Genomic DNA, 57,671 nt, shown 5'->3' with positions numbered 1-57,671 from the left:
CACCCGCTCGCCCAGCGCTGTCAGCCCGGTACTGTTCAGCGCCTGCTGCACTTTTCCTTCGTCCTGCGTCGACCACTGGCGTAGCCAACTTTGGTGAGGTTAGCGCCCCATAGCAACCAGTTGACGCACGGTTATGCCCTCTGGAGCGATCGGTGTCTGCGGCAAAATTGACAGCTTACGTGCGATGGCGTGGGTTGATTGGTGATGAATATCCGCACCGTTGAGCATGACACAGCCTGAGGTTGGCGAGAGCAGACGGGCAAGGCTTTTAGCAAGGTGCTTTTGCCACATCCGTTGCTTCCTACAAATACCGTGCCGCACCCGGCTGGCACCTGCAAATCCAGATGTTCAATAATCACCTGCCGGTCATATTGCAACGTCAGTGCACGTCCTGAGAGCGGGAAATGGTTTGGTGAATTCATCGTTATGCCTTAATGATGACGTTGCCGAATCAGTAAATAGAGAAAAAAAGGACTGCCCAACGCAGAAATAAAAATGCCTGCTGGCAAATCCAACGGTAAAAAGAGCGTACGTCCCACCCAATCTGACACCACGACCATATTGGCACCGATCAGTACCGTTGCCAGCGCACTGCCAACAAAGGCTCGACCCACCAGACGTTTCGCCATATGGGGGGCAATCAACCCCACGAAGCCTATCGCCCCCGCATGGGCGATCGCGGTACCGGCCAGCGCAACACTCAGCAACAGCAATGCGCTACGCCGCCGTTCCAGCGCGGCACCCACACTCGTGGCAACATCGTCGTCCAACTCATGGATCGGAACATGGCGCGCCAGTAATACTAATAGCGGCGCGACTAGCGCCAGCCATCCAGTCAGAGACGTCACATCCTGCCAGTTAGCACCTTAAACACTGCCGGTCAGCCAGATGTATGAGGATGGTGTGGTATTGAATGGGCTAAGCAGCAGCAACCCAGTCGCCACTGCCCCCATCAAGGCGGAGATTCCTACCCCGACCAATACCAGACGGTAATGTGATACACCATGTCGCCAGGTCAGCAGCGCCGTTCCCCAAGCTCCCGCAATAGCCGCCAACGGCATCCATTGCTGCCCGAGCATACCCGCGCCGAAAGAGAGAAAAGCGACGGCTGTGGCAGACGCGCCGCTGGTAACCCCCAGCAGATCGGGCGATGCTAACGGGTTACGCACTAGACTCTGTAATATCAGCCCCGAAAGCGCTAATGCCCCCCACCATCACCGCCAACATGACGCGAGGTAGGCGCAGTTCCCAGACGATAAAGGCGTTACCTTCGATAGTCTGGTGCGGTGCCAACAGTATGTGCATCACCTCCCGCGGAGAGAGCGGCACAGCACCTCGCGATAGCACCAAGAGTATCGTCACCAGCGTTACACCGAGCAGTGCAAGATTCCAGAGAAACGCGCGGCTATCCACCAGACGAGACAACATGCCGATACGTAGCGAGTAAACGTTAGCCATGACGCGCCTCCCGCCGAACCAACGCAATAAAATAAGGGACCACCAGCACAGCGGTCATGACTCCCAGCGGCAGTTCCTGCGGTAAAATCGCCACGCGTGCCCCATATCCGCCCAAAGTAGCAGACAAGCGCCCAGCAAGGCGCTAGCGGGGATCAGCCAACGGTGGTCGTGGGAACACAACCGACGGGCCATGTGTGGCACAATCAAACCAATGAAACCGATGTTACCCGCAATAGCCACCGCACTGCCCGCCAACGCAATCACACACGCCCATCAGGCCGCGAATCCATGCGGTACGCACTCCTAACCCGCGTGCCATGTCATCACCCGCAACCAAAATATTAATATGCGGTGCCAGTACCCTGCTGAATACCAACCCCACCACTACATAGGGAAGCAAGGGCATCAGCAGATCGCTCTCACGTCCAGCCACCGAGCCAGCCAGCCAAAACAGTACGCTGTCCAATCCGTCCTGATTGATCACCAACATCGCTTGGGTAAACGAGAGGAAAAGTGCCGTGATCGCCGCCCCTGCCAGCAGAATTCTCACAGGGCTTGTAGACCCACGACCCAACGAGCCGATGCCGAACACCAATCCCCCTGCGACTGCCGCACCGAGAAACCCGGACCACACCAATGTCGCCTGTGATGCAGCACCTATCCACACGCTGCTCAGGACGATAAAGAAGATCGCCACGGCATTGACGCCGAATAACCCCGGAGAGGCCAGTGGATTGCGCGTCATCGCCTGCATCAGCACCACGGCAACGGCCAGACTGGCGCCGACCGTCAGGGCCATCAAAGTGCGTGTCAGACGCGTGGTCTGCACCAGAATATGTTCAATTTGTGTCGCATCCGGGTGAAGCCATGCAGCCAGTACCACGCGCGACGCGATCGGTTGCGCCCCGACCATCAGGCTGGCAAAACAGGAGATGATCAACAGCAGCCCCCCGCCACATAACACCCACACAGGCCTCATGGCGTTGTCTCCGTAGGCAGTAGGCGTTGTGCGATCCCATCCAATATCCGGTTCGCACCTAAAATGCCTCCTGGCAAACTCCAGGCCACACTGTCCACGGTGTAGACTTGCTCGCGTTAGTGGGGCCGTCAGGCGTTGCCACAATGAGTGCGCTGTCCAGGTGCGGTAAAGTTGCGTAACCGCCGGTTTTTCCGAGCGCATAAAGACAAAAAACAGATCGGCGTCCAGCACCGGCAGACTCTCTGGCGTACTCAGTTTGTGCATCACGCTGAGCGAATCTGCCTGCATTCCCGGCCAGATAAAACCCACTTCCGATAGTACTGAGCTGGCAAAGCTGCGTGCTAAATATTGACGAATATGGTCATCACGAAACTCAATCATGGAAACGCGGAGTGGCCACTGAGAACCATAATGAGCACGCAGGCGGTCGCGCAATACCGACACTCGCCCCTGCCAGGCGGTGAGCAAACCCTGTGCTTGCGTCTCCCTGCCCAGCGCCTGCCCCATCAGTTGTACGGTACGTTTGAATTCAAACACATCCTCCATCGCTACCGTGGGAGCGATCTGCGACAACAAGGTATACACCCGTTCATGGCGAAAACGTGATGCAATGATCAGGTCGGGTTTAAGCAATGCGATGGCTTCCAAATTCGGCTGCGTTTCCAACCCGACATGGGGCACATCACCTAACGCTCTACGCAAATAGCGATACGTCGGTTTTTCAATCCAGGAATTCACGACACCTACCGGCGTTATCCCCAACGCGACAGCCGTATCCGTTGCCCCCTGAAACAGGGTAACCACCCGTTTAGGCTGCCCGTTAATCACGGTTACGCCAAGCGCGTGTGACACCTGACGCGCCCAGCCTGTTGTAACCTGTAACGACAGGAACAGCATCACCAACCATAACATCAGGTATCTTCCCATCCCGCAGCCACGGACCACGAGATGGGATAAGTGACACTTAGAAATCAATGGAGTAACCCAATGTCACGGTACGTCCACGCCCGGAGAAATAGCGTGTATTGGCCGCAGTCCCCAGTCCCACTGACTGCGAATAGTAGGTGATGTACTGTTTATCCAGCAGGTTAGCAACCGCCAGATTCACACTACCATAAGGCAGTTTGTAGCCGACGGCAGCATCCACCAGCAGATAACCGTCGAACCCTAGTTCGGTATCATCAAAACTGCGGCTGAAGGCATAGTTGCCTTGGACAAACGTGTTCACCTTCTCCGTCCAACTTGCCGACCAACTGACAATCACCCGATCCGGCGCGATATTCAGGCCAGTCATCTTTTTATCCAGTTTGCCATCACCATTGCTGACGCGCTTACCTTCGGTATGGGCATAGGAAAGATTGACTTTATGCTGCTCATTAATCTGATAACCGCTTCGGACCTCAACCCCTTGCACGCGGGTTTTCTCACGCTTGGAAACGAAATCGTCATCGCTGTTAAGCGTAACGGAATCCCCCAGTTTCGCGCTGGAACGGAAATAGCTGGCTTCAAAATCAACAGCCCCATGCTGCACCCGGAAACCCGCCTCAATATTTTTGGTAACCACCGGTTTGACGTTATTCGCTCGGCTCAGATCGACACCTTCGGTGTCAATATCGCGCAGTGCACGTCCGACATCCGGCATACCAAACCCTTCCGAGTAGTTGGTGAACAAGACTCAGCGGTTCCCACGGCGAATAGACAATGCCAACGTTATATAACGTCTGGTTGAACTTGGGGGTTCCGCCTTTTACCGCCACACCGTCATAGGCATCGTTTGCATCTGCCGATTGCGTGCGATAGTCATCGACTTTCAGTTTGGCGATTTCGTGACGTACGCCCGCATGCAGCGTCACGTTATCCAGCAGCGCGTACTCGGTTTGTAAAAAAGACGAGTAGTTGGTGTATTCGATTTCCGGCACATAGGTGCGTTTGGTCAGATAGAGATCCTGCTTGTTCTTATCAAGCAACACATCAAAACCCGCCGTCACTTTCAACGTATCTTCCAGAAGGTCATCACGGGTGAGCGCGAGTTTTGCCCCAAGTTTGGAGGATACCGCGCGAGATTGATCGTACAGCGTTTTGTTGGGCGCGATGGTCGTGTCCTGGAACGATTGCGAATTGGTGGCACCGAACAGCGCTTCATACTCCTGGCTGAATAACAACGTCGAGAGTTTGAACCCCGCAAGATTGTTGTGATCGTAAGTAAAACCCGTGCTCCACACACTGTTAAACGGCGCATCTCCCGGTGGCGTACCGCGCGCGGAGGTGGTCGGAATACCTTGCGCACGCACGCCATCGACGCTCAGGTAGTCATTTTCTCAGCGAATGTGGTAACGGTTGACACTCAATTGAACGCGCTGATCGTCATTAAGCCAGTACCATACCTTGGCCAACACATCGTAAGCGCGGGAATCCATGGTATCGCCCTGGGTATTATCCACACCGATGGCCAGGCCGTTACCATCAAGATAAAGCCCTTGATTTTCATATCCCAGAGACACTAGGTAATCTAGTTTATCCACGCGACCATCGACGCGGTAAGTGGTTTTATAGCTGGCCGTTTCGCCCCGGATTTTCTCTGTGGGCAGCGTGGTTTGCACGGAAACATGCTGATTGAACGCCACGTTTTCCGGGCGACGGGTGATCAGGTTAATAACGCCGCCAGTCGCCCCCAAACCATTCGTGGCATTGGCCCCGTGAATAACCTCAATCCGCTCGATCATGGAAAAATCGATGGTATGTATTTCACGTCCGGTGGGGCGTAGCGGATTCGATTGTGGAATGCCATCGACCAAAATCAACGCCGACCGACCGCGGAAGGTTTCACCGCTGCCACTCATTTTTTGTCGGCTAGGAGAAAAGGCAGGCAACAAGTTACTCAACACTTGCGATGAATCCGATGTTACGCGCAACTGTTGCTCAATTTGCTGACGGTTGATAATGGTTACCATCTGTGGTGCTTTAGGCTGTTCCACGTTGGAACGCGACGCGCTGACCACCATTTCATCATTTCCTGCGGTTCGATTTGTACCTTCTGCATAAGCACATTGCGATACCCCCCAGACCCACGGCGCTGCCGCCAACAACATGCGCATCCGAATCACGCGCTCCTCCTGTTTTCACCTGGTAATGGCACGCCGGGAACCCACATGGCTCGGCATAAAAAAATCCGCCCAACGCCACTCCGATTAGGAATGGCGTTGGCGGACAGAATTCATTGCTAGTGCACGACGAGCCTTAAGCAGCCAGGCCGTTGATGTTTATGCACTATAGATAATGAGATTGTTAATGGTAATTATTACCATTCAATAATAGCAATAACAAATTTTACGCTATATTTTCGTTACACTAACAATCACATCTTTTTCATTACAAATTAAAGGGATATAGAAAATGTTTGTCGTCTGAAATCGCCAATGCGGTACCTGCACCTATGTAGAAGAAACAATCGCACCTATTAACTGAGAATCAGATCACATAAAAAATCCCAAAAACCACTAAATTTAATCATACGATTGATTGAATGGGGCTTATGCCATGCTTTTTCCGGCAACGTCGCCTACACGAGGCGACCACACCAAGCAACGACTGTTACAGGCAGCCCTTGAGGTGTTTGGCGAGTTTGGCCTACAAGCCGCCACAACGCGCGACATTGCCCGCCGTGCCGGGCAGAATATTGCCGCTATCACCTATCATTTTCACTCCAAAGAGGGGTTATATAGCGCGGTGGCAAGCGCTATTGCCGATGAAGTGGCGCGCACCTATCTCCCTTTGCGCATTGAAATTACCGAGTACCTGCAACAGCCCGCAGGCACGCCAGAACGTTACGTGGTGTATTTGCAAAAACTGGTGCTGAACTTTACTCGGCTGATGACCAGCCCGGAAACGTTGCACTTCAGCCGCTTTATGTCGCGCGAACAGTTTTCACCGACAGATGCCTATCCGCTGATGCACTAGAGCATTATCGCGCCCATGCATCAGTTGATGACGCAACTGGTCGCTGGCTACACCGGGCTAGACAGCAACGATCGTATAACCGTTATCCACGCCCATGCGCTGATCGGTGAAGCGCTGGCATTCCGCTTTGCCCGGGAAACCATACGACTACGAGCAGGCTGGGACGACATTGGTTTAGAACAGAGTCTGGTGATTAACGACGTGGTGACACAACACATAGCGCTGGTGCTTGACGGCCTGAGAGCCGCACAACAGCGCTGATGCTTTTAGCTGGTCAAAAGGGAAGCCTTCCATGAATAAAGTTAAATCGCGCGTGACCATTCTGGTGCTTTTACTGTTGGCAGCCGCACTCTACGCAGGCTGGGCGCACTATGCACGCCGTGACACGCCCATAACGCTGTACGGTAACGTGGATATTCGTACGGTGAATCTAGCGTTTCGCGTCAGTGGACGTCTGGCAACCTTGCAGGTGGATGAGGGGGGACAGCGTTAAGGCAGGACAGGCAATCGCTGCGCTGGATACTGCACCGCACCACAATGCGCTGCGCCAGGCTGACGCCAACGTTGCCAGCGCGGCGGCTCAACTGGCACTGCTTCAGGAAGGTTATCGGCGTGAAGAGGTTGCTCAAGTGGACCAAGCGCAGGCCGCCTATGAGTACGCCGATAAATTCTATCAACGCCAGCAAGGCATGTGGGGCAAGGGTGCCGTAGCACAAAATACGTTAGACGATGCCCGTTCGGCGCGTCAACAGGCACTTGCTACGCTGCAAGCTGCTAAAGAGAAATTGGGCCAGTTCGAAAGCGGCAACCGTCCGCAAGAGATTGCCGCCGCCGAGGCGGCACTGGCACAAGCGCAAGCAGTACAGGCGCAGGCCATTCTCGATCTGAGCGATACCACGCTTACCGCCCCTTCTGATGGCGTGATCCTCACCCGTGCTGCAGAAGCAGGCAGCATGCTCAGCGCGGGCAGTACCGTATTTACGCTCTCGTTAACCCGTCCGGTGTGGATTCGTGCCTACATTGATGAGCCACAGCTTGGGCACGCGAAACCGGGACGACAAGTGCTGATTTATACGGACAGCCGCCCAGACAGCCCCTACCACGGCACGGTCGGATTTGTGTCCCCCAGCGCAGAATTCACCCCAAAAAGCGTAGAAACCCCGGCGCTGCGTACCGATCTGGTTTATCGGCTGCGTATCATCGTGAACGATGCGGACGACCTGCTGCGTCAAGGGATGCCGGTGACGTTGCGCTTTGATACTGATAGCGTAACGCCATGAACAGTCCCATGCCACGCATTACGCTGGACGGGGTAGAAAAAACCTTCCATGACAGCACCACGCCCGCGCTGAAACCGCTGACCGCCACGCTTGATACGGGTGCGGTTATCGGCTTAGTGGGGCCTGACGGCGCGGGTAAGACCACGCTGATTCGTATGCTGGCCGGTCTGTTAACACCGAGCAGCGGGACTCTGCGCGTGATGGGGCTCGATCCGGTACAGGATGACCGGCAATTGCACGCCATCCTTGGTTATATGCCCAGAAATTTTGGCTGTATGAAGACCTGAGCGTGATGGAAAACCTGACGCTTTACGCCGACCTGCGCGGCATTACCGGCACACAGCGTCAGGAAACCTTTGAACGCTTGCTGATGTTGACCGACCTCGCGCGCTTTACCACGCGTCTGTCTGGAAAACTTTCTGGCGGCATGAAGCAGAAGCTGGGGCTGGCCTGTACCCTGCTGGGCCAGCCTAACGTACTGTTGCTGGATGAGCCGGGCGTCGGAGTTGACCCCACATCACGACGCGAGCTGTGGCGCATGGTGCACGAACTCGCTGACGACGGTATGCTGATCCTGTGGAGCACGTCTTATCTCGATGAGGCAGGGCAGTGTCGTGATGTGCTGCTGTTGAATAACGGCTAATTGCTGTATCGCGGCGCGCCGCAAGATCTTACCGCCACCATGGCCGATCGCTGCGTGCTGGCACATGACGATGGCGTTGCACACCGCACGCTGCTGCAACAGGCATTGCAGCACTCCGCCGTCACTGACGGCGTCATTCAAGGCAAATATGTGCGTCTGATGCTGAAGGCAGGCGCAACCCCGTCCAGCCTGTGTGACACACTGCCGCTGACGCCGGACAACATCGAAGCGACAGCCCACGCTTTGAGGATGCCTTTATCGACCTGTTAGGCGGTGGCCCCAAAGGGGATTCCTCACTGGCACGCATTATGCCGTTCATTCCCGATGATGGCTATGACAAGGTGATCGAAGCCCGTCATCTGACCAAAAAATTTGGTGAATTTATCGCGACCGATCGGGTCGATTTTACCGTGCGCCGCGGCGAGATTTTCGGGCTGCTCGGCCCCAATGGTGCAGGGAAATCAACCACCTTCAAGATGATGTGCGGGTTGCTCACGCCCAGTGAATGCCATGCGCGCGTGCTGGGCATGGATCTTAAAATCAGCTCCGGTAAAGCGCGTCAGCATCTGGGTTATATGGCACAGAAATTTTCTCTGTACGGTAACCTGACGGTAGAACAAAACCTGCGTTTTTTCTCTGGCGTCGATCCCCTCACCCGCCGGGAGTTCTGGATGCACATCAACGGCATGGTCAGCCGGGGCATGACTGTCATGGTGACCACTCACTTTATGGATGAGGCGGAATATTGCGATCGTATCGGCCTGGTTTATCGCGGCAAGCTGATTGCCAGCGGCACACCCGATGCCTTAAAGCACCAGGCGGTTACGCCAGACATGCCCGATCCCAGCATGGAGCAGGCGTTTATCGCCCTGATTCAGGCCTACGACACGGAGAATGCCCATGACTAATGCCAACAGCAACCCCGTGTCGGACAGCACCGCCTTTTCCTGGCGGCGCTTGCGGGCATTGTGTCGCAAAGAGAGCAAGCAGATTGTGCGCGATCCCAGCAGCAGTCTGATCGCCTTTATCATCCCATTAATGCTGTTGTTTATTTTTGGCTATGGCATAAACCTCGACCCCAGTCGCTTACACGTCGGTATCCTGCTGGAAGAGCAGAGTGAAGCGGCGCGCGATTTAGCCCAAACCTTTGCCGCTTCCCCCTATATTGAACCGACCATCAGTCGCGACCGCCAAACATTGATCCAGTTGATGCAAGCGGGGCGCATTCGCGGTTTGATCACCATCCCTGGCAATTTCGCCAAGCAATTGTCACAACCCGGAGGACTGGCCTCGATACAGGTGATCACTGACGGCAGTGAGCCTAATACCGCCAATTTCGTTTCCGGCTATGTGCAAGGGGTTTGGAAGGTCTGGCAGGAACAGCGCGCGTTGGCTCAGGGGAGCACTTTTACGCAACCCATTGAGGTACAAATGCGCTATTGGTTCAACCCGGCAGCAATCAGCCAACACTTTATCATTCCCGGTGCCATCACCATTATCATGACCGTCATTGGTGCCATTCTGACCTCATTAGTGATTGCCTGAGAATGGGAGCGCGGCACCATGGAAGCACTGCTGTCAACGCAGGTTACGCGTGCAGAGCCGCTACTGGCCAAGTTAATCCCCTACTATGGCTTGGGCATGATAGCCATGGTGCTGTGCATGGTGGTGGCCGTCTTCGTGCTGCATGTTCCTTACCGTGGATCGCTCTGGATACTGTTTGGCATCAGCAGCCTGTTTCTTGCCTGTACCCTAGGTATGGGACTGCTGATTTCCACCCTGACACGCAACCAGTTCAATGCGGCTATGGTAGCGCTGAACGCTGCATTCTTGCCGGCGGTCATGCTCTCCGGGTTTATCTTTGAAATTGACAGCATGCCGGCGCTGGTACGCGCCGTCTCTTACATCATTCCCGCACGCTATTTCGTCAGTACGCTGCAAAGCTTATTCCTCACGGGTAACGTGGTCAGCATCTTGCTGGTCAATCTGGGCTTTTTAAGCCTTGCCACGCTGTTTTTCATCGGGTTGACCGCGTTAAAAACGCGGCGCAGATTGGATTAGGGAGGGATCGCAATGTTTTACCGCTTATGGACGCTGATCGTCAAAGAGCTACAATCGCTGCTGCGCGAACCGCAAACCAGCAGCCTGCTGGTTCTCCCGGTAGTGCTTCAGGTTTCTCTGTTCCCGTTCGCCGCGACGCAGGATGTCACCAATGCCACCATCGCGATTTATAGCGAAGACAATGGACCGGCATCGATTGAACTGACACAGCGCATCGCCAACGCGCACACCTTCTCTCAGGTATTAACGCTGCGCAGCCAGCAGGCCATCGCGCCAGCTATCGACAACCAGAAGGCGTTATTGCTGGTACGATTTCCGCCCGACTTCTCCCGCGACCTTGCCAACGGCAACAGTACCTCGCTTAAGGTCATTCTGGATGGACGGCGTTCTAACAGCGCGCAAATTGCGACAAATGATATACAGCAGATAGTTCAGGAATATGAACGGGAGCTGATGGTGGGAGCAACGCGAAACAACCAGAGCGAACTGGTGGTGCGTCACTGGTATAACCCGAATCTGAACTACAAGTGGTTTGTGGTGCCTTCGCTTATCGCCATGAACTACCATCGGCGTATTGATTGTGACAGCGCTCTCTGTAGCGCGCGAGCGTGAACATGGTGCACTCGACCAGTTGCTGGTATCGCCGCTGGCAACCTGGCAAATTTTTATTGGTAAAGCGGTACCGGCGCTGATTGTCGCTACCGGTCAGGCTACCATCGTGCTGCTGGCAGGGATCTTCGCTTACCAGATTCCATTTGCTGGCTTACTGCTGCTGTTTTATGCGGCGATGCTGCTGTACGGCTTATCTCTGGTGGGATTTGGTTTACTGATTTCGTCGCTGTGCGCCACGCAGCAGCAAGCGTTCATCGGTGTGTTTGTTTTTCTGATGCCCGCCATCCTGCTCTCAGGCTATGTCTCTCCGGTGGAAAACATGCCGCTATGGTTACAGAATCTGACCTGGGTGAACCCCATCCGCCATTTTACTGACATCACCAAGCAGATTTACCTCAAAGGGGCCGATTTCAGCGTGGTATAGCACAGCCGGTGGGACACTGCTGGCTATCACTGCGACTACCGGCAGCGCGGCCTACGGGCTGTTCAGGCGAAAGATGTCGTAAAGCACCATCGGTTTTTGCTCAACTCAACCACAAATTTCATTGAGTAACTCTGGGTGGCGATCGAGAAGTTTCAGCAATTTCACCGTAGAAGGATGGGGCTGCGATTTTCCCGCTTCATACCGGTAAAATGCATTATCACCGCCACCAAATATCCGCCCGGCTTCTCGTTGCGATAATTCGAGTTTCTTTCGCACGTTCATGATATACGCCGGTTTGACCGTATCATTAATAATCGAATTCTTAAGCTCGACCAATTTCGCCATGTACTCGGCCGACTCGGCTTTGTCCATCACCGTTTCACCACACTTAGGGCAATGCAACGCGCAGATTTGCTGTAAAATCGTTTTTTTGCCACGCCATGAATAGGGAACATCTTTTACACGTTGTTCCATTTCGGCATCGCCACACTGAGGACATTTCATTCTACTTCTCCTTAAATGAGACGATGAGTACATCATCGAGTACCGTCACTTTTATATAACAACTGATACCCTTTATCGTCGGGCGGTACACATCCTGCCACACCGTATGATCGTGGTATATAGTCATACTCTTGTAAAAATCCTGACAGGTCAGCGATTATTACTGCACACATGCCATCAAAAAATAATCACCAAGTAGGTTTTACAAGTTTCAACATCAACCATGCGGTAATGGCCAGGTTGCGCCCAAAAAAAACCGCACGTTCTACGCGCGGGGCTATATACCCGTCATACTTCAAATTGCAGATGCGTATTAGCGGCGGTTGCCGAAAATGCGCAGCAACATCAGGAACAGGTTGATAAAGTCCAGGTAAAGCGTCAATGCACCCACGATGGCATATTTGCGAAAACTGTCGCGGTCGTCAGCAGAGAGTTGCTCACCGATATTTTTCAGTTTTTGCGTGTCGTAGGCCGTCAAACCCACAAACACTACCACGCCGATATAGGTCACAGCCCACATCAAGGCATCGCTTTTCAACCAGATATTGATCAACGATGCCAGCACGATACCGAACAGGCCCATGAACAGCATGCTGCCCAGGCCGCGTTTGGTGGTGTAACCATACAGGCTCATGGCACCGGACATCCCTGCCGTAATGACAAAGGTGCTGCCGATCGATTGCCCTGAATAGAGGATAAAGATGCTGGAGAGCGTCAATCCGGTCAACGCCGAATAGAGCATAAACAGCCCTGCCGCCACGCTACCGCTCAAGCGCTGCACCATACCGGAAATCACGAACACCAACCCCAGCTGAGCAATGATCAGTCCGAAAAAGGTAATCCGGCTGGAAAAAACGAAACTCATTATCGCGGGGGGATTGCGCCGCATACCAGGAAACAAACGCCGTCAGCAATAAACCGCAGGTCATCCAGCCATAAACCTGCGCCATATAAGCCTGAAGGCCGCTATTAGCGCGTTCGACTATCGAATCGCCCGAACGAGGGAACCGATCCATGATACTACCCTTACGTTTGCTGTCTGGCACCGCAGACAGAGATTGTGACTCGGGCGTGCATCGCCCACCATTGACAAGTGTATCACATGGCGCAGTGTCGCATGTGGCGAAAATCACGCCATCTTCAACGATCATTAATCAAATGAAAGAGGTGAAAACCAACGAGCGTCAATTACCAACGTTCAGCAGCGGCATGGTCACTGTCACGCGCATCCACCCAGCGATCGCCCTCCGGCGTCGCTTCCCTTTTACAGAATGGCGCACGGGTTTTCAGGTAATCCATAATAAATTGCGCAGCGTCAAAGGCCGCCTGACGGTGTGCGGCGCTCACGCCCACAAACACGATTTCATCGCCGGGATAGAGCGGTCCAACGCGGTGGAACATAGACACGCGGTAGTGAGCAGCGTTCTCTGGCTTGCTCAACGATTTCCGCCAACGCTTTCTCAGTCATCCCTGGATAGTGCTCCAGCGTCAATGCACTCACATCGGAAGCCAGATTATGGTTGCGCACTTTACCAGTGAACGTGACCACGGCACCGTCTTCGTCACATTGCGCCAGCCACTGATAGGCCAGCCCCACGTCAAACGGCGCAGTGCCGACCTCAATCCGGGTTTCTGGTTGTGAGTTCACTGGCATCATCAGCCTCCGGTTACCGATGGAAAAAACTCCACTTCATCACCATCGCGTAGCGGGTGTGAAGGCTCGACCAACGTCTGGCGCAAATCCTCCACGCAGGAAAATTCCGCAGGAAGACTAAGCTAATCCGTTTGCGTCAGTTCACGAACCTGTGCGAAAAACAACACGTTAATCATTGCACCTCCGCCTGAAAATCGCCGGATTTGCCACCGCTTTTTGCCAGCAAACGCACCGGGCCGATAACCATGTCTTTTTGCACCGCTTTGCACATGTCATAAATGGTCAACGCAGCTACCGAGGCAGCGGTCAGCGCTTCCATCTCCACCCCAGTTTTACCGGTTAAACGGCACAGCGATTCGATGCGCACCCGGTTGTGCTCAGGCTCGGCTGTCAACTCAACGGCAACTTTGCTTAACAGCAGAGGATGGCACAGGGGAATCAGTTCCCAAGTGCGTTTAGCTGCCTGAATCCCGGCAATGCGCGCGGTGGCGAACACGTCACCTTTGTGGTGCTGCCCATTGATAATCATCTACAGTGTTTGCGCTGACAGCGTGACGAAGGCTTCCGCACGCGCTTCGCGCACCGTTTCGGCTTTTGCTGACACATCCACCATGGTGGCTTCGCCGGCGGCATTAATATGGGTGAACTGAGATGACATGATTAATTCGATTTCTTTAAATGGGGAAAAAATTGCACGGTTTTTGCCGGGCATCCAACTGTTCCTGAATGATACGTTCCCAGGCGGTGCGACACGCACGTGTCGAGCCGGGCACGGCAAAAATAACCGTTTGATTTACCAGACCCGCAACAGCACGGGACTGAATGGTGGCGGTGCCGATATCCTCATAGGAGACCATGCGAAACAGTTCACCAAAACCGTCAATTGAGCGATCGAACAGCGGGGAGATGGCTTCTGGCGTGACATCGTCAGCGGTGAAACCAGTGCCACCATTGATCAGAATCACCTGCACTGTCTCGCTGGCAATCCAGGCGGTAACCTGCGCCTGAATCTGGTAGCGGTTCTCTTTGACAATGGCGTTGGCCACAATATGGTGCCCGGCCTCTTGTGTCGCTTCGCGCAAATAGTCACCTGAGGTATCATCTTGCGCGTTACGACGCGCAGAAACGGTCAATACTGCAATTTGCAGCGGAATGAAGTCATCACTGACCTTACTCATATCACACACCTCTTAACACGGAAAATCGCAAGAGTAGCTATCATCCACCGATAAAAGAAAGGTTCTGCGTTATGCCGCTGTTGCCATCATGCAGGAAGTGGGTCTGTTTTTTCAGCGATAACCCACCCGCAATACGCAGCGCCAGATCGTCCATTTGGCTATCCTCCGCCAACAGGTCGCGTAAGGGAATGCCCTGCTCGCCGAACAGGCACAGGTGCAGGTCACCCACGGCGGACACGCGCAGACGGTTGCAGCTCAGGCAAAAATCTTTTTCGTAGGGCATGATAAGGCCGATTTCGCCCTGATAATCATCGTGCCGAAACACCTGGGCTGGCCCATCACTGCAGCCGCGCGGCGCCAGTTACCAGCCCTGAGCCAACAATTTGTCGCGAATGACCGTTACGGGCAGATGGTGACGGGCAAACAGCTCCCTTCCCTCTCCGGTTTCCATCAGTTCGATAAAACGCAGTTGGATGGGCCTGTCCTTGATCCAATGCAGAAACGCATTCAGTTGATTATCGTTCACGTCACGCATCAGCACGGTATGACGCAGTCACTGCCACATCACTTAGGCACAAAGGCTAGGAGTCTGATCTCATCAAAGAAAAGAGTCTAACGTTACTCACGCATTACGTCACCCCAATATTCGTTATATATTTATGTATATAAATTATATATAAAGGTTTTTCTCTTCCACAGGCTTTCAGCATAGTCGAAAAGAGGCGTAAAAAATTGTCGTAAATCATCCTGAGGCAAAGATTTTTGGTTTTTTTCGCCTTTATGAGAGAAATCAGCTACCTTAGCCACGTGAATTCCCCCCCCCCCCCCCCCCCTCTTTTGCAAAAGGTCTCTATGCGCAATCGCACGTTAGCCGATCTCGACAAGGTTGTCGCGCTGGGTGGCAGGCACGGCCTTGGTCGCGTCATGTCATCACTTTCCTCATTGGGTTCACGACCCACCGGCATTGTGACGACCACCGATAACGGCGGTTCGACGGGAAGGATCCGCCGCGCAGAGGGTGGCATCGCCTGAGGGGACATGCGCAACTGCCTGAACCAACTGATCACCAGCCCGAGTGTGGCCTCCGCCATGTTTGAATATCGCTTCACCGGTAGCGGTGAACTCGCCGGACACAATCTGGGCAATCTGATGCTTAAAGCGTTGGATCATCTGAGCGTGCGGCCGCTGGAAGCCATTAACCTGATTCGTGGACTGCTGAAAGTGGATGCGGTACTGATCCCGATGTCAGAACATCCTGTCGATCTGGTTGCTACCGACACGGGAGGAAACCAGATCTACGGTGAGGTACAAATAGACAATCTGAATGCACTACCACATGAGTTGCAACTCCATCCCGTGGTCAAGGCGACGCAGGAAGCGATTAATGCCATCGACCAGGCCGATGTGATCCTGATTGGTCCAGGCAGCTTTCTGACCAGCCTTATGCCTTTGCTGTTGCTGTTGCTGGACGATCTGGCGCGAGCCCTGCGCCGCACGCCAGCGCAGATGGTCTATATCGGCAATCTGGGACGAGAACTCAATCAGGCCGCTGCCCATATGACATTGACACAAAAGCTCGCCATGATCGAAAACAAGGTAGGGCGTAAAGTGGTGGATGCGGTTATCGTGAGTCCACACACCTCGGTGCAGGGCATCAACTATCGTCTCATCGTACAGCAGCCATTAAGCGCGCCCGACGTGCCGCACCATCACGATCGCGAACTGCTGCGCCAGGCGCTGGAAATTACCCTGCAACGTCTAGGCTAACCGTACTACAGCCGAGGGCTATTCCCCGCGCAGCCACGGCGTATGGGTAACGCCAACCAGAATGCCTTCCGGGCTAAGGAAACGCGTCACCCACTGCCCCCACGGTTCGAGTCGGTTATCTACCAGCAAGGTATATCCCACCCGTTTAACCGCCGCCGTGGCGGCCACCATATCAGCAACCTCAAACTCCAACCAGGTTTGCGGCACGGTGACGTCATCCGGCCAAAGCAGGATTGGCTCGCCTGCGCCAACGGCCACAGCGCGAAGTGCTTCACTCCATCGAGCGTATCGGCGACCAGATAATCGCTCGAATCCCCAACGGTTTAAGCGGCAAATGTAGCGTGTCCAGATAGAGCGATCGACTGGCCACCGCGTCCGCAGCGATCGGGCCGAAGCCCGCGATAAACAGTACATCTACATCGTGTATAGAAAATGTCATGTCGGCTCCTGGCGCGAAGGGAAATCAGGATGCGGCGATAAATCGCTCACATAATGCATGAATCTGGTCACGCAATGCCGCAGCCTCTTCGAACTCCAAATTCTGCGCATGCTTCATCATTTGGTCTTCCAGTTCACGAATCTTTTGCTCCAACGCTTTTGGCGTCAGTGCATGATATTCTGCGGCAGGTTCAGCGGCTTTACGACCGGTACGCCCTTTGCCTTTCGGCGTCGGTTGCCCCAATTGCAAAATATCGTCGATTTTCTTGTTAAGCCCGGTAGGCACAATCCCGTGCGCTTCGTTGTACGCTTGCTGCTTCTCGCGTCGCCGCTCCGTTTCCTGAATGGCGCGCTGCATTGATGGCGTAATCTTGTCGCCATACAGGATGGCTTTACCATTAAGGTTACGTGCGGCACGGCCGATGGTCTGAATCAAGGAGCGTTCCGAACGCAGGAAGCCCTCTTTATCAGCGTCCAAAATAGCCACCAGCGACACTTCTGGCATGTCCAACCCTTCTCTGAGCAGGTTGATACCCACCAGCACATCAAATTCGCCCAGTCGCAGGTCACGGATGATTTCAACGCGCTCGACGGTATCGATGTCCGAGTGCAGATAACGCACGCGCTCGCCGTGTTCTTCCAGGTATTCGGTAAGATCTTCCGCCATGCGTTTGGTTAAGGTGGTGACCAGCACGCGCTCGTTCAACGCAACGCGTTTGCGGATTTCAGACAACAAATCGTCCACCTGCGTCGCAACCGGACGCACTTCCAGTAGCGGGTCAAGCAGTCCTGTAGGCCGCACCACCTGATCGACGACATCACTGCCTGAATGTTCCAGTTCGTAATTGCCGGGTGTCGCCGAAACATAGATGGTTTGCGGTGCGAGCGCTTGAAACTCCTCAAACTTCATCGGCCTGTTGTCCAACGCTGACGGCAGACGAAAACCATATTCGACCAGCGTTTCTTTACGCGCCCGGTCACCGCGGTACATGCCGCCCAATTGCGGGATCGTCACGTGGGATTCATCGATCACCAACAATCCATCGGCAGGCAGGTAGTCAAATAGCGTTGGGGGCGGCTCACCCGGCCCGCGTCCAGAAAGATAGCGCGAATAGTTTTCGATACCGGAGCAATAACCGAGTTCGTTCATCATCTCAAGATCGAATTGCGTACGCTGTGTCAGCCACTGTTCTTCCAGCAGTTTATTGTTTTCCAACAATACTTTGCGACGCTCAGTGAGATCCACCTTGATATCTTCCATCGCCTGAAGAATACGCTCACGCGGGGTGACATAGTGGGTTTTCGGGTAGATGGTATAGCGCGGCGCTGTTTGTAACTGCTGGCCAGTGAGCGGATCGAACAGCGTCAGGCGTTCAACTTCTTCATCGAACAGCTCAACGCGCAACGCAATCTCATCGGATTCCGCCGGAAAAATATCAATCACTTCGCCGCGCACACGGAAAGTACCACGCGTAAAGGCCTGATCGTTACGCGAATATTGCAGTTCGGTCAGTCGGCGCAAAATCGAGCGCTGATCGATAATCATGCCTACCGTCAGGTGCAGCATCATTTTCAGATAGAGATCGGGATCGCCCAACCCGTAAATAGCCGAGACCGACGCGACCACCACCACATCGCGCCGTTCCAGCAGCGCTTTGGTGGCTGACAGACGCATCTGTTCAATATGCTCGTTAACCGACGCGTCTTTCTCGATAAAAGTGTCCGAGCTAGGTACATAGGCTTCGGGCTGGTAGTAATCATAGTAAGAGACGAAATACTCAACCGCGTTATCAGGGAAAAACGCTTTCATCTCACCATAGAGTTGCGCCGCCAGGGTTTTGTTGGGCGCCAACACCATGGTGGGGCGGTTAAGATCCGCAATCACGTTGGCAATGGTAAAGGTTTTTCCCGAACCGGTTACCCCCAGCAACGTCTGATGCGCCAACCCCGCCTCCAGCCCCTCTTCCAGCAGACGGATCGCTTCAGGCTGATCGCCTGAGGGGGTAAACTCGGAGTGCAGTTTAAAGGGTTTGCTCATGAACAACCTGCCAGAAAGTGGACTAAGCGTCGCGAAACCAGGCAACGCACAGTAACATTCAACAATAGTGTGAGGCGTCAAGCATAGCACTAACAGTGCGCCTCAGAAATTCGTTTACCCACAGTATACTGGATATAAAATGGTCTTCCCTTGTTGTGGTGGCTGAAGGCATGATAATGGCGTATTAAATCGCCAGAGGTCACCACCATGGACGAAAAGTCTCTCTACGCTCATATCCTCAACCTGTCTATTCCGTGGCAGGTAAAGTCTCTTTCTCTCGATGAAAATGCCGGTTCTGTTACCGTTACAGTTGAGATTGCGAAAAACACTCAGTTAACCTGTCCAACCTGCGGGAAATCTTGTCCTATTCACGATCACCGACATCGTAAATGGCGCCATCTCGATACCTGTCAGTTCGCGACAATAGTCGAAGCTGATGTACCCCGTATTATGTGCCCGGAGCATGGCTACCAGACGCTGTCTGTTCCATGGGCCGGCCCCGGTAGCCGGTATACGCTGTTGTTCGAGTCGTTCGTTATCTCATGGCTGAAAATCAGCACCGTGGATGCCGTCAGGAAACAGCTGAGGCTGAGCTGGAATGCTGTCGATAATATTATGCAACGGGCGGTTAAGCGTGGACTGGCCCGTCGAAAAACACCTCAGGCCGCACGTCATCTCTGTGTTGATGAGGTCGCTTTCAAAAAGGGGCATCAGTACGTCACCGTTATCTCTGATACCCAAGGACAGGCATTGGAACTCAAAGATGATCGCGGAGTTGAAAGTCTTGCTGGCTATCTCCGGAGTCTGGGTGACCGCCAGATTGAATCCATTAAAACCCTGTCGATGGACATGAATCTATCCTATATAAGCGCAGCGCGGCTCCATCTGCCTAACGCGGTGGAGAAGATCGCGTTCGACCACTTCCATGTAGCGAAAATGCTCTGTGCCGTCGTAGATAAAACACGACAGTTGGAGATGAAAACCATCCCGTTACCGGCACGAAAAAGTGCACATCGTTCCCGTTATCTGTGGTTGTACGGTCGCCATAAACGTCATGGTCGAATAGCAGAAAGACTGGAAGCAGCGCAGATGGTTCTGCCTGATACCAGCCGTTGCTGGGCAATGAAGGCGCTGGCCCGGGAACTCTGGAACCGCCGGTATGACGAACACAGCAGGCGTCTGTGGCTGGAATGGATAGGGATGGCAAAAGACGTTGGTGTCCCGCTACTAAGCAGCGCCGCCCGGACGTTACGTAAACGACTGTACGGGATCCTGAATGCCATGAAACACAGGGTATCAAACGGTAATGCAGAGTCACTAAACAGCAAGATAAGGCTGCTGCGGATCAAGTCCAGAGGATACCGGAACAAAGAACGCTTTAAGGTGGCAGTGATGTTCCATTACGGCAGGTTAAACATGGGGTTATGAGTCTCCCACCATGATAGGGGAAGACCCATGTGTATACAGAACCAATAAGGAAGTGGCATCCCTTGGAAAACACGGAACAAATACAAGACGTTTTGTCGTGGGTTCAATTAATAGCCGACATATCGTTAGTGGCTCAATGCGATGTAGAGGGATTGAAAACCGCTATGTCGATCATTTCAGATTTGGCGAGTGGCACGATAGAAACCAGAGAGCACCCAGTGATTAGTGACAGGTCGGCGTTACTGGAATAATTAAAAAAACGATTAGAGAATGCCACCTTTTAGCGTTGCATGTATAACACACGACACGCATGATTTTGCATGACGATCTACAGTCAATTTTTCCCCGCTAGCGCCACGGCTGGCGCGGATTGCGCCAGATCGTGCGAGTGCATGAAAAGCGACACACAAAACGGGCAGGCGTGGCGGGGATAGCATTGCGCGCGAGGGCGTCTAGGCGTGATTCATCCCGCGCCTAGACGCCCCGCTGTGAGGTTTCCGCGATGATTACCATGTATCGGGTTGGTTGTTACATGATGCGCGCAAAACGCGATTGGTGAGGTCTGAGGCGGGTATAAAAAAGCCGCTGACCCAGCGGCTCTGTGGCGGGGTTATTCTTCTGTCAGGGCGTAGGGCTTAAAGGTGATCACCTCAATGCCGACCCACTCATTCACCTCTTTGATTCGTGCCTGTAATGGCGCCAGTTCATTCCTGACAAACACCTGACTTGCTTTCTCCACATCCCCAAATCCCCCGGTATTATTCGGGATAATCCCCATCATCCGCTGCGGCACGCGGTGTGCACTGAGCAGGTCGTCGCGGCGGGCGTTCTTGATGTTAAAAAAATCATCTTTGGTCGCCACCTCGCTGAGCGGCACGATCTTGATACCGTCTGGCTTGCCGTTGGGCGCGTAGAAAAACAGGTTCTTAAAATTCCCCGGCCCTTTTGTATTGCTCATCGCGGAGCGTAACTTATCTACGTCAGTACCGCTTGGTGCCGCATCGGTCACGTATAGGATGTAACCCGCGTGCGCGCCGTTCTGGTAATACTTGCGCCGGAACAGCGTCGCGGATTCGTTCAGCCAAGCGGAATTCAACGAGCTGATATATTCCGGTAGGCCGTACATTTCCTGATTGATATCCGGTTCAAGCAAATGAAACACGCTGCCCGGTTCAAAACGGTGCGGCTCCTTGAAGGATTGCACGAACCAGCAAACATCATCTTCTACCCCGCGTCGGGTGTATTTGGCCGGGCTGAAGTCCAGCCGTAAGATACCGCCTGTTCTGTTCAACCGCTTTTTCAGAAAGCCATTGCCAAACACCAGATAATCCAGCACAAAGCGGCTAAAATCCTGCTGACTCAATAGCGGGTGCGGGATAAATGTGCTCGCCAGAATGTTACGTTTCACGTAGATCGGTGAGCTGTGGTGCACTGCGGCTCAATCCATTTGCCGTTATGGATACACTCGGCGTAATCCAGAATATCGCGGCGGTCCAGCACAGCGGATGGCTCACCGAAGGTGAATGCCTCCATCGGTTGTGCCGGGCTGGCTGGCGTTGATGTTGACTGGCGAAACTTACGTTTTTTCACGCGACTGACTCCTTATTGTTAATGGCCTGCGACCAGTCGCAACCAAAAAGCACCCGGTATTCTTCCGGGGTACATTCCCGTTTGATGTCATCGAGATCGTGCAGGAGACAGCCATGCGCGATGGCTTGTTCCAGCGTCAGCGACTGACGCCAGACACCATCCGAGCCAAACGAACTGCCCGGCATGAAAAGGGCTGGCAGCGGATGTGTGCGCCGCTGAAAATCACCGCGCCATACCTGAAAAGCGAGGTAGTTATAAGAGGTAGATCCGTAAAGCGTCCAGCGGTATTGCTTATGCATCGACATGGATTTGGCAATTAAAAACGCCGTGCGTGGGTTTTTAAACCACGGGAATTCATCAACATACACATTACCCGAATAGGCCGCGCAGTGGTTTTCTTCCCCTAAAAATGAAATCTGCGCATCGTGCAACAACACATGCCCGGCGTCGTTGGTTGACAGGTTAACCCCCACTTGCCACGCGGCCGCTTGCATGTGAGCGCGGGCCACTTGCGTCAGTTCTGGCGTCGGTGCATAGAAAATCTGATTGCGCCCGGTGGTCAGTGCATCAATCAGCGCCTCACGCGCAAAATAGAACGTTGCCCCAATCTGGCGCGATTTCAGGATATTGCGGATACGGTGCTGTAGCCAGGCCTGATGCCAGTCGCGCTGGTACTCGAAATCTCACTGAGGAAAATGTCGTTCAGCTTCTCAATGGCGGCGTCGCTGAACAGGTTCTTTTCCGGTGCCTTGCGTTCGCCCTTGTTGCGGTTGCGCACGTTGGGATTGAGATCCGCCTCATTGCCCGTCTGGCTGTAGCGGTTCACCCGCGCAAGACGTTCAATCTGACGGCCTAACAGGTCAATCTCTTTGTAGTCGTGTCCCTCCTTTTTGGTCTTCATGATGAGTTGAATCAACCGCGCTTCCAGATTGGCTTCGACACGCGATACCGGGGCGATAGCGTCCCAGCCGACGCGCTGTTTCCAGCTCTTCACGGTCGGCGTTTTCTGGTTCAGTATTTCCACAATCTGACGCACCGAAAAGCCCTGCCAGTAGAGCAAAGCCGCCTGTCGTCGTGGGTCGCTGATGATGGTAGTATCGATGGCTGTATTCATGACGGCAAGGCTACGTCAGCGCCGCCCCTCCACGCCTTAAGTGCCTGTTGTGCCAGCAGTTAGCAAACCGTGATTGATGGCGCGCCGAAGGTACACGCCTGGTACTCGCCCCGACTTCCCGCAAACAACGGATGAGAAAATGGCAAGGAAAGTTTCTAATTGGTTCCGCGTTGGTGTTGAGGGGCGACACCTGCGACGGTCGTGTGATTGACGCCAACGATATTCAAAACATGGCTGACACCTTTGATCCGCGTGTCTACGGTTGCCGTATTAACCTTGAGCACCTCAAAGGCGTGCTGCCTGACAGCCCGTTATGGCGATGTGGTCGAGCTGAAAGCGGAGACGATTGAGGATGATTCAGCGCTAAAGGGCAAGCTGGCGCTGTTCGCCAAAATCACCCCAACGGGCGAACTGATCGCGCTGAATAAGGCCTCGCAAAAGGTCTATACCTCCATGGAGATTCAGCCCAATTTTGCCAACAGCGGCAAAGCCTATCTGGTCGGTCTGGCGGTCACTAATAACCCGGCCAGCCTCGGCAACGAAATGCTGGAATTCAGCGCCAAAGCCAAACACAACCCGCTGGCAACCAGCAAAGCCTCCCCGGAAAACCTCTTTTCCGTCGCCATCGAAGTGACGCTGGAGTTTGAAGACCTGCCGGACGTTGAGCCGACCCTGTTAACCCGCGTGAAAGCCCTGTTTGGTCGCAAGCAGTCCAGCGACGATGCCCGTTTTAACAATGTGCATGAAGCAGTGGCGGAGGGCGCCGGGCAGGCGCAGGCCAACGCCGACAGCGTGGAGCAACGCTTTACCCGGCTTGAGCAACGCCAGCAGCAGGACATTGCGGGGCTGACGCAGAAGTTGAGCGCCAGTGAACAGCAGTTCACCGACCTCAAATCCACGCTGGACGGCACCGAAAGTCTGACCCAGCTTGCCGCGCTCAATGGCGTTGAGGTGGAAACGCTGAGTAAAAAATTCAGCGTGGAGCCGTCGGTCACGCAGTCGCTGATGGAAGTGGTGCAGGAGTCCAGCGACTTTCTGACCCGTATCAATATTGTGCCGGTGGCAGATCTGACTGGGGAGAAGGTCGGCCTCGGTGTGTCCGGGTCGGTTGCCAGCACCACCGATACGTCCGGCGGAGATGAGCGCGAAACCGCTGATTTGCTGAGTCTGGAAGCCCGGCAGTACAAGTGCGAACAGATGAACTTTGATTTCCATATCCGCTACAACACCCTCGACCTGTGGGTGCGTTTTCAGGATTTCCAGTTGCGTTTACGTAACGCCATCGCCAAACGTCAGTCGCTGGATTACATCATGGCCGGATGGCACAGCGTGAAACGTGCGACAACCTCTGACCGCGCCAAAAATCCGCTGTTGCAGGATGTGGCGGTGGGCTGGTTGCAGAAATACCGCACCGAGTCCCCTCAGCTCGTCATGGATAAAGAAACAGAAGAAGATGGCACCGTTATTTTCGAAAAAATCCGGGTTGGTCTCGGCAAAGCGGCCGCGTATATCACGCTCGACGCGCTGGTGATGGATGCAACCAATACCATGATCGCCGAATGGCATCAGGAAGACCCGGATTTGGTGGTGATTTGTGGCCGTCAGTTGCTGGCTGACAAATATTTCCCGCTGGTCAACCAACAACAGCCCAACAGTGAAACGCTGGCCGCTGATGTGATTATCAGCCAGAAGCGTATCGGCAACCTGCCTGCAGTACGTGCGCCGTATTTCCCGGCCAATGCATTGCTGATCACCAGTCTGGATAACCTGTCGATTTACTACATGGACGACAGCCACCGCCGCCACATTGAAGAGAACGCCAAACGTGATCGCATCGAAAACTATGAGTCCATTAAACAGGATTACGTGGTGGAGGATTACACCTGCGGTTGCCTGATTGAAAACATTGTGCTGGGTGATTTCCGCACCGATGAAGAGAAAGATAAAGACGCGAAAGCGAGCGCGGGAGCCTAAGTCATGTTAAGCCCCGCCCAGCGTCACATGATGCGGGTATCAGCGGCGATGGCGTCGCAGCTGGAGAATGATCTGCGGCGACAGGCCACCGGGTACGAGCAAATGCTGTTCCGGCTTGCGGCTGACAAACGCACTTTAAAACAGGTGCGCTCCATGGAGCGTAAGGCCGAAATGAAACGCGGAATGTTAGAGGCTTATGCACCGTGGGTGGCGGGGGTACTTGCCAACGGGCGCGGCGCGCAGGATGCGGTACTGATGACCGTCATGGTGTGGAAGCTCGACGCCGGAGACGTCCCCGGCGCGCTGGAAATTGCCCGCTATGCGCTGGCGCACAAGCTGGTGATGCCGGAGGGCTACACCCGCCCGACGCCATACCTGCTAGCCGAAGAGGTGGCCGATACCGCGCCCCGCGCCCATACCGCCTGGCAGGCGGTCAATATTGAGTTGCTGATCGACACGCTGACGCTGACCGATGCGGAAGACATGCCCGATCAGGTGCGCGCCAAACTGCACAAAATTATCGGTCTGGTGCTGCGTGACAGCGGCAAGCCCGAGCAAGCCCTGTTTCACCTAAAACGCGCCTTTCAGCTTGATAGCCGAAGCGGCGTTAAAAAAGACATAGAGCGGCTGGAAACTGCGCTGCGCAAAGCAGCGGCCAGCCGTTAACCCAACGCGCCCCGCGCCGGGCGGCACACAGGCCGGAACGGTTACCCGTTTTCTGAGCCTGTGTCCACCGCCCACCTATTCAGAGGTTGTCATGACGACAATGATTTTCAACGCGAACGCGGAGCCACGCCCGGATGCGATGGTTATTCCGGTGCCTGCGGAACAGGAAGCCGTGATCAAAAATACCTTTTTTGGCCGGATGTGGATCCCGGAGCTCTGCGCAAATTGATGCGACTGGAAAACACCGTCACGCCGGAACGCCTGCGCCATACGGCATTAACCGCGATTTCAGAAGTGAATGCCGAGTTGCACGAGTACCGGAAAACGCAATGGGGGGGGGGCCGGATTTACCACGCTGGCCGAGGTTCCCGCCGAGCAGCTCGACGGCCAGAGTGAGAAACATCATCACTATCTGCGCGCGGTCAGCGCCATTACCACGGCGACGCTGTACGAGCGTTACCGGGGCTATGACGCCAGCGCCAAAGGTGATCGCAAAGCGGATGCGCTCGACGGCACGATTGATGAGCTTTGGCGTGATGCGCGCTGGTCAATCAGTCAGTTACAGGATAAGCCCCGCTGCATCATCGGGCATATCTGATGAAGGTTATCGCACAGCAGGGCGACACGCTGGACGCCCTTTACTATCGCCACTACGGGCGCACACAAGGTGCGGTTGAAGCGGTGTTATCCGTTAATCCGGGGCTGGCCGAATACGGGGCCATTCTGCCCCACGGCACCACCGTAACGCTGCCCGATATCGCTACCGCCCCGGCGTGTGAATCCGTTCAGTTATGGGAGTGAATCGTGAACGAACCCGATAAAAGCGTTTTGTCTTTGTTTTTGATTGGTGCGCTGATCGTCGTCGGCAAAGTGCTGGCAGGCGGCGAGCCCGTCACGCTACGCCTGTTTATTGGCCGTACCTTGTTAGGCGGCTTTGTCTCGATGGTGGCGGGGGTGGCACTGGTGCAGTTTCCTAACCTGTCGACCGTTGCGATTAACGGCATAGGTGCTGCGCTGGGCATTGCAGGTTATCAGGCCATTGAGTTGCTGATAAAAAGCCAGTTGGACAAGAGGACGAAAGGTCATGACCAACAGTAACAATCTGACCGCCTTTCTGGACATGCTGGCCTTTTCAGAGGGAACGGCGACGCACCCGCTGACGCGCAATAGCGGCTATGACGTGATTATCACTGGGCTGGATGGCAGGCCAGAAATTTTCACCGACTACCGCGATCACCCGTTCGCGGCGGGTCGTCCGGCCAAGGTGTTTAACCGCCTGGGTGAGAAGTCCACCGCGCCCGGGCGCTATCAGCAGCTTTATCTGTTCTGGCCGCACTATCTGGGCCTCGCTGCCGGGAGCGGGTTACGGCCAGCGGGAACACCGCCTTGATACGCTGATTCAGGTGTACCAGCAGGCAGGGGGAGCGCTGGCATGATGAACCCATGGGTAAAGTTTATGGGGCTGGTCATTGTGTGTTTGTTCAGCATAGTGGCCGTCAAAAAATGGCAGCTTTCCCGCGCTGAGCGCACGGTAAGCCTGCAGGGGATCGCCCCGAGGAGTCAGCAAAAAGACACGCTGCTGGCACAGTCCGCCGCAAAGCAACGCCCGGCGTAATGAACAGGCGCAGGCTGAACTGCGCCTCAAACTCTCACAGGCCGGGCAACTGGCTGCTTCCCGCGATAACACCATCACGAGGCTACTCAATGAAAATGCCGATCTGCGTCGTTGGTATGGCGCTGCTATGCCTGATGCTATTAAGCGGCTGCACCGCCGCCCCGCCTTTGACGGCCCCGACGCTTATTTACGTTGGCTGTCCGAAAGTAACCAGTTGCCCGATACCGGGCAGCAGCCCGCAAACCAACGGTGACTTGAGCGCCGACAATCGCCAACTGGAAGGTGCACTGGTGAGCTGTGCGCTACAGGTTGAAACCATCAAACACTGTCAGGAGAAACACGATGCTGAAACCCAGCAGCCTGCGCCGCGCCCTGAATGATGCGGTGCCGGTACTGAAAAACAACCCCGATATGTTGCACCTTTTCATTGACAGCGGCGCGGTGACGTCAACCCTCGCCTTGTCGCTGTCATTTGAAAACCAGTACACGCTGAATCTGGTTATCACAGATTTTACCGATGATATCGACTGGTTACTGGTGCCGATCAACGCATGGCTGCGGGAGAATCAGCCGGATATCACTAATGACCCTAAAGGGTTTACCTATATTGCGGATATTAATGATAACGGTAGCTGTGATATCAGTATCAGCCTGAAACTCACCGAGCGGATGATCGTTAAAGAAGTTGATAAGGCATTGCATTTGACGCATGCACCAGAGCCACCCTTGCCGATCCCGGTAGAGCGCCCGGTGTCACTGTATATCAATGGCCAGTTAGTGAGCATATGGCATGAATGAGCTGAAACCGTTTGACGATGAACTGGCGGGATTGCTGGCTAAAATGTCTCCCGCCAGTCGCAAGGCGTTAGCAAGAGGCATTGCTAACTATTTACGAAAAACCAACCAAGCCCGTATCCGTAAGCAAAAAAGTCCAGACAGTACGGCATTTACCCAGCGCAAGGCGCAGGTCATCAACGTTCAGCGGGGAATGAAAATTCTGTGGAACGGTGAGGTGCGCAGCCTTAAAAACTGGCGTAAACGTAAAGCCCGATTCGGCACCTTATTTACCGGATATGATACAGACAGAAAAGCCATTCGTTCGTTTTACATCAGTGATATCCAGCGCTTTATTGAGGTGAAAAAAGAGCGGGTGAATACCCGTTCAGGTAAGGCTAAAGCTGGATGTTTCAGCAGCTTGTGAAGAATAAATACATGCTGGCAGTAGCATCGCCCAACGATGCAACGATAACATTTGCTAATAAAGCGCGGCGGGTTGCCGAGATCCATCATTACGGACAAGCAGATAAACAGCGCGGCCATAATAAAGAAATTCAATATCCTGAGCGTCAGCTTTTGGGGATAACGCGCTCGGATAAAGAACGGGTAAGTGATTCAGTGATTCAGCACCTGAGTAAATAAATTGTATTATCTTAGATTTGATAGTTTTCACTGGCAGCAAACAATCAAATCTGACAGTCTGCTTTGGGCGCAGGCTGTGTGAAAACTCAGGTCGTGTCCGAAATGCACGATAGGCTTATCGGCAATTACATTGAACGCGAGTACTACGTTTGATGCTACATCCACTCATTGAATACACGACCCACATCACTACAAACCATGGCCGCCCGTCCGAAACCATTTTTATACGCATTCATTACCCGAAGATGTATTGAATGGGGGGGCTATTAAATTTTCATTCAAACAATGAATTATATTCTTAGCGTGTTTTTTACATCATTGGCCTTCACACCCTATTTTCTATGGGCTGTCATTACCAGATTTATCAAAAAGAAAAAAGAAAAAACAATATTTACAATAAAACAAACAACAAAATGAAAATATCCATTTGACTAATTTGATGATAGGTAGTGACTGTTGCATATCTTTGCGGTAATGAATCAAGAGACAGATAAAAACAATCAATAAGAAAAGAACCACCAAAACACAACATTGCTTTAATAATCAGTTTGGTTTTAAAAATGTGTATTCGAGAAAAAATAATCTCCGATACACAACCATGTTTTTTCACTTTTGCCTTCATAAGCGCTAACCTTCCGTTTTCCCTGTATAATTACCAGAAAAAGTTCACACCTTCACGCAAAATTTCCTTAGGTACATAGCTACTCAACCCTGTTGAATGGCAATATTCAATCAACCCTTTTAAGGAGTGGCACCCGACTTTTCATAAAATAGTTTTAAGCCTGTTCTCAATGGTTCTATTTGATAAGAATAGTTTTTCTGCTATTTCTTTTGCACTCAGTTTTTGAATGGCATAAAAGATGATATCAAGTTCTCTTTCTGTAAAATTATCTACAGGAGGAGTGATAGTAACCACTGAAGGTTGTAAGCTGTTTAAAAAAATCGCACACAGAAATAAAGTTAAATTTCTTACCAAAGAAAACAGTACCTAACACATCTCCATTTGGGTTGTAGATAGGAAATTTGGGGAAGTACCACGGAGAAAGGATCTTTTCTCGGCCAAAAGGAGATGTGACTATAATCTCGGCTCCCTCTTTGCTTTGCTCTGCCTTTCTGTCGTGAGCTTTGAAATCATTACTATATTCAGACCATTGACATGGCATCTCCTCGTCTAGCCGTCCTTCAAAGTCAAAGCCAGTCTGAATATCAAACAAATCAAGACAAGACTCATTTAAATAAACAAACTTTGAATTATTGTCTTTTATAGCCCATGGAATATTGGTCTTCTCCATTATGGAAATGATTGGTAACTGATTGAGTGAATCGAGAGTCAAACAATATTCATTTGAGAAACTCATATTTTTATCCTCCATAACGTGTACTCCTGTTTTATAAAAAATATGTTAATCGATACAACCACCCTGCATGATAAAATTTCTGAGGTTTGCATAAAGACACTAAGAAATGAAAGCATTAACACAGTAAAATAATTACTGAATATTAAAATACACCATAAGCATCTTCCTCACCAATAATAAAACCACATCCTAACCAGAATAAATCACAACAATATTAAAAAGAAGTAATATTTACTCTAACTCAAAGAAAAAGTAAAGAACACTCTAACTTTAAAGAGGATAAAAATCACAGAATAGAGACGACAGATTGAGTTTTTTATAAAATGTGCCAACACCATTTTTTATTATCATATTAAAAATAAACAGAGCATATACCTTTCTGTCACGTATTCAATGTGTTGCTCTACTATAAAAATAGCATTCATGCTCTATGTTCTCTTCATGCATTCAGGCTGATTTTAAACACCTTTTTTGCATGCCAGACTATGCAGCAATACACTCATTTAATACGTGACCACTTTTCGCACAGAGCTGTGTCAGGTCAAATCTGAGCTAATACAAATAAATAATGCCCCGTAGATTCGGGGCATACTTATGTTTTCAGATATGGAATACCCGCCCGCCGCCGTCCGGTAATTCAACCGTCAGGCTTAACTTGCCGCCCATCGCTTCAATATAGCGTTTCAACGTTGCCAGTTTGACATCGTTACCGCGCTGTTCTATCTGAGTGATAGCGGGCTGTTTAATCCCCATCGAGTCGGCAACGGTTTTTTGTGAAAGTTGGAGTTCTTCCCTCAACATCTGTAGACCCGTTTCCAGAATCATTTCATCGGCCATTTCTTTAATGCGGGCCTGACTTTCTGGTGGTTGCGCCGCAATAAATTCTTTGAGCGTTTTCATTAGTGATTCCTCTTTGCCAGATGCTCGGTAAATTCATCATCCGCGATACGGATCATGGTGTCGTAAAACCGCTTATCATTGCTTTTGTCCCCGGCGCACAACACGATAGCCTGATGCTCGGGATCGAAAGCAAAGAACGCTCGAATTGGGTGCCCGGCATGTTGCACGCGTAACTCTTTCATATTGCGATATCGTGAGCCTTTCACATCGTCAGCATAAGGGCGGGGAAGCTGTGGGCCATAAAATTCAAGGCGCATCAGGTCAGCCGCCATTTTTTCCTGTAGAGAACATTCCTGTTCTTCTAACCATGCGGTAAATCGTTCCGTCAAAACTACCGTCCACATTCTTACCACTCCGTAATAAGCTACAGCTTATATAATATAAGCTGTAGCTTATTTGTCAATATACAAGTTGCTTGTTGTCTGGCAGACCAGCAAGCCGCATTACATTGACGCGACTTGTCCCCGGCGGCATCCTTTCCCGTATGAAAACACAAGCCACCCTTACCGAAATCCAGCGCCTGCTGCGCAATCTGATCCGTGTCGGCGTCGTGACGCACGTCAACACAAAAGACGCCCTTTGCCGGGTGCAGACCGGAGACATGACAACCGACTGGTTGAACTGGCTAACCCGTCGCGCCGGACGTTCCCGCGACTGGTGGGCGCCGTCTATCGGTGAGCAGGTGTTAATTCTGTCTATCGGCGGTGAACTGGATACCGCCTTTGTGCTGCCCGGCATCTATTCAGACGATAACCCGGCGCCGTCGGCCTCTGCTGATGCGCTGCATATCCGCTTTCCCGACGGTGCGGTGATCGAGTACGAACCCGAAAACGGTGCTCTGACCGTCAGCGGCATCAAGACTGCCGACGTCACCGCCTCCGAATCCCTTACTGCGACCGTGCCACTGGTACTGGTGAAAGCCGATACCCGCATCACGCTGGATTCGCCGGAAGTGGTCTGCACCAACAAGCTGATCACCGGAACGCTGGAAGTACAGCAAGGCGGGGAAATGCGCGGCAATATCCAGCATTCCGGCGGTTCGCTGTCGTCCAATGGCAAAGTGTTGCACACCCACAAACACCCCGGCGACAGCGGCGGAACAACAGGAACGCCACCATGACCTCGCGCTATAGCGGCATGAGCCGCGATAACGGCACCGTGCTGGCTGACCTTGAGCACATTCGCCAAAGCGTGCGCGACATTCTGATCACACCGATAGGCTCGCGTGTGATGCGCCGTGATTACGGTTCGCTGCTGTCTGCCCTGATCGACCAGCCGCAAAGCCCGGCGGTGAAATTGCAGGTGATGGCCGCGTGTTACATGGCGCTGTTGCGCTGGGAGCCACGCATCACGCTGACGGGTATCACGCTTGAATCGACCTATGACGGCAAGCTGGCCGTCGATATTGCGGGCGTGCTGCCGATGTTGGCGCGTTAACCGACACACAGGCTGCGCAAAAATATGCGTTACGCTCCATTAAGGTTAACGGAAAGCCGCTTTCTGCCGACGTCAACTTGTTGGCTGGAGATATCAATACATGGAATAAAACAGAGGCCGATGGCCGTTATCTGGCGAAAGCCGCCACCGCTGTAGCGGCGGCAAAGCTGTCAACCACGCGTAAAATTAATGGGGTCGATTTTGACGGCACGCAAGACATCAATTTAACATCGTCTGATTTAGGCATGGTAGGTATCGTTGAAACTGGCGCAGGAACCGGGTTTCATTGGCGAAAATTTTCTGATGGAAAGATAGAGGTTTTTGCGCGTTTCAATCTAACAATTGGCGCGCCGCTTGATGTCGTTTTCCCGAAAGTGTTTACAGAAACCCCGATGATTTTCCTCCAAGAGAATGGCGGTGCAGACACCAATGGTTTGGTGATAAGAGTTCGAAATCTGTCAGAAGCAGGCTTTTCCGTGGCGTGGAACCAGCGGAGCGGTTCCGGTAGTGCCATAGATGTGTGTTATCACGCCATCGGTAAATAGGCCAAGCACTGCAACTATCGCCCACCTGTCCGGTGGGTTTTTTCTTTCCCTCTTTGTTGTTCCAGCGCCAGCCGGGCAGCAACAAGATTCGCCCTCATCGACAGCACAACACAATAACCTTGCCTATTTCACTGGAGTGAGCCTGATGAGCGATTACCATCACGGCGTGCAGGTTGTTGAGGTCAATGACGGCACGCGCGTTATTTCCACTGTATCCACCGCGATTATCGGTATGGTGTGCACCGCACCGGATGCCGACGCGGCAACCTTTCCACTCAATACCCCGGTATTGATCACCAATGTTCTGTCTGCCGTCGGCAAAGCCGGAAAAAAAGGCACGCTGGCCGCTGCCCTGTCGGCAATTGCCGACCAGTCCAAACCCGTTACCGTCGTGGTGCGCGTGGCCGATGGTAACGATGAAGCCGAAACCCTCAGCAATGTGATCGGCGGCAGCGACGATAACGGCAAATACACCGGGATGAAAACCCTGTTAGATGCACAAGCAGTTACGGGGGTTAAGCCGCGCATTCTCGACTTGCCGGGGCTGGATTCGTTACCTGCCGCCACCGCGCTAGCGTCCATTTGCCAATCGCTGCGTGCCTTTGGTTATGTCAGCGCATGGGGCTGCAAAAACCTGTCGGATGCCATCAACTACCGCGACAATTTCAGCCAGCGTGAACTGATGGTTATCTGGCCGGACTTTATCGCATGGGATACCACCGCGAACGCCAGCACCACAGCTTACGCCACCGCTCGCGCGTTAGGACTGCGCGCCAAGATTGACCAAGAGACAGGTTGGAATAAAACCCTGTCTAACGTCGGCGTCAACGGCGTGACGGGGATCAGCGCCTCGGTATTCTGGGATTTACAGACACCCAGCACTGACGCGGATTTACTCAATGAAGCAGGCGTCACTACGCTGGTACGCAAAGACGGTTTCCGCTTCTGGGGCAACCGCACTTGCTCTGACGATCCGCTGTTCCTGTTTGAGAACTATACCCGCACCGCACAGGTGATTGCCGACACCATGGCAGAGGCGCACATGTGGGCCAACGACAAGGCGATGACCGCAACACTTATCCGCGACATTATCGACGGTATCAAGGCCAAGTTCCGCGAGTTGAAAAGCAACGGTTACATCATTGATGCCGATTGTTGGTATGACGAAAGCGCCAACGATAAAGAAACCCTCAAGGCCGGGAAACTGTATATCGATTATGACCATACGCCTGTCCCCCCTCTGGAAAATCTCACCCTGCGCCAGCGCATCACCGATAAATATATGGTGAACCTGTCCGCGTCAGTTAACAGCTAAGGAGCCGCAACGCTATGGCACTGCCTCGCAAACTGAAATTTATGAACCTGTTCAATGACGGGATGAGCTACATGGGGATCGCTACCGCCGTCACGCTGCCGAAGCTCACGCGCAAGCTGGGGAGCTATCGCGGCGGCGGCATGAACGGTGCCGCACCGGGTGCCGATGCGGTCATGCTGCGCTTTACTGGGTCGTACCAGCGTGATGACACCGGGGAAATCATTACGGTAGAAGTGGTGATGCGCGGGCGTCACAAAGAAATCGACGGCGGCGAGAGTAAGCAAGGGGAAGACACCGAAATCAAAATTTCTACCCAGTGCACTTATTACAAGCTGACCATGGACGGCAAAGAGATGATCGAAATTGACACCATCAACATGATTGAGCGTGTCAATGGCGTTGACCGTCTGGAGCAACACCGCCTGGCGATTGGTCTGGTGTAACCCTGTGCGGCCAGCGCAATGCTGGCCGTCTTTCTTCACCCTGAATACAGAGAATTATCATGAACCAACACGATAACGTAGTAACGCTGGAAACCCCGATTAAACGTGGTGACACCCTGATCGAAACCGTCACACTGATTAAACCCACTACCGGAACCCTGCGCGGTGTCAATCTGGCCGCCGTGGCAAACTCAGACGTTGACGCCATGATTAAAGTACTGCCGCGTATGACGGTGCCGGCGCTGACCGAACCTGAAATCACCCGCATGGAACTGCCGGATATGATTGCCACCGCTGGCAAGGTGATCGGTTTTTTGACGCCGAAATCACCGCAGGCGACCTCCCACGAAGCCTGACCGTTGATGAACTGATGGCGGATATCGGGTGATTTTTCACTGGCCGCCCTCAGAGCTTTATCCAATGAGCCTTACCGAGTTGATTCTATGGCGCGACAAGGCGCTGAAACGCAGCGGACATGCCAATGAGTAATAATCTACAGCTCAGTGTTTTGCTTAAGGCCGTGGATAATGCCACCCGACCGTTTAAGGCGGTTCAAACCGCCAGTAAAAAACTGTCGGGTGATATCCGCGACTCACAGGGCCAGCTTAAAACCCTGAACGCACAGACCGGACGCATTGAGGGCTTTCGCAAAGCCAAAAGCCAGCTAAGCGAAACCGGGGCGGCACTCAAACAGGCGCAAGCCAAAGCCGCTGCCCTGTCGGCTGAACGGCGCGACAGCGAAAACCCTACCAAGCAGCAGGTAAAGGCGCTGGCGAGTGCGAAACATCAGGCGGCAACGCTCAAGACCGAATACGGCGAACTGCGCCAGTCGCTACAGCGTCAGCGTGAAGAGTTGCAACAGGCGGGCATCAGCACGCGCAACCTTTCCGGCCATGAGCGTAAATTACGCAACGATATTTCCCAAACCACCGCCACGCTGGATCAGCAGCGCTCCGCCCTTGCGCGCGTCAGCCAGCAACAGGAAAAGCTGAACGCAGTCAGTCAGCGCTACGAGAAAGGCAAAGCCATCACTGCCGGGGTACGCAACGGCGGTGCGGCGGCGTTTGGTCTCGGCTCGACGGCGCTGTATGCCGAAAGCCGCCTGATTGCTCCCGCCGTTGAGGCCAACGGACAAGGCGCACGCATCGCGGCACAAACGGGCGGGAATAGCGCCGACGGCGAACAGTACACCCGCGTTATCAAACAGATTAATGCCACAGGTGTCAGTGGCGATCTCAATCAGATAGCGGAAGCAGTCGCCGCGGTGCGCAGCACATTGGGTGCGCTGGGAAATGTGGGCGAAACCGAGCTGACCCGTATATCGCGTAAGGCGCTGGACATGCAGGCGGTACTCGGTGGCGACGCTGCCGAAAGTATCCAGATAGCGGCCATCATGATGAAAAACGGCCTCGCTAAAAACAGCGATGAGGCGTTTGATTTGATGGTATACGGGATGCAGCGCGTATCGGCACAGATGCGCGGCGAACTGCCGGAAATCCTGCGCGAGTATTCGACCCACTTCCGCAATATGGGATTCAGCGGATCGGAGGCGATGACGCTTCTTGTGGAGATGGCGCAGCAAGGAAAATTTGCGCTGGACAAGACGGGCGACGCGGTAAAGGAGTTCAGCATTCGCGGCTCGGACATGTCCGAGTCAAGCATTGAAGCCTATGACGCCGCCGGGCTCAATGCCGCCAAAATATCTACTGCCATTGCCAGCGATGGCGATAAAGCGCGTGCCGCCATGCAGAAAACCGCACATGGTCTGCTGAAAATCAAAGATCCGGCAGAACGGGCCAACGCGGCGATTGTTGGCGGCGCGTTGCTTATCTGGAAATACTGGGAGCCTATCAAGGCCTTTATCGGCGGTGTGGTTGAGGGGTTTGTTGCCGCCAGTGCGCCAATTATTGCCGCCTTTGCGCCGCTGCAACCCGCTTTTACATGGATAGGCGACACGGTAAAAGCGCTGTTTGGCTGGTTCGGTGATTTGCTGGCCCCGGTTAAATCGACCGCTGCCGAGCTGGACGGTGCGGCCAGCGTGGGGAAACGTTTTGGCGAGACGCTGGCTAACGGGCTAAATGCCGTGATGCACCCGTTGGATTCGCTGAGATCCGGTGTGTCGTGGCTACTGGAAAAGCTGGGACTGGTTGATGAGAAATCGAAAAACCTGCCGGGCGCGGATAAGCTCATACCGCCGCAACAGGCCGCTGCCTTAAACGCGGGCGCATCCCGCTGGGAAAATTCGCCGTGGTCGGCGAGCATGGCCCGGAGATCGTAGAAGGCCCGGTCAACGTGACCAGCCGCCGGGAAACAGCGGCAATGGCGTCTGCTGCCATGAACATGTCGGCCTATCGTCCGATAGCCCCCACGGCACAGGCCAGCGCCGCACCGTCTACGGTCAGCATCCATGCGCCTATCAGCATTGTTGCGCAGCCCGGCCAGAGTGCGCAGGACATAGCACAGGAAGTGGCGCGCCAGTTTGAGCAGAGGGAACGGTCGGCGCGATCGCGCGCATTCAGTCAATACAGCTATCAGGGAGGCTAATCATGATGCTCACGCTCGGGCTGTTTGTGTTTCAGCTCCAGACCCTGCCTTACCAGAACATGCAGCGCAACGTGGAATACCGCTGGCCGTCAAACAGCCGCGTCGGCCAGCGCCCGGCGTTGCAGTTCTTGGGCATTGAAGAGGAAAAAATCACCCTGTCGGGTGAGTTGATGCCGGAAATCACGGGCGGCACGCTGTCATTATTGATGCTGGAAACCATGGCCGATCAGGGGATGGCTTGGCCGCTGATTGAGGGCAGCGGCACCATTTACGGGGTATTTGTGGTGAACAGTATCAGCCAGACGAAAACCGACTTTTTCCCCGATGGCCGCGCCCGGCGCATTGAATTTACCGTGACGCTGACCCGCGTAGATTCGTCGCTATCTGCCATGCTAGGCGATTTGCGCCAGCAGGCCGAGGGCTTGCTGGGCAGCGCCGGAGCGCTTGCCAATAAGGCACGATCCGCCATCGGGGGATTATTCGCATGATTAACCCGTTAAATGTACGCGCAGGCAGTAAGACCGCCCCCGCGTACCTGCTGCGTCTGAATGAGCAGGACATTACCACCATCATTAGCCCACGTCTGCTATCGCTGAATCTGACCGATAACCGGGGCTTTGAGGCCGACCAACTCGACATCGAGCTCGATGACAGCGACGGGCAGGTACAGTTGCCACGCCGGGGCGCGGTGCTGTCGGTGTTTTTAGGCTGGCAGGGCGAAGCGCTGATCGGCAAAGGCGATTTCACCGTGGACGAAATCGAACACCGGGACGCACCGGACACGATGACTATCCGGGCGCGCAGCGCGGATTTTCGCGGGTCGCTCAATTCGCGCCGGGAATTGTCGTACCACGACACCACGCTGGGGGCGATTGTGGCGCAGGTGGCAACGCGTAATAACCTTGTGCCGATGCTGGCTGACGGGTTCGCCGGGATAAAAATCCCGCATATCGACCAGACGCAGGAAACCGATGCGGTGTTTATTACCCGGCTGGCTGAGCGCAACGGCGCGATTGCGGCTATCAAAGCCGGGCGTTTGCTGTTTATCCGCCCCGGAACGGGAAAGACGGCCAGCGGTAAACCCATTCCGCAACAGGTGATTGAACGCAGTGACGGCGATCGTCATAGTTTTAGCCTGGCTGACCGGGGGCTTACACTGGGGTGACGGCAAGCTGGTTGCACACCAAAGAGCCAAAGCCGAAGAAACCTAAAAAGGTTAAGGTACAGCGCAAAGTCTTACTGCATCAAGGGCCACAACCCACCCATCCCAAAGCGAAGAAAACAACAAAGGTGCCAGAGGCGCGTGAGGGTAACTACATGGTCGGCACCGATGAAAATGTGCTGGAACTGACCACCGTGTTTTCTACCAAGGCACAGGCCATGCGTGCCGCACAAGCGAAATGGGACAAATTACAGCTTGATGTCGCTGAGTTCTCTATCGCGCTGACCTGTTTCCGGAAACCCAGGTTCAGGTCAGCGGCTTTAAGCAGGTGATCGACGAACAGCTGTGGACAATCTCAAAAGTGACGCATGATCTGAGCAATAGCGGCTATACCACGCAGTTAGAGCTGGAAGTATTGTTGTCTGATGCTGAGTTAGAAGCCAGTGATGAAACTTAAAATATAAACTTAAATATGCATTTTTAAGTTTTGGTGTTTGTGGTTATAATGTCATCATAGCCGGAAAAAAATGAGGTAGTTCACTATGATGCATTTCCCTCTGTGCCAACACGCGGCACATACCCGATCCAGTCGTTACCTGAGTATTAAAACCAAAGAGCGTTATCATCAATGTACCAACATCAATTGCAGTTGCACGTTTAAATCAATGGAGACTATCTCTGACATGATTATGACGCCCGGTAACGTTAACTCAGCCCCACCGCACCCAACGCGAACCAATCAAGGTACTCTGTGGGTTTAAAAAACGTCACAAACACCCGCCCGCAAATGCGGGTTTTTTTACGCCCTGAAAATGGTGGCCGTGGACAAAAAATTTTCGCGTGGACAGAATGTGGACGAAGACATAAAAAAAGGGTTTAGCCATTAGCTAAACCCTTCGTAACTAAAAGTTTTTGGATGTCGCGTTAGCGAACTCTTAGTTAAGACGCTCTTTGATACGAGCAGACTTACCAGTGCGCTCACGCAGGTAATACAGTTTAGCCTGGCGTACTGCACCACGACGTTTCACAGTGATGCTGTCAACAACCGGAGAGTGAGTCTGGAATACACGCTCTACGCCTTCGCCGTTAGAAATTTTGCGAACAGTGAATGCAGAGTGCAGGCCGCGGTTACGAATAGCGATAACCACGCCCTCGAATGCCTGCAGACGTTTTTTGCTACCTTCAACGACCCATACCTTCACTTCAACGGAATCACCCGGACGAAATGCAGGTACGTCCTGCTTCATCTGCTCTTGTTCAAGCTGCTTAATAATGTTGCTCATAATATGTCTCTTACCCTAGGTAAACTGATACATGGGTACGCGCACCGAAGTGCAACGCCCTAATCCTCTCGTTGCTCAGGCTGATGTTCACGCTGGAACTCAGTCAGCAACGCCGTTTGCTCGTCAGTCAGAGCTAGGCTTTTCAGAAGTTCAGGTCTTCTAAGCCAGGTTCGGCCAAGCGACTGCTTTAATCGCCAGCGACGTATTTCAGCATGGTTTCCCGACAGTAACACCAGGGGAACCTCCACGCCTTCCAGCACTTCAGGACGAGTAAAGTGTGGACAATCCAACAGCCCATCTGCAAAGGAGTCCTCTTCCGCAGAAGATTCATGCCCCAGCACGCCAGGAATAAAACGGGATACCGAGTCGATAAGCACCATTGCTGGCAACTCACCGCCACCAAGAACGTAATCCCCGATTGACCATTCTTCATCAATTTCGGTTCTGATTACGCGCTCGTCAATCCCTTCATACCGGCCGCACACCAGAATCAGTTTCTGATGCGTTGCGAGCTGCCGTACGCCCTGTTGATCCAGCTTACGGCCCTGAGGTGATAAATAAATTACCCTGGCACCGTCGCCTGCCGCGGCCTTTGCTTCATGAATGGCATCCCGTAAGGGTTGCACCATCATCAGCATACCGGGGCCGCCACCATAAGGGCGATCGTCCACGGTACGATGCCGATCGTAGGTGAAATCACGAGGATTCCAACACGTTACGTTCAGCAGGCCATTTTTTACTGCCCGACCAGTGACTCCATAATCAACCACTGCGCGAAACATCTCTGGAAACAGGCTAATCACCCCAATCCACATTTTTGCGTTCCACTCAGTTCGTTCGTTTGATTCAGAGCTCAAAAACTCGGGTCCCAATCTACTTCAATCGTTTTCGTAGAAAGGTCTACGTGCTTGATAACCTGTCCGGTCAGAAACGGAATCAGCCGTTCCTTCGCGCCGAACGCATCTTTCAGGTTAGCTTTGACCACCAGCACATCGTTAGAACCGGTTTCCATCATATCAATGACTTTGCCCAGCTGATATCCCGCAGATGTAATGACTTCGCAGCCAAAAAGATCCTTCCAGTAATAATCACCTTCCTCCAAATCAGGGAGCTGTGCAGAATCTACAACGATCTCAGCGTTCGTTAATAAATTTGCCGCATCGCGATCATAAACACCTTTTACTTTGATGATCAGATCCTGATTGTGGTGTTTCCAGCTTTCGATCTCGACAATCTGCCAGGATCCCTGAGACTGGATATACCAGGGCTGGTAATCAAAAATGCTTTCGGTTTCTTCGGTGGAGGAAAACACCCTGAGCCAACCCCGAATACCATACGTTGACCCCATTTTTCCCATCACGATGGGATTAACAGGGGATGACGGGTTAAGTTGCTTGCTCATTGTCACCACCGCAGCAGATTACGCAGCTTTTTTAGCATCTTTGATCAGCGCAGAAACGCGATCAGAGATAGTTGCACCTTGGCCAACCCAATGTGCAATACGGTCCAGATCCAGACGCAGAGCTTCGGCTTTACCGGCTGCGATCGGGTTGAAGAAACCGACGCGCTCGATGAAACGACCGTCGCGTGCATTGCGGCTGTCAGTCACGACGACTTGATAGAACGGGCGTTTTTTCGCGCCGCCACGTGCCAAACGAATTGTTACCATAACATCCTCTTTAGTTAATAAAACACCCGGGCCCCATCGAGGAACGGGGCCCGGGTGTCATATAAAAATCCCGAAAAAATTTTACTCATTTTGGCACAAAAAGCAATCTAAAGCGTCAATTTGCGCTGCCAAGAGCAAAAAAATCGCTCTTAACGCCCCGGGAAACCCGGCGGCATCATACCTTTCATGCTACGCATCATTTTTGCCATACCGCCATTTTTCATCTTTTTCATCATACGCTGAATGTCGTCAAACTGTTTTAACAAACGGTTGACGTCTTGCACCTGCATGCCTGACCCGGTGGCGATACGACGCTTGCGTGACCCTTTGATGATTTCCGGCTTGGCACGTTCCTGTTGCGTCATCGAGTTGATGATGGCTTCCAAACGCACCAGCACTTTGTCATCCATTTGAGATTTCACGTTGTCCGGCAACTGTCCCACGCCCGGCAGCTTGCTCATCATGCTGGCCATGCCGCCCATGTTACGCATCTGCTTAAGTTGATCGAGGAAGTCGGTTAAATCAAAGCCATCCCCTTTCTTCAGCTTTTTCGCCAGTTTTTCCGCCTGAGAGCGGTCAACCTTGCTTTCAATATCTTCGATCAGGGAAAGCACATCCCCCATACCGAGAATACGCGACGCAATACGTTCGGGATGGAACGGCTCCAAGGCCTCTGTCTTTTCGCCAACGCCGAGGAATTTAATCGGTTTGCCGGTAATATGACGAATTGACAGCGCCGCACCGCCGCGCGCATCACCATCAATTTTAGTCAAAATCACACCGGTAAGCGGCAATGCCTCATTAAAGGCTTTTGCGGTATTGGCCGCATCCTGACCGGTCATGGCGTCAACCACAAACAGTGTTTCAACAGGCTTGATGGCCGCATGCACCTGCTTGATTTCGTCCATCATCGCTTCGTCAACGTGCAGACGACCGGCCGTATCCACCAGCAGCACATCGTAAAACTTCAGTTTGGCGTGTTGCAGCGCGCGGTTAACGATATCAAGCGGTTTTTCATGCGCGTCGGAGGGGAAGAAATCCACCTCGACCGTTTGAGCCAGGGTTTCCAACTGTTTGATCGCCGCAGGGCGGTATACGTCCGCGGAAACCACCAGCACTTTCTTCTTGTGCTTCTCACGCAGGAACTTGCCCAGCTTACCCACGCTGGTGGTTTTACCCGCCCCTTGCAAACCCGCCATCAACACCACGGCCGGCGGTTGAGCTGCCAGATTCAGAGCTTCGTTGGTTTCTCCCATCGCGGCAACAAGTTCGTTTTTGACGATCTTGATGAATCCCTGGCCCGGCGACAGGCTTTTGTTTACTTCATGCCCGACGGCACTTTCCTTGACCCGGTTGATAAAATCACGCACCACAGGGAGCGCCACATCGGCTTCAAGTAAGGCCATGCGCACTTCGCGCAGGGTGTCTTTGATGTTGTCTTCAGTCAACCGTCCGCGGCCACTGATGTTGCGCAATGTGCGCGAGAGTCTGTCAGTTAAGTTATCAAACATTATCTTGTGCTCAACGAAAGGCGGGCCGCATACGCGACACTCTGGACAAATATGGCTGATTATACCATGAAAGACGAAACGATTGCTGTGAAGCGCGACGATAACCGGTTTGTGCGTGACGAGACAACCGCTATACTGGCACTCCCTATCACTTCAGCATCCGCTCAATGTGTTGATCACTATGCCACTCTTTGCCATTACAGCGTTAGTCGCCTATTCAATCAGCCTGGGACTGATTATTCCTGGCCTATTGCGCAAACAGAGTGCCTACCGCCGGTTGGCGATGATCTCTGCGACTGTGGCCCTGTTCTGCCACGCCATTACGCTCTATCACCGCATTTTTGATGTTCAAACCGGGCAAAATCTTAGCCTGTTGAATATCGGGTCTACCATCAGCTTGATGATATGCACCGTGATGACGGTTGTTGCATCGCGCAATCGTGGCTGGTTTCTGTTACCTATCGTTTACGCGTTTGCGCTTATTAATCTGGCCTTTGCCAGCTTTTTGCCCGGCGAGTTTATAACGCATCTGGAAAAAAAGCCGGGGCTGCTGTTCCATATCGGGCTGGCGTTGTTCTCTTATGCCACCCTGATTATTGCCGCGCTCTATGCGCTGCAATTAGCACTGATCGATTATCTGCTCAAAAACAAAAAGCTGAGCATAGTTTCTGAAATGCCGCCGCTGTTGAGTATTGAGCGCAAGATGTTTCATGTCACGCAAATTGGCGTCATCCTGCTGACGATGACGTTGTGCAGCGGTTTGTTTTACATGGATAACATCATTGAGAACAAAGAGAATCTTCACAAGGCGCTGTTCTCCTTGTTTGCCTGGTTCAACTATATTCTGCTGCTGTGGGGGCATTACCATGAAGGGTGGCGCGGACGCCGAGTGGTATGGTTCAGCATGGTGGGCACACTGTTACTGACGCTGGCCTACTTCGGCAGCCGTGTTATCCAGCACTTTGTTGCACAGTAATACGCTTTATCCGTAACGATATGAAAACAAAAAAGGCACCTGGTGAAGGGTGCCTTTTTTATTTTTTAGATATGCAACTCTGCCAGTTTATCCTTCGGTAACGCCAGATCGTCATTCTGGTTGACGCCAATCGGATGCGCCAGAATATGGCGTGCAATGTCCTGAGCCTCTTCCAGAGAGTGCATCCCATAGGTGCCGCACTGGAACTCGTTTAGCTCAGGGATTTTGCGTTGATCGGTCACTTTGAGCACATCCTCCATCGCCGCGCTCCAGGCTTTAGCCACGCGTTGCTCTGCCGGTGTGCCAATCAGGCTCATGTAGAATCCCGTGCGGCAACCCATCGGAGAAATATCGATAATTTCAACGCCATCACCATTTAGATGGTTGCGCATTAAACCGGCAAACAGGTGCTCCAGCGTATGAATACCGCGCTCCGGCATCACCTCTTTATTCGGGCGACAGAAACGCAGATCGAACACGGTAATGGTGTCGCCATGAGGGGTTGTCATGGTTTTAGCCACTCGAACCGCCGGTGCTGCCATGCGGGTATGGTCTACGGTGAAGCTATCTAATAACGGCATGTTGCCACCTCCTCATAAAAAAAATGACTTTTTTCATCTTTCCAAGAAACTTTTTGGTTCCCAACGAGTCTGACTCTATGAAAGACGCGCATTTATCATCATCCCTATTTCTCAGAGATGTTTTTCTGCCACGGCTTATACCGTGGCCTTTTCTTTATCTAGTGTCTGCTCAAGCCTGAGTCGCTGCCAGATAGGCCTCGAACGACAGCGTATCTTGCGCTTCCAGCGCGCGCAGTTTGTTGCCAAGCGCGTTCACTCTCGGCAACAAACTGCGCCTCCGTCAACACCGCTAAAGGCTCTTGACTGAGCTGCTCACGATAACGGTCTGCCAACGTCAAGCCAAGATTACCGCAGCCCTGCGCTTTCAATAGCGGCAACAGACGCCCGGAGAACGTGTTTTCCGGCTTATCGAACCCTACGCTCAGTTCGTCGCAGACCTGCTGATAATAGGGCTGTTCATGTTCTCTATCCAGCACTTCTGCCACGCGGCGTAGATCGCGGAACAAGGCATGTCCAACATCGGCCAATGGCTGCTGCCGCGTTTCACATCCCATACCGACGGTCAACCCCGGTTTGCGCCCTTCAAGAATAATACGGTTCCTGTTTTTACGGGTACATTGCAGTTCGGCGCTATCCATTTTCGGCGCATCAGCCAATGCGCACCAGATCAGGAACAGATCGAGGAAACGCACCTGCTCAGCGCTGACCCCTGACGGCGTAAAGGGATTGATATCCAATGAGCGTACTTCAATATACTCAATGCCGCCGCGCATCAGCGCATCAGAGGGCGTTTCGCCACTGCGAGTTACACGTTTAGGACGGATCGGCGCATACAGCTCATTTTCAATCTGCAACACGTTGGTATTGAGCTGCAAGTAGCGATCGCCTTGTCTAACCCCCATCGCGGCATATTCCGCTGACGGCGTTTTGATCGCACGCTTCAGCGCTGCCACATATCCATCCAGCGTATTAAACGTGATGCCCAGATTGCTCTGTGATTTGTTGGTGTAGCCCAGATCACTCAAACGCAATGAGATCGCATAGGGGAGATAATAGAGCCCGTTTTCGCCAAGTTCAAACGGCAATGCCGTTTCACGCCCCTGCAAAAAAGAAGAGCAGATGGCGGGCGATGCGCCAAACAGATAAGGAATCACCCATCCGAAACGGTAGTAGTTGCGGATCAAACGAAAATAACCGGCGGATATCTCCTGCTTACCACTTTCAGCGTCAGAGACGCCCGCACGCGCTTGCCAGAATGCCAGCGGCAGTGAAAAGTTGTAATGCACCCGGAAATGGTCTGCATCAACGCGCCATAGCGGTTTTTCAACCCCTCACAGTAGAGCGTTTTAAACCGACCAACGTTCGATGTGCCGTACTGAGCCAGCTCGATATTTGTCTCATCGGGAATAAAACACGGCATGCGCAGCCATCCCGCTGCCACGCATAGCACGTCGCCAATAACCGGTACCCAACTCAACAAAAGCGCCACCGGACCATAACGCTGCAACAACCAGCGTAGCGCCGTCCAGAATACGCCCCAGCACCAGATTGGTCATACCGCCCAGCGTATTGCCTATTGTTGCCACGACAATCAGCGGCACCGCGCCGGTAACCTTCGCCACCAATAAAGAGACCAGCAGCACTTCAGAGCTGCCAGGTAATAATGTCGCGCTGAGAAAACTACTCCAGAAGAGAGAAACCAGTCCCCAGAAGGCACTCACAGCGTGCGCACATCGACAACAGCCATGTTTGCGCGCTGCGCTGCCTGAATGCCAAAATCCGCATCTTCAAATACGACGCAGGTTTCAGGCTCTACCTGCATGAGCTGGGCGCAGCGCAGGAAGGCGTCAGGAAACGGTTTATGATGCAGTACATCCTCCGCGACGACAATACCAACAAAGTAGTCGCGCAAGCCAAGATGACGTAGCAGCCTGTCAGCCAGATGGCGTGGGCTACCGGTGCCAACCGTCATAGGTCGACGTCCCTGGTACGCTTTCACCACGTCAATCAATGGCAACGGCTTAACCGTATCAAACAGCATCTCTTCCACCAGCGCCAGCTTTTCAGTGGCCAGCGCCTTTGGGTCCATATCCACGTTATGCCGGGCCAGGATCACCGCTGCGATGTTCTCAATGGGAGCACCATTGTACGCCACCATTTCTTGAGCATCATAGGTCATGCCGTACTTGCCCAGAATGTTATGCCAGGCTGCGCGGTGTGTGGGCTCAGTATCGAGGATGGTGCCATCCATATCAAAAATAAGACCTTGATAACGATCGTACATCGTGACTCCGTGAATAGCGCAAAAGAGCCGTTACTTTAGCGCAAAGTCAAAATGATGTCGCTGGTTCAATAAAACCACAAAAAGCAAGGCTATCGGTGTATAAGCGGTTAGCAAGGGTGGATTAGCCGCGTGCAGGTAACGCTGGGGATAAAATCAAAGGGAAAGTATGGGATATTATGATTCACAACATGAGGAATGGTGCATCCGGGAGGATTCGAACCTCCGACCGCTCGGTTCGTAGCCGAGTACTCTATCCAGCTGAGCTACGGATGCATGGTAAATGGCGGTGAGGGAGGGATTCGAACCCTCGATGCAGCTTTTGACCGCATACTCCCTTAGCAGGGGAGCGCCTTCAGCCTCTCGGCCACCTCACCAACACGCTAACCTTCGAACCACGATGATGATGTTTCTTTCATAGTGCTCACCGGTACTGCGTGGCGCACATATTACTTTCCCGGACTTATAAGTCAAACAATTTTTCCTAACTCTTGGTTGTTTGAACAAATCACACCCAACACGCACAGATTCACAGCGAAAAGTCTATTTTATCAACAGCGTTAACGGCTATTGATGCCTGTGACAAAACGCACTCATAGGAAACTAAAATGGCATGGGAGGATATTCAGGGAAGCTAAAACGAACGCGCCCCGCCTGAGAGGCGAGACGCTTGGTAAATCAGTAGGACGTCGGTTGCGACTTTTCTGCTTGGATCCGCTGGTAAATCTCTTCGCGGTGAACAGAAACTTCTTTCGGAGCATTAACACCAATGCGAACCTGGTTGCCCTTTACCCCTAGCACGGTAACCATCACCTCATCGCCAATCATGAGGGTTTCGCCAACTCGACGAGTCAAAATAAGCATTCTTTGCTCCTTGAAAGATTATAAAGAGTCGGGTCTCTTTGTCCCCCCGCCATTCTCCATCATGCGCCGTGAAAACATAAACCTAAATGGGGAAACGCACTCCGCCATCTTACTCCAGTGTATCGTTAATTTTAGTTTAGTCGATGTCAGCCGTTTTCGCTGTTTTATCACGACATTTGTTATCACAACAAAGGGCTACAGCATGCTCCTCTTACCAACACAAGCTCGGCAGACCGATATCCCCCCCCGGCGCACGTCCCTGGCCTAAGGGGGAAACGCCAAAATGAATATTTTGGCGTTTCGTTGAGATAACACACTATTTATAGTTATAGCCTATCCGTTACCCATGTTTCAACGCTAGATAGTGCCGAAGGTAAAGCGGCTGGGTTGTTCCCACCGGCTTGTGCCATATCAGGACGTCCGCCCCCTTTACCACCGACCTGCTGAGCGATAAAGCCAATCAATTCACCGGCTTTAACACGATCGGTCAAATCCTTCGTGATACCGGAAATCAAGCTGATTTTATCTTCTGAGACGGTTGCCAGCACAATGATGGCTGAACCGAGCTGGTTCTTCAGATCGTCCACCATAGTACGCAATAATTTCGGGTCGGTGTTATCCAACTGTGTTACCAACAGTTTAGCACCCTTGATCGTTTTCGCCTTCGAGGAGAGCGAGGCACTTTCCTGGGCTGCCTGCTGTTCTTTCAACTGTTGCAGCTCTTTTTCCAACTGACGAGTACGATCCAGCAGGGAACGCACTTTTTCCGCCACGTTATGGCTATCGCCTTTGACCAGTTGGGTCACATCCTGTAATACGTCACTTTGACGATGCAGCGCCACCAGTGCCACACTGCCCGTTACGGCTTCAATGCGTCGAATACCCGCCGCCGTCCCTGATTCGGAGACAATCTGGAACAAACCGATATCCCCGGTACGTTTGGCGTGCGTACCGCCACACAGCTCAATGGAGAAATCGCCCATGGTTAATACGCGCACATGGTCTTCATATTTCTCACCGAACAGGGCCATTGCACCTTTGGCTTTTGCATCCGCCAGCGCCATCACGTTAGTGTCAACGTAGTGGTTACGACGAATCTGCGCGTTGACAATATCTTCCACCTGACGGATTTGCTCTGCCGTCATGGCTTCCGGTTGCGAGAAGTCAAACCGCAGGTAGTTATCGTTAACCAACGAGCCTTTCTGCGCAACGTGCTCGTCCAGTACCTGGCGCAGCGCGGCGTGCAGCAAGTGAGCGGCGGAGTGGTTAAGACGAATACGATCGCGACGCTCACTATCTACATCAGCATTCACCGTATCATTGACGCGCAACGTACCCTGAGTCAGAGACCCCAGGTGACCAATTGCCTGACCAAACTTTTGGGTATTCCCAACGGTAAAGCGCACGTTGGCATTATGCAGTGTCCCGGTATCGCCGACCTGACCGCCCGATTCCCCATAGAACGGTGTTTCATTGAGGATAACCACGCCCTCTTCACCGGCATTGATCGCTTCGACCGCCTGTCCATTTTGATAGAGTGCGATAACCGTAGCCAGCTGCTGTGTCTTGTCGTATCCCGTAAATGGCGTGGCCACATCAACACGAATCAGGGTGTTATAATCGATGCCGAACCCACTGGTTTCACGCGCGCGCTGTCGTTGTGCTTCCATCGCACGCTCAAAGCCGTCCTTATCCACCGTAAGATCGTGCTCACGGCACACGTCTTCCGTTAAATCGAACGGGAAGCCGTAAGTGTCATACAGCCGGAACGCCGTCTCACCGTCCAGTACGTTCCCTTTCAGGTTTTTGATCTCTTCATCCAGCAGGCTAAGGCCGCGTTCCAGCGTGCGGGCAAACTGCTCTTCTTCCGCTTTCAGCGCCTGTTCAACCACCGCTTGCTGCTGTTTCAATTCATCAGCCGCCGCCCCCATGACCTGAATCAATGGCGCAACCAATTTATAGAAGAAGGCCTCTTTGGCACCGAGGAAATTACCGTGACGCACCGCGCGACGAATAATACGGCGCAGAACATAACCACGGTTTTCGTTGGATGGCACGACGCCATCAGCGATCAGGAATGCGCAGGAGCGGATATGGTCAGCGATAACGCGCAAGGACTTGTTGCTCAAATCCTGAGTGCCAATAATGCGCGCCGCTTCTTGGATCAATGTGGTAAAGACATCGATCTCGTAGTTGGAATTTACGTGTTGCAATACCGCAGTAACACGCTCCAGCCCCATCCCGGTATCAACAGACGGTTTAGGCAACGGAACCATGGTGCCATCAGCCTGACGGTTGAACTGCATAAATACCAGGTTCCAGATCTCGATATAGCGATCGCCATCTTCATCCGGGCTTCCCGGAGGACCGCCCTGGATATGGTCGCCATGATCGTAAAAAATTTCCGAACACGGACCACATGGGCCAGTATCACCCATCTGCCAGAAGTTATCAGACGCGTATTGACCGCCCTTGTTGTCACCAATACGGATAATGCGCTCGGCGGGTACGCCGACTTCGTTTGCCCAGATGTCATAGGCTTCATCGTCGGTGGCATATACCGTTACCAATAATTTCTCTTTGGGCAGGTTAAACCATTGCGCACCAGTCAGCAGTTCCCATGCATATTGGATGGCATCACGCTTGAAGTAGTCACCGAAGCTGAAATTACCCAGCATTTCAAAGAAGGTGTGGTGACGCGCGGTGTACCCGACGTTATCTAAATCGTCATGTTTACCGCCTGCACGCACGCAGCGCTGTGACGTGGTAGCACGCACATAGTTGCACTTGTCCAGCCCCAGGAAAACATCCTTGAACTGGTTCATTCCCGCATTGGTAAACAGCAATGTCGGATCGTTATTCGGCACCAGTGAACTACTGGAAACGATCTGGTGTCCTTTACTCTGGAAAAAATCGAGAAACGCTTGACGGATCTCAGCGGTGCTCTTGCTCATAATTGTCCTGGAATGAAACTAAAAGAACAGATCGTGGGCAAGGCTAGTGCAGCATAGTGACGCTACCCGTGCAACTCACGAACAAAAAGTGGGAATAAGATAAATTTTCTTCGGGGGGAAGTAAAACACTGGATGCATTCAATGCGAAAAATTCGTATAAATGTCCTGAATTTCATCATGAGAAAAGCCGCGAGTTAACAAGTATCGCTGTTGTTTTGCTTTTTCTTTCCAGTCAATTGGCGGCACATCACCAAATTTACGCGTTGCTACCTGCTGCGCGAGGGCGAACCAGTCAATTCACATTCCATCAATGCGGATGAAATGACAGAACGCGAAAGGCCTTTCTGACGTAATTCCGCCACAATACGCTGAGAGCCATAGCCTTTTCGGCTTCGTCCATGAATGTACCGCTGAGCAAATCGCGCATCATCCAACCAGCCGTGTTCATGGCAATATGCCAAAGCAGCGTCAAATGCCGGATCAACACGAGCCGTCAACTTGCGGCGTAGCTACCCTTCACTGTGATCGCGTACCGCTAACAGGCGCATTGCAATAGTGAGTGCGTTAACAGAGGGAGTTGATGGTGTCATTGAAGATACATCTTGGTGAGAGAGCACGACAAACTACGAATAACGTTTATCGTGCTCCATTCAAGTCACTTAACGCGGTTTAAAATTCGCCGTTATTTTCACTACCCGCGGTTTCTGCATCATCGTAGAAACCCGCTTCGCTTGCTGGTGCAGACACATGATCTTTGTTGTGCAGCAGCATTTCACGCAGCTTTTTATCCAACTCGGCCGCGACTGCCGGGTTTTCTTTCAGGTAATTGCACGCATTCGCTTTGCCTTGCCCGATCTTGTCGCCGTTGTAGCTATACCAAGCACCCGCTTTCTCAATCAGCTTATGTTTCACGCCAAGATCGACCAACTCACCGTGGATGTTGATCCCTTCACCGTACATGATCTGGAACTCAGCCTGTTTAAAGGGCGCAGCCACTTTGTTTTTCACCACTTTCACGCGGGTTTCGCTGCCCACCACTTCTTCTCCATCTTTAATGGAGCCAATGCGGCGGATATCGAGACGTACAGAAGCATAAAACTTCAGCGCGTTACCCCCGGTGGTGGTTTCCGGGTTACCAAACATAACGCCAATTTTCATACGGATCTGGTTGATAAAAATCAGCAGCGTATTCGCCTGCTTCAAGTTACCGGCCAGCTTACGCATCGCCTGACTCATCATGCGAGCCGCCAGACCCATGTGGGAATCACCGATTTCACCTTCGATTTCCGCTTTCGGCGTCAGTGCCGCCACGGAGTCAACGATGATCACGTCAACCGCGCCTGAACGCGTCAACGCATCGCAAATCTCTAACGCCTGCTCGCCGGTATCGGGCTGAGAACACAGCAGGTTATCTATGTCGACACCCAGCTTTTTGGCATAAATCGGATCGAGTGCATGTTCAGCATCGATAAATGCGCAGGTTTTACCTTCACGCTGTGCAGCGGCGATAACTTGCAGCGTTAGTGTGGTTTTACCTGACGATTCTGGTCCGTAGATTTCAACGATACGCCCCATTGGCAGCCCACCAGCCCCCAAGGCAATATCAAGTGACAGAGAGCCGGTAGAGATCGTTTCAACGTCCATTGAGCGGTCTTCGCCCAAACGCATGATAGAACCTTTACCAAATTGCTTTTCGATCTGGCCCAGCGCAGCCGCCAATGCCTTTTGTTTGTTCTCGTCAATAGCCATTTCTACTCCTGTCATGCGGCGTAACGCTCTCGCTACACGGCCGCGCGCTTTATGTGACTGACACTGGTATGTAATCAAACAGGCGTGTCACCGAATCATTAATAGCATTATACTGTATACACATGGGTCTTCCCCTATCATGGTGGGAGACTCATAACAACATGTTTAACCTGCCGTAATGGAACATCACTGCCACCTTAAAGCGTTCTTTGTTCCGGTATCCTCTGGACTTGATCCGCAGCAGCCTTATCTTGCTGTTTAGTGACTCTGCATTACCGTTTGATACCCTGTGTTTCATGGCATTCAGGATCCCGTACAGTCGTTTACGTAACGTCCGGGCGGCGCTGCTTAGTAGCGGGACACCAACGTCTTTTGCCATCCCTATCCATTCCAGCCACAGACGCCTGCTGTGTTCGTCATACCGGCGGTTCCAGAGTTCCCGGGCCAGCGCCTTCATTGCCCAGCAACGGCTGGTATCAGGCAGAACCATCTGCGCTGCTTCCAGTCTTTCTGCTATTCGACCATGACGTTTATGGCGACCGTACAACCACAGATAACGGGAACGATGTGCACTTTTTCGTGCCGGTAACGGGATGGTTTTCATCTCCAACTGTCGTGTTTTATCTACGACGGCACAGAGCATTTTCGCTACATGGAAGTGGTCGAACGCGATCTTCTCCACCGCGTTAGGCAGATGGAGCCGCGCTGCGCTTATATAGGATAGATTCATGTCCATCGACAGGGTTTTAATGGATTCAATCTGGCGGTCACCCAGACTCCGGAGATAGCCAGCAAGACTTTCAACTCCGCGATCATCTTTGAGTTCCAATGCCTGTCCTTGGGTATCAGAGATAACGGTGACGTACTGATGCCCCTTTTTGAAAGCGACCTCATCAACACAGAGATGACGTGCGGCCTGAGGTGTTTTTCGACGGGCCAGTCCACGCTTAACCGCCCGTTGCATAATATTATCGACAGCATTCCAGCTCAGCCTCAGCTGTTTCCTGACGGCATCCACGGTGCTGATTTTCAGCCATGAGATAACGAACGACTCGAACAACAGCGTATACCGGCTACCGGGGCCGGCCCATGGAACAGACAGCGTCTGGTAGCCATGCTCCGGGCACATAATACGGGGTACATCAGCTTCGACTATTGTCGCGAACTGACAGGTATCGAGATGGCGCCATTTACGATGTCGGTGATCGTGAATAGGACAAGATTTCCCGCAGGTTGGACAGGTTAACTGAGTGTTTTTCGCAATCTCAACTGTAACGGTAACAGAACCGGCATTTTCATCGAGAGAAAGAGACTTTACCTGCCACGGAATAGACAGGTTGAGGATATGAGCGTAGAGAGACTTTTCGTCCATGGTGGTGACCTCTGGCGATTTAATACGCCATTATCATGCCTTCAGCCACCACAACAAGGGAAGACCCATATATAACCATACTTAATACTTCTCTTTTGGCTGAGGTATTCACGCGTGGTGCAGGCGTCTCAGGGGGTTTATTCTTACCCGCCACTGGCATGGCACCCCCGCTGGCATTCAGATTGATCTCTGGCTCGCCACCGACGGTGGTCCGGTGCTGGTTTCATTACCACCTCAACAGGAGGTGGCCTTCATTCCCGCGCAGCAGCAGGCGCGCACTGAAGTGCTGCTGAATACCGATACCTAAGTGACCCGTAAGCAGCGTCCCCCCCCCCCCCCCCCCCCCCCCACCTCGTTGCGCCCTTTGATGTTACAAGATTTCCACCACCAGCCGCTGCTGGGCCTCTATTGTTCTCATTACCGCCAACTGCTGGCACTGGAAAAGCGATTACAGGAAGCGGGCATTACCGTTTATGAAGCGGACATCCCCCCAGATCGTTATCTGATGGAACGCTTTATCACCGCGCCGGTGTGGTTCAGCGGTCAGCCTGCCGGGCTGAATGCGGTGGTTCACGCTCAGATGAAGCCCAGCCCTGACTATCGTCCCAGATTAAAGCTGGTGTCGCTGGATATCGAAACCAGCCGGCACGGTGAGCTTTACTGCATCGGGCTGGAAGGGTGTGGGCAGCGTCAGGTGTATATGCTGGGCCTTGAGCCCGATGATGTGCCGTCTGCCCCTGAATTTGCGCTGGAATATGTCAACAGTCGCCCACAATTGTTGGAGAAACTCAACGCCTGGTTTGCAGAGCACGATCCCGATGTCATTATCGGTTGGAATCTGGTGCAGTTTGACCTGCGTGTGCTGCAAAAACATGTCGAGCGTTATCGCATCCCGCTGCGCTTGGGCCGGGGCAATCAGGAACTGGAGTGGCGCGAGCACGGTTTCAAACAGGGGCATTTCTTCGCCAGTACGCCAGGGCGGCTGATTGTAGACGGCATTGAAGCCTTGAAATCCGCTACCTGGAATTTTCCCTCTTTTAGTCTGGAGTACGTGTCCCAGACGCTGCTGGGGGAAGGCAAACTGTCGGATAATCCCTACCAGCGCATGGATGAAATCGAGCAGCGCTTTGCACACGATAAACCCGCCCTCGCCCGCTATAACATTCAGGACTGTGAGCTGGTCACGCGCATTTTTGAAAAAACCGAGCTGATGCCGTTCCTGCTGGAACGCGCCACCGTCACCGGATTGGCGGCGGATCGCAGCGGCGGGTCGGTCGCCGCATTCAGCCACCTGTATCTGCCGCGCATGCATCGTCTTGGCTACGTAGCTCCTAATCTGGGCGAAGTTGCCGTGGAGGCTAGTCCCGGCGGCTTTGTCATGGATTCATCTCCTGGGCTGTACGATTCGGTGTTGGTGCTCGATTATAAAAGCCTGTACCCCTCGATCATCCGTACCTTTCTTATCGACCCGGTGGGGTTGATTTGCGGCATGCAACAGCCGGATGACGACGCGTCAGCGCCCGGCTTTCGTGGTGCCCGCTTCTCGCGCCAGCAGCATTGCCTGCCCGCCATTGTCGAGCAGATTTGGCAGGGACGCGATGCCGCCAAGCGCGCCGGGAATAAACCGCTGTCGCAGGCGCTGAAAATCATTATGAACGCTTTCTATGGCGTGTTGGGTGCCAGCGGCTGCCGTTTATTCGATCCGCGGCTGGCCTCCTCAATCACCCTGCGCGGTCACGAGATTATGCAGCAAACCCGCGCCTTGATTGAGTCGCAGGGCTATCAGGTGATCTACGGTGATACCGACCCCACCTTCGTCTGGCTGAAACGCACGCATGATAATGATGAAGCCATCGAGATATGCCGTAATCTGGCCCAGTTGGTCAATCACTGGTGGCAAAACCACCTGCAACAAACGTTAGGGCTCACCAGCGCGCTCGAATTGCAATTTGAAACCCACTACTGCCGCTTTTTGATGCCCACCATTCGCGGTGCGGAACAGGGCAGCAAGAAGCGCTATGCGGGAATGGCGCAGACGCCTGACGGGGAAAAATCGTTTACAAAGGGCTGGAAACGGTACGCACCGATTGGACGCCGCTGGCGCAGCAGTTTAAACAGCAGCTTTATGCGCGTATCTTCCGCCAGCAGCCGTATCAAGCCCGGCTGCGAGAATATGTCGAAAAAACCCTGAACGGCGAGTTTGACGATCTGCTTGTCTACCGTAAACGGCTGCGTCGTCCGCTGAGTGATTACCAGAAAAACGTACCACCGCACGTGCGTGCCGCCCGACTCGCTGACGACTACAACCGCCAGATAGGTCGCCAGCTTCAATACCAGAATGGCGGTTGGATCAGCTATGTGATGACGCTCAACGGCCCAGAGCCTTTGGAAACCCGGCATTCTACGCTGGACTATACTCACTACGTCGAGCGCCAACTGCAACCGGTGGCTGATGCGATTCTGCCGTTTTTACAGGATGATTTTCCAGCCTGATTACCGGCCAGATGGGATTATTTTAAGCGTTGAATGGATGACGAATGCCGCGCCTTCCATTACCATACCCCTCTTTTAATGCCTGACTGAAAACGGGTATGCATTACCACCACTAATCATTCATCCCCAAAGGGATTAACGACAGGCTTTACTCTTTCCGACATGCCCGACAATGACAAATATCGAGCTACGAATTTATGCTTTTTACACTTGGTCAACGCTGGATCAGCGATACGGAAAGCGAGCTGGGACTGGGCACGGTTGTTGCTCTGGATGTACGCATGGTCACACTGCTTTTTCCCGCAAGCGGAGAAAATCGCCTCTATTCTAGAAGCGATGCTCCGATCACCCGTGTCATGTTTAATTCTGGCGATACCGTCACCAGCCACGAAGGCTGGCAGCTCAGCGTCACTGAAACCAGCGACGAAAACGGGCTGATCGTTTATATCGGTGAACGCCTTGATGACGGTACACCGGCAGAGCTGCGCGAAGTGATGCTGGACAGCAAGTTGACCTTTAATAAGCCGCAAGTTCGCCTGTTTGCCGGACAGTTCGATCGTATGGATCGCTTTGCCCTGCGATATCGCACGCGTTTGCACCAACAGGCTCAAGCATTGCAGCCTTGGGGTGGCCTGCGCGGCATGCGCGCCAGCCTGATCCCCCACCAGTTGCACATTGCGCGCGAAGTGGGTCAACGCCACGCGCCGCGCGTACTGCTGGCCGATGAAGTGGGTCTGGGCAAGACCATTGAAGCCGGGATGGTTATCCATCAGCAACTGCTGGCCGGGCGCGCTGAACGCGTGCTGATTGTGGTGCCGGAAACCCTGCAACATCAGTGGCTGGTGGAGATGCTGCGCCGCTTTAACCTGCTGTTATCCCTGTTTGATGATGATCGCTATGCCGAGGCCCGACTCGACAGCAGTAACCCGTTTGAGACCGAGCAGTTAATCATCTGCTCCCTGGGTTTTGTTCAGAAAAATGCGGCGCGCTTTGAACAACTGCTCGCCGCCCACTGGGATTTACTGGTGGTCGATGAAGCACACCATCTCGCCTGTAGCGAAGCCGCCCCTAGCCATGAATATCAGGCGATTGAGCAGTTGGCGCAACGCATTACTGCCGTGCTGCTGCTGACTGCAACCCCTGAGCAACTCGGCCAGGAGAGCCACTTTGCTCGCTTGCGACTGTTAGATCCAAATCGTTTCCACGACTACCGTGAATTCGTTAAAGAACAGCAGCAGTATCGTCCGGTGGCGGATGCCGTTGCGCTCCTGCTTGCCGATGAAAACCTCAGCAAAGATGAGATGAACCTGCTCACCGAATTGCTGAGCGAGCGAGACTGCGAACCGCTACTCAAGGCTGTCAATAGCGACACCGCCGATCGCCAAACCGCACGGCAGGAACTGATTGCCATGCTCATGGACAGACAAGGCACCAG

General features: G+C 53.0%; 36 protein-coding genes, 2 tRNA genes and 33 pseudogenes (2 of these 71 cut by a window edge). 36 read left to right on the top strand and 35 right to left on the bottom strand.

Going from position 1 to position 57,671, the window contains the following annotated elements:
- From JZM30_RS09605 to JZM30_RS09590, 4 pseudogenes are all read right to left on the bottom strand, one after another.
- Window positions 1–422 (bottom strand): annotated as a pseudogene (locus JZM30_RS09605) (ABC transporter ATP-binding protein); it reaches 405 nt to the left of the window's first position.
- 9 nt (window positions 423–431) lie between these two features.
- A pseudogene (locus tag JZM30_RS09600) lies at window positions 432–1,428 on the bottom strand (FecCD family ABC transporter permease).
- A gap of 22 nt (window positions 1,429–1,450) precedes the next feature.
- Window positions 1,451–3,334 (bottom strand): annotated as a pseudogene (locus JZM30_RS09595) (iron chelate uptake ABC transporter family permease subunit).
- A gap of 67 nt (window positions 3,335–3,401) precedes the next feature.
- Window positions 3,402–5,532, bottom strand: a pseudogene (locus JZM30_RS09590) (TonB-dependent receptor).
- A gap of 442 nt (window positions 5,533–5,974) precedes the next feature.
- On the opposite strand from JZM30_RS09590, the pseudogene JZM30_RS09585 reads away from it, so the two are divergent.
- The 5 pseudogenes from JZM30_RS09585 to JZM30_RS09565 all read left to right on the top strand — a co-directional run bounded on the left by JZM30_RS09585 (window position 5,975) and on the right by JZM30_RS09565 (window position 11,496).
- Window positions 5,975–6,655 (top strand): annotated as a pseudogene (locus JZM30_RS09585) (CerR family C-terminal domain-containing protein).
- A 31-nt stretch (window positions 6,656–6,686) separates the two neighbouring features.
- Window positions 6,687–7,674, top strand: a pseudogene (hlyD, locus tag JZM30_RS09580) (secretion protein HlyD).
- Window positions 7,671–9,225, top strand: a pseudogene (locus JZM30_RS09575) (ATP-binding cassette domain-containing protein). Before hlyD ends, JZM30_RS09575 begins: the two co-directional pseudogenes overlap by 4 nt.
- Window positions 9,212–10,378 (top strand): annotated as a pseudogene (locus tag JZM30_RS09570) (ABC transporter permease). Before JZM30_RS09575 ends, JZM30_RS09570 begins: the two co-directional pseudogenes overlap by 14 nt.
- A gap of 12 nt (window positions 10,379–10,390) precedes the next feature.
- Window positions 10,391–11,496, top strand: a pseudogene (locus JZM30_RS09565) (ABC transporter permease).
- Between the two features lie 23 nt (window positions 11,497–11,519).
- Here JZM30_RS09565 and JZM30_RS09560 read toward each other — a convergent pair.
- From JZM30_RS09560 to moaA, 8 genes and pseudogenes are all read right to left on the bottom strand, one after another.
- The gene (locus JZM30_RS09560) at window positions 11,520–11,918 is read right to left on the bottom strand and encodes a type II TA system antitoxin MqsA family protein (RefSeq protein ID WP_252318465.1); all 399 of its coding nucleotides are present in this window, start codon (window positions 11,916–11,918) and stop codon (window positions 11,520–11,522) included.
- A gap of 1 nt (window position 11,919) precedes the next feature.
- A pseudogene (locus JZM30_RS09555) lies at window positions 11,920–12,072 on the bottom strand (type II toxin-antitoxin system MqsR family toxin); the annotation flags it as partial.
- Between the two features lie 159 nt (window positions 12,073–12,231).
- Window positions 12,232–12,934: pseudogene (locus tag JZM30_RS09550) on the bottom strand (Bax inhibitor-1/YccA family protein).
- Between the two features lie 172 nt (window positions 12,935–13,106).
- Window positions 13,107–13,572 (bottom strand): annotated as a pseudogene (moaE, locus tag JZM30_RS09545) (molybdopterin synthase catalytic subunit MoaE).
- A 2-nt stretch (window positions 13,573–13,574) separates the two neighbouring features.
- Window positions 13,575–13,748 (bottom strand): annotated as a pseudogene (locus tag JZM30_RS09540) (MoaD/ThiS family protein).
- Window positions 13,745–14,230: pseudogene (moaC, locus tag JZM30_RS09535) on the bottom strand (cyclic pyranopterin monophosphate synthase MoaC). Before moaC ends, JZM30_RS09540 begins: the two co-directional pseudogenes overlap by 4 nt.
- Window positions 14,231–14,232: 2 nt before the next feature.
- A pseudogene (gene moaB, locus JZM30_RS09530) lies at window positions 14,233–14,750 on the bottom strand (molybdenum cofactor biosynthesis protein B).
- Between the two features lie 40 nt (window positions 14,751–14,790).
- Window positions 14,791–15,297, bottom strand: a pseudogene (gene moaA / locus JZM30_RS09525) (GTP 3',8-cyclase MoaA); the annotation flags it as partial.
- A gap of 305 nt (window positions 15,298–15,602) precedes the next feature.
- Here moaA and JZM30_RS09520 point away from each other — a divergent pair.
- Window positions 15,603–16,517: pseudogene (locus JZM30_RS09520) on the top strand (gluconeogenesis factor YvcK family protein).
- An 18-nt stretch (window positions 16,518–16,535) separates the two neighbouring features.
- Here the strand turns inward: JZM30_RS09520 and JZM30_RS09515 are convergent.
- Window positions 16,536–16,956, bottom strand: a pseudogene (locus JZM30_RS09515) (VOC family protein).
- A gap of 24 nt (window positions 16,957–16,980) precedes the next feature.
- The gene (gene uvrB / locus JZM30_RS09510; protein ID WP_252318463.1) at window positions 16,981–18,993 is read right to left on the bottom strand and encodes an excinuclease ABC subunit UvrB; all 2,013 of its coding nucleotides are present in this window, start codon (window positions 18,991–18,993) and stop codon (window positions 16,981–16,983) included.
- A gap of 207 nt (window positions 18,994–19,200) precedes the next feature.
- On the opposite strand from uvrB, the gene JZM30_RS09505 reads away from it, so the two are divergent.
- Window positions 19,201–20,421 (top strand): ISL3 family transposase, encoded by a 1,221-nt coding sequence (locus tag JZM30_RS09505; protein ID WP_252317421.1) that lies wholly within the window; start codon window positions 19,201–19,203, stop codon window positions 20,419–20,421.
- 610 nt (window positions 20,422–21,031) lie between these two features.
- Here the strand turns inward: JZM30_RS09505 and JZM30_RS09500 are convergent.
- Window positions 21,032–22,011: pseudogene (locus tag JZM30_RS09500) on the bottom strand (phage portal protein).
- A 2-nt stretch (window positions 22,012–22,013) separates the two neighbouring features.
- Window positions 22,014–23,125 (bottom strand): annotated as a pseudogene (locus JZM30_RS24715) (terminase gpP N-terminus-related DNA-binding protein); the annotation flags it as partial.
- Window positions 23,126–23,256: 131 nt separating this feature from the next.
- On the opposite strand from JZM30_RS24715, the pseudogene JZM30_RS24985 reads away from it, so the two are divergent.
- From JZM30_RS24985 to JZM30_RS09425, 13 genes and pseudogenes are all read left to right on the top strand, one after another.
- A pseudogene (locus tag JZM30_RS24985) lies at window positions 23,257–23,629 on the top strand (GPO family capsid scaffolding protein); the annotation flags it as partial.
- A 396-nt stretch (window positions 23,630–24,025) separates the two neighbouring features.
- Complete coding sequence (locus tag JZM30_RS09480) at window positions 24,026–25,099, top strand: phage major capsid protein, P2 family (RefSeq protein WP_252318808.1); 1,074 nt, start codon at window positions 24,026–24,028, stop codon at window positions 25,097–25,099.
- A gap of 3 nt (window positions 25,100–25,102) precedes the next feature.
- Window positions 25,103–25,765, top strand: a complete 663-nt coding sequence (gene gpM / locus JZM30_RS09475; RefSeq protein WP_252318461.1) for a phage terminase small subunit — start codon at window positions 25,103–25,105, stop codon at window positions 25,763–25,765.
- Between the two features lie 91 nt (window positions 25,766–25,856).
- A pseudogene (locus tag JZM30_RS09470) lies at window positions 25,857–26,363 on the top strand (head completion/stabilization protein).
- Window positions 26,363–26,566, top strand: coding sequence for a tail protein X (locus tag JZM30_RS09465; RefSeq protein ID WP_252318460.1), 204 nt, complete (start codon window positions 26,363–26,365; stop codon window positions 26,564–26,566). Before JZM30_RS09470 ends, JZM30_RS09465 begins: the two are co-directional and overlap by 1 nt.
- A gap of 3 nt (window positions 26,567–26,569) precedes the next feature.
- Window positions 26,570–26,863, top strand: a complete 294-nt coding sequence (locus JZM30_RS09460) for a phage holin family protein (RefSeq protein ID WP_252318459.1) — start codon at window positions 26,570–26,572, stop codon at window positions 26,861–26,863.
- A pseudogene (locus tag JZM30_RS09455) lies at window positions 26,850–27,201 on the top strand (lysozyme). The gene JZM30_RS09460 and the pseudogene JZM30_RS09455 overlap by 14 nt, the downstream one beginning before the upstream one ends.
- Window positions 27,198–27,380: a hypothetical protein gene (locus JZM30_RS09450; protein ID WP_252318458.1), complete on the top strand. Its 183-nt coding sequence runs from the start codon at window positions 27,198–27,200 to the stop codon at window positions 27,378–27,380. The pseudogene JZM30_RS09455 and the gene JZM30_RS09450 overlap by 4 nt, the downstream one beginning before the upstream one ends.
- A 19-nt stretch (window positions 27,381–27,399) precedes the next feature.
- Window positions 27,400–27,549: pseudogene (locus tag JZM30_RS09445) on the top strand (Rz-like lysis system protein LysB); the annotation flags it as partial.
- Window positions 27,476–27,760, top strand: a complete 285-nt coding sequence (lysC, locus tag JZM30_RS09440) for an Rz1-like lysis system protein LysC (RefSeq protein WP_252318807.1) — start codon at window positions 27,476–27,478, stop codon at window positions 27,758–27,760. The pseudogene JZM30_RS09445 and the gene lysC, both read left to right, overlap by 74 nt.
- Window positions 27,723–28,178 (top strand): phage tail protein, encoded by a 456-nt coding sequence (locus tag JZM30_RS09435; protein ID WP_252318457.1) that lies wholly within the window; start codon window positions 27,723–27,725, stop codon window positions 28,176–28,178. Before lysC ends, JZM30_RS09435 begins: the two co-directional genes overlap by 38 nt.
- Window positions 28,171–28,581: a phage virion morphogenesis family protein gene (locus JZM30_RS09430; protein WP_252318456.1), complete on the top strand. Its 411-nt coding sequence runs from the start codon at window positions 28,171–28,173 to the stop codon at window positions 28,579–28,581. The genes JZM30_RS09435 and JZM30_RS09430 overlap by 8 nt, the downstream gene beginning before the upstream one ends.
- On the top strand, window positions 28,563–28,799 hold the full coding sequence (locus JZM30_RS09425; RefSeq protein ID WP_252318455.1) for a phage virion morphogenesis protein: 237 nt from the start codon (window positions 28,563–28,565) through the stop codon (window positions 28,797–28,799). Before JZM30_RS09430 ends, JZM30_RS09425 begins: the two co-directional genes overlap by 19 nt.
- A gap of 652 nt (window positions 28,800–29,451) precedes the next feature.
- On the opposite strand, the pseudogene JZM30_RS09420 reads toward JZM30_RS09425, so the two are convergent.
- The 3 genes and pseudogenes from JZM30_RS09420 to JZM30_RS09410 form a co-directional block, all read right to left on the bottom strand.
- Window positions 29,452–30,157: pseudogene (locus JZM30_RS09420) on the bottom strand (helix-turn-helix transcriptional regulator).
- 600 nt (window positions 30,158–30,757) lie between these two features.
- Window positions 30,758–31,057 (bottom strand): helix-turn-helix domain-containing protein, encoded by a 300-nt coding sequence (locus JZM30_RS09415; RefSeq protein ID WP_252318454.1) that lies wholly within the window; start codon window positions 31,055–31,057, stop codon window positions 30,758–30,760.
- Window positions 31,057–31,401, bottom strand: coding sequence for a type II toxin-antitoxin system RelE/ParE family toxin (locus JZM30_RS09410; protein ID WP_252318453.1), 345 nt, complete (start codon window positions 31,399–31,401; stop codon window positions 31,057–31,059). Before JZM30_RS09410 ends, JZM30_RS09415 begins: the two co-directional genes overlap by 1 nt.
- Window positions 31,402–31,541: 140 nt before the next feature.
- Here JZM30_RS09410 and JZM30_RS09405 point away from each other — a divergent pair, with 140 nt between their 5' ends.
- The 12 genes and pseudogenes from JZM30_RS09405 to JZM30_RS09350 all read left to right on the top strand — a co-directional run bounded on the left by JZM30_RS09405 (window position 31,542) and on the right by JZM30_RS09350 (window position 39,264).
- The gene (locus tag JZM30_RS09405) at window positions 31,542–32,177 is read left to right on the top strand and encodes a phage baseplate assembly protein V (protein WP_252318806.1); all 636 of its coding nucleotides are present in this window, start codon (window positions 31,542–31,544) and stop codon (window positions 32,175–32,177) included.
- The gene (locus tag JZM30_RS09400; RefSeq protein WP_252318452.1) at window positions 32,174–32,494 is read left to right on the top strand and encodes a GPW/gp25 family protein; all 321 of its coding nucleotides are present in this window, start codon (window positions 32,174–32,176) and stop codon (window positions 32,492–32,494) included. The genes JZM30_RS09405 and JZM30_RS09400 overlap by 4 nt, the downstream gene beginning before the upstream one ends.
- Before the next feature lie 77 nt (window positions 32,495–32,571).
- Complete coding sequence (locus tag JZM30_RS09395) at window positions 32,572–33,039, top strand: hypothetical protein (RefSeq protein ID WP_252318451.1); 468 nt, start codon at window positions 32,572–32,574, stop codon at window positions 33,037–33,039.
- 145 nt (window positions 33,040–33,184) lie between these two features.
- Entirely contained in the window at window positions 33,185–34,354 is a 1,170-nt protein-coding gene (locus tag JZM30_RS09390) for a phage tail sheath protein (protein WP_252318450.1), read from the top strand.
- Window positions 34,355–34,368: 14 nt separating this feature from the next.
- Window positions 34,369–34,797, top strand: a complete 429-nt coding sequence (locus JZM30_RS09385) for a phage major tail tube protein (protein WP_252318449.1) — start codon at window positions 34,369–34,371, stop codon at window positions 34,795–34,797.
- Window positions 34,798–34,856: 59 nt separating this feature from the next.
- Window positions 34,857–35,153: a phage tail assembly protein gene (locus JZM30_RS09380; protein WP_252318448.1), complete on the top strand. Its 297-nt coding sequence runs from the start codon at window positions 34,857–34,859 to the stop codon at window positions 35,151–35,153.
- A 14-nt stretch (window positions 35,154–35,167) separates the two neighbouring features.
- Window positions 35,168–35,286 (top strand): annotated as a pseudogene (locus JZM30_RS09375) (GpE family phage tail protein).
- Window positions 35,279–37,075: a phage tail tape measure protein gene (locus JZM30_RS09370; protein WP_252318446.1), complete on the top strand. Its 1,797-nt coding sequence runs from the start codon at window positions 35,279–35,281 to the stop codon at window positions 37,073–37,075. Before JZM30_RS09375 ends, JZM30_RS09370 begins: the two are co-directional and overlap by 8 nt.
- Entirely contained in the window at window positions 37,045–37,341 is a 297-nt protein-coding gene (locus JZM30_RS09365; RefSeq protein WP_252318445.1) for a hypothetical protein, read from the top strand. The genes JZM30_RS09370 and JZM30_RS09365 overlap by 31 nt, the downstream gene beginning before the upstream one ends.
- Before the next feature lie 2 nt (window positions 37,342–37,343).
- Window positions 37,344–37,829, top strand: a complete 486-nt coding sequence (locus tag JZM30_RS09360) for a phage tail protein (protein ID WP_252318444.1) — start codon at window positions 37,344–37,346, stop codon at window positions 37,827–37,829.
- Window positions 37,826–38,960, top strand: a pseudogene (locus tag JZM30_RS09355) (phage late control D family protein). The gene JZM30_RS09360 and the pseudogene JZM30_RS09355 overlap by 4 nt, the downstream one beginning before the upstream one ends.
- Window positions 38,961–39,045: 85 nt before the next feature.
- The gene (locus JZM30_RS09350) at window positions 39,046–39,264 is read left to right on the top strand and encodes a DNA-binding transcriptional regulator (RefSeq protein WP_252318443.1); all 219 of its coding nucleotides are present in this window, start codon (window positions 39,046–39,048) and stop codon (window positions 39,262–39,264) included.
- A 174-nt stretch (window positions 39,265–39,438) separates the two neighbouring features.
- On the opposite strand, the gene rplS is transcribed toward JZM30_RS09350, so the two are convergent.
- The 5 genes from rplS to ffh form a co-directional block, all read right to left on the bottom strand.
- Window positions 39,439–39,786 carry a 50S ribosomal protein L19 gene (gene rplS / locus JZM30_RS09345; protein ID WP_222157879.1) on the bottom strand — a complete coding sequence of 116 codons (348 nt, stop codon included), beginning with the start codon at window positions 39,784–39,786 and terminating at the stop codon, window positions 39,439–39,441.
- A gap of 59 nt (window positions 39,787–39,845) precedes the next feature.
- Window positions 39,846–40,601 carry a tRNA (guanosine(37)-N1)-methyltransferase TrmD gene (gene trmD, locus JZM30_RS09340; protein WP_252318442.1) on the bottom strand — a complete coding sequence of 252 codons (756 nt, stop codon included), beginning with the start codon at window positions 40,599–40,601 and terminating at the stop codon, window positions 39,846–39,848.
- 38 nt (window positions 40,602–40,639) lie between these two features.
- Entirely contained in the window at window positions 40,640–41,188 is a 549-nt protein-coding gene (gene rimM, locus JZM30_RS09335) for a ribosome maturation factor RimM (RefSeq protein WP_252318441.1), read from the bottom strand.
- Between the two features lie 18 nt (window positions 41,189–41,206).
- Window positions 41,207–41,455 (bottom strand): 30S ribosomal protein S16, encoded by a 249-nt coding sequence (rpsP, locus tag JZM30_RS09330; RefSeq protein WP_196907624.1) that lies wholly within the window; start codon window positions 41,453–41,455, stop codon window positions 41,207–41,209.
- A 149-nt stretch (window positions 41,456–41,604) separates the two neighbouring features.
- A complete protein-coding gene (gene ffh / locus JZM30_RS09325; protein ID WP_252318440.1) occupies window positions 41,605–42,966 on the bottom strand; it encodes a signal recognition particle protein in 1,362 nt (453 codons plus the stop codon).
- A gap of 181 nt (window positions 42,967–43,147) precedes the next feature.
- Here ffh and JZM30_RS09320 point away from each other — a divergent pair, with 181 nt between their 5' ends.
- Window positions 43,148–43,942 carry a cytochrome C assembly family protein gene (locus tag JZM30_RS09320; RefSeq protein ID WP_252318805.1) on the top strand — a complete coding sequence of 265 codons (795 nt, stop codon included), beginning with the start codon at window positions 43,148–43,150 and terminating at the stop codon, window positions 43,940–43,942.
- A gap of 65 nt (window positions 43,943–44,007) precedes the next feature.
- Here JZM30_RS09320 and luxS read toward each other — a convergent pair whose 3' ends face one another.
- The 11 genes and pseudogenes from luxS to JZM30_RS09265 all read right to left on the bottom strand — a co-directional run bounded on the left by luxS (window position 44,008) and on the right by JZM30_RS09265 (window position 53,743).
- Entirely contained in the window at window positions 44,008–44,523 is a 516-nt protein-coding gene (luxS, locus tag JZM30_RS09315; RefSeq protein WP_252318439.1) for an S-ribosylhomocysteine lyase, read from the bottom strand.
- Between the two features lie 169 nt (window positions 44,524–44,692).
- Window positions 44,693–45,949: pseudogene (gene gshA, locus JZM30_RS09310) on the bottom strand (glutamate--cysteine ligase); the annotation flags it as partial.
- A pseudogene (locus JZM30_RS09305) lies at window positions 45,938–46,244 on the bottom strand (YqaA family protein); the annotation flags it as partial. The pseudogenes gshA and JZM30_RS09305, both read right to left, overlap by 12 nt.
- Entirely contained in the window at window positions 46,241–46,807 is a 567-nt protein-coding gene (gene yqaB / locus JZM30_RS09300) for a fructose-1-phosphate/6-phosphogluconate phosphatase (RefSeq protein WP_252318438.1), read from the bottom strand. The gene yqaB and the pseudogene JZM30_RS09305, both read right to left, overlap by 4 nt.
- Window positions 46,808–47,003: 196 nt before the next feature.
- A tRNA-Arg gene (locus JZM30_RS09295) sits at window positions 47,004–47,080 on the bottom strand.
- 8 nt (window positions 47,081–47,088) lie between these two features.
- A tRNA-Ser gene (locus JZM30_RS09290) sits at window positions 47,089–47,181 on the bottom strand.
- A 301-nt stretch (window positions 47,182–47,482) separates the two neighbouring features.
- A complete protein-coding gene (gene csrA, locus JZM30_RS09285; RefSeq protein WP_252318437.1) occupies window positions 47,483–47,668 on the bottom strand; it encodes a carbon storage regulator CsrA in 186 nt (61 codons plus the stop codon).
- Between the two features lie 326 nt (window positions 47,669–47,994).
- The gene (alaS, locus tag JZM30_RS09280; RefSeq protein ID WP_252318436.1) at window positions 47,995–50,622 is read right to left on the bottom strand and encodes an alanine--tRNA ligase; all 2,628 of its coding nucleotides are present in this window, start codon (window positions 50,620–50,622) and stop codon (window positions 47,995–47,997) included.
- A gap of 138 nt (window positions 50,623–50,760) precedes the next feature.
- A pseudogene (locus JZM30_RS09275) lies at window positions 50,761–51,212 on the bottom strand (regulatory protein RecX).
- A gap of 79 nt (window positions 51,213–51,291) precedes the next feature.
- Window positions 51,292–52,371: a recombinase RecA gene (gene recA, locus JZM30_RS09270; RefSeq protein WP_252318435.1), complete on the bottom strand. Its 1,080-nt coding sequence runs from the start codon at window positions 52,369–52,371 to the stop codon at window positions 51,292–51,294.
- Between the two features lie 151 nt (window positions 52,372–52,522).
- Complete coding sequence (locus tag JZM30_RS09265) at window positions 52,523–53,743, bottom strand: ISL3 family transposase (RefSeq protein WP_252317149.1); 1,221 nt, start codon at window positions 53,741–53,743, stop codon at window positions 52,523–52,525.
- A 106-nt stretch (window positions 53,744–53,849) separates the two neighbouring features.
- Between JZM30_RS09265 and JZM30_RS24710 the strand changes: the two are divergent.
- The 3 pseudogenes from JZM30_RS24710 to rapA all read left to right on the top strand — a co-directional run.
- A pseudogene (locus JZM30_RS24710) lies at window positions 53,850–54,030 on the top strand (hypothetical protein); the annotation flags it as partial.
- Window positions 54,031–54,095: 65 nt separating this feature from the next.
- Window positions 54,096–56,262, top strand: a pseudogene (locus JZM30_RS09260) (DNA polymerase II); the annotation flags it as partial.
- 171 nt (window positions 56,263–56,433) lie between these two features.
- Window positions 56,434–57,671, top strand: a pseudogene (gene rapA, locus JZM30_RS09255) (RNA polymerase-associated protein RapA); it runs 1,666 nt beyond the window's last position.

The sequence above is a fragment of the Candidatus Symbiopectobacterium endolongispinus genome (assembly GCF_018777385.1).
Lineage (GTDB): Bacteria > Pseudomonadota > Gammaproteobacteria > Enterobacterales > Enterobacteriaceae > Symbiopectobacterium > Symbiopectobacterium endolongispinus.
Note: the sequence above shows the minus strand (reverse complement) of the source record. Positions and strands in the feature narration are given on the sequence as shown.

Coding starts and splice junctions, on each gene's coding strand:
- yqaB (WP_252318438.1), bottom strand. CDS start 46,807: ATGTACGATCGTTATCAAGGTCTTATTTTTGATATGGATGGCACCATC.
- ffh (WP_252318440.1), bottom strand. CDS start 42,966: ATGTTTGATAACTTAACTGACAGACTCTCGCGCACATTGCGCAACATC.
- rimM (WP_252318441.1), bottom strand. CDS start 41,188: ATGAGCAAGCAACTTAACCCGTCATCCCCTGTTAATCCCATCGTGATG.
- csrA (WP_252318437.1), bottom strand. CDS start 47,668: ATGCTTATTTTGACTCGTCGAGTTGGCGAAACCCTCATGATTGGCGAT.
- JZM30_RS09380 (WP_252318448.1), top strand. CDS start 34,857: ATGAACCAACACGATAACGTAGTAACGCTGGAAACCCCGATTAAACGT.
- JZM30_RS09405 (WP_252318806.1), top strand. CDS start 31,542: ATGAAAACACAAGCCACCCTTACCGAAATCCAGCGCCTGCTGCGCAAT.
- JZM30_RS09320 (WP_252318805.1), top strand. CDS start 43,148: ATGCCACTCTTTGCCATTACAGCGTTAGTCGCCTATTCAATCAGCCTG.
- recA (WP_252318435.1), bottom strand. CDS start 52,371: ATGGCTATTGACGAGAACAAACAAAAGGCATTGGCGGCTGCGCTGGGC.
- JZM30_RS09350 (WP_252318443.1), top strand. CDS start 39,046: ATGATGCATTTCCCTCTGTGCCAACACGCGGCACATACCCGATCCAGT.
- JZM30_RS09450 (WP_252318458.1), top strand. CDS start 27,198: ATGATGAACCCATGGGTAAAGTTTATGGGGCTGGTCATTGTGTGTTTG.
- JZM30_RS09425 (WP_252318455.1), top strand. CDS start 28,563: ATGTTTCAGCAGCTTGTGAAGAATAAATACATGCTGGCAGTAGCATCG.
- JZM30_RS09370 (WP_252318446.1), top strand. CDS start 35,279: ATGAGTAATAATCTACAGCTCAGTGTTTTGCTTAAGGCCGTGGATAAT.
- JZM30_RS09400 (WP_252318452.1), top strand. CDS start 32,174: ATGACCTCGCGCTATAGCGGCATGAGCCGCGATAACGGCACCGTGCTG.
- JZM30_RS09410 (WP_252318453.1), bottom strand. CDS start 31,401: ATGTGGACGGTAGTTTTGACGGAACGATTTACCGCATGGTTAGAAGAA.
- JZM30_RS09360 (WP_252318444.1), top strand. CDS start 37,344: ATGATGCTCACGCTCGGGCTGTTTGTGTTTCAGCTCCAGACCCTGCCT.
- gpM (WP_252318461.1), top strand. CDS start 25,103: ATGTTAAGCCCCGCCCAGCGTCACATGATGCGGGTATCAGCGGCGATG.
- lysC (WP_252318807.1), top strand. CDS start 27,476: ATGCCGATCTGCGTCGTTGGTATGGCGCTGCTATGCCTGATGCTATTA.
- rpsP (WP_196907624.1), bottom strand. CDS start 41,455: ATGGTAACAATTCGTTTGGCACGTGGCGGCGCGAAAAAACGCCCGTTC.
- alaS (WP_252318436.1), bottom strand. CDS start 50,622: ATGAGCAAGAGCACCGCTGAGATCCGTCAAGCGTTTCTCGATTTTTTC.
- JZM30_RS09560 (WP_252318465.1), bottom strand. CDS start 11,918: ATGAAATGTCCTCAGTGTGGCGATGCCGAAATGGAACAACGTGTAAAA.
- JZM30_RS09385 (WP_252318449.1), top strand. CDS start 34,369: ATGGCACTGCCTCGCAAACTGAAATTTATGAACCTGTTCAATGACGGG.
- luxS (WP_252318439.1), bottom strand. CDS start 44,523: ATGCCGTTATTAGATAGCTTCACCGTAGACCATACCCGCATGGCAGCA.
- JZM30_RS09415 (WP_252318454.1), bottom strand. CDS start 31,057: ATGAAAACGCTCAAAGAATTTATTGCGGCGCAACCACCAGAAAGTCAG.
- JZM30_RS09390 (WP_252318450.1), top strand. CDS start 33,185: ATGAGCGATTACCATCACGGCGTGCAGGTTGTTGAGGTCAATGACGGC.
- rplS (WP_222157879.1), bottom strand. CDS start 39,786: ATGAGCAACATTATTAAGCAGCTTGAACAAGAGCAGATGAAGCAGGAC.
- uvrB (WP_252318463.1), bottom strand. CDS start 18,993: ATGAGCAAACCCTTTAAACTGCACTCCGAGTTTACCCCCTCAGGCGAT.
- JZM30_RS09430 (WP_252318456.1), top strand. CDS start 28,171: ATGAATGAGCTGAAACCGTTTGACGATGAACTGGCGGGATTGCTGGCT.
- JZM30_RS09435 (WP_252318457.1), top strand. CDS start 27,723: ATGCTGAAACCCAGCAGCCTGCGCCGCGCCCTGAATGATGCGGTGCCG.
- JZM30_RS09505 (WP_252317421.1), top strand. CDS start 19,201: ATGGACGAAAAGTCTCTCTACGCTCATATCCTCAACCTGTCTATTCCG.
- JZM30_RS09465 (WP_252318460.1), top strand. CDS start 26,363: ATGAAGGTTATCGCACAGCAGGGCGACACGCTGGACGCCCTTTACTAT.
- trmD (WP_252318442.1), bottom strand. CDS start 40,601: ATGTGGATTGGGGTGATTAGCCTGTTTCCAGAGATGTTTCGCGCAGTG.
- JZM30_RS09265 (WP_252317149.1), bottom strand. CDS start 53,743: ATGGACGAAAAGTCTCTCTACGCTCATATCCTCAACCTGTCTATTCCG.